This window comes from Moellerella wisconsensis ATCC 35017 (assembly GCF_001294465.1).
Classification (GTDB): domain Bacteria; phylum Pseudomonadota; class Gammaproteobacteria; order Enterobacterales; family Enterobacteriaceae; genus Moellerella; species Moellerella wisconsensis.
In genome coordinates this window covers 173015-215468 of record NZ_LGAA01000010.1, presented here as the reverse complement: position 1 = coordinate 215468, position 42454 = coordinate 173015, and the positions used below count along the sequence as shown (strand labels likewise).

Here is a 42454-nt window from a genome sequence, read left to right as displayed (position 1 = left end):
ATACGAGTCATGGAGGCTATAGAAGCATTGTCTGATGCTAATGCGATTATTTTATTAATGGATTTAGGCAGTGCGGTTCTCAGTGCTCAAACAGCAGTAGAATTATTGTCTACAGATCTGGCAGCAAAAACGTATTTCTGTGCTGCCCCGATTGTTGAAGGTGCTATTGCTATCACCGTTGCCGCATCTTCCAAGATAAATATCTCTATCGATACACTTTTGTCTGATGCTGAAAATTCATTAATCGCTAAGCAAGCTCAATTAGGTGATCTCACAATACATTCAAACATCGCTCCCCTTTGTGTTGATAATATCAATACTCAAAATATAGATATTAAGAATAGTGTTAATTATCTATGGGTAGTGCGAAATATTAACGGATTACATGCTCGACCAGCGGCAAAAATTGCTGCTGTATTAACGCCATTTGATGCTCAATTAATTTTAGAAAAAGGATCGCAACAAGTTAATCCTAAGAATATGAATCAAATTGCTTTATTGCAGATACGCCAAGGTGATCAAATTAATTTAATCGCCAGCGGCAATCAATCTGAGGAGGCGATTAACGCCTTCAAAATATTAGCTGCCAACAATTTTGGAGAATCATTAGATAATTCAACCACCCTATTTTATGGTCAAAAAGCTATCGAGCCTATAGTCTCCGGGCTATCTTTTCAGTGGACACGTTCTAAACCATCATCTATCAGTACAATAGTCGATCAGCAAAGTAAATTAGCGAAGCAGCAACTGACGACGGCACTAACTCGCGTTAGCCACAACTTAAATTTAATAGCGCAACATGCGAAGAAGATGTATGGAACGTCAATTGCTGAAATCTTTCACGGCCATATTGCCTTATTATCTGATGAGGAAATTATCCAGCAACTTAATCAATATATAGAACAACATCAAGCCAACGCGTATACCGCAATAGATAAAGTATTTGCTGATATCTCTGCGCAATATCGACAAATTAACGATAATTATCTACAAGCCAGATATCTTGATATTGATGATTTAAGACGGCAATTATTATTGAGTTTAACCGGACAAAAAACACAGTTTCCCCCTTTCGAACATCCTACTCTTCTAATTTCAGACACACTTTATCCTTCAGAGATCATTCAGTTAGCTTGCTCTAATATTATAGGTATAGCACTAAGTGATAGCTCACCCTATGCACATACCGCAATTATCGCCCAAAAAATGGGGATACCAATACTGGTAAATTTAGGGGATAAAATATTGTCGATTCAAAATAATAGGCAATTAATCATCAACCTACAAAAATTATCGCTCAGTATTCGTTCATAATTACTTTTAGCTAGCAATAAACGAATAAGCGATAGTTTAATGCAATCTCTCCCTACAAATAGCCAATAAATATAATATTACCTTTTCATATAATATCTATTGGCTTAATTATTAAAGAAAGTTAACTAACTAATTAATATCAGTTATTTAACAATAATTAAAATATGTGAATTTCATCTTGATATTTAGCAATAATAATGATTATCATTGCCATTCCAAAATATAAAAATCATATTGCAAGGAATAATTATGAAACCTGCTTATCAAGTTGCTGTTTCAAGTCTCGTGTTCTTTTCTGCATCGGTCTTTGCACAAGAATACCCTATGGGTCAACCTGTTATCAAAGATGGCATGGAAATCCAAGGCGTCTATTTACAACCGATTACTATGGATACAGAAGAAGGACATCATGCAGCTGCACACCTTGCGGCTGATAAAGCTGATGTCCATTTAGAAGCAGATATTCATGCTGTTGAAGATAATCCTAACGGTTTCGCAGAAGGCGATTGGATCCCTTATCTGACCATTGAATACACCGTTACTAAGTTAGGCGACAAACCAGAAACGCAATCCGGTACCTTTATGCCGATGGTGGCAAGTGACGGCCCTCATTATGGTGAAAACGTTAAATTAAATGGTTTCGGTAAATATCGCGTAACTTATAAAATCTTACCGCCTTCTTATAACAAGAATGTCGCCTTTGGTCGCCATATTGATAAAGAAACAGGTGTCGCTCCATGGTTTAAACCCTTTGAAACCTCTTGGGAATTTGACTATGCAGGCGTAGGTCGTAAAGGCAGTTATTGATCATATTTTGTATTAAGTTAGATAATACCCGTCGTTTATTTTATTGATAACGATGGGTGTTTCTATTCAGAATCAGCTTGATAAATAACTATAATGTTTTTCCCTTCCTCATTTCTCGGACGTGTAAAATGAGAAAATCAGTACCTTATCTATTGTTATTCATATCATTTTTTATGGCATGCCAAGCAATTGCCGCTGAAAAATATACCGTCGAATTAGAAATGAAAAACGGTGATCTAATCCCCAGAGTGCTCGAAGTCCCAGCCAAAACAATTATTCGGATAAAAATTACCAATACAGGCACTGAACCCGCTGAATTTGAAAGTACCCAACTTAGAAAAGAAAAAGTTCTCGCCCCAGGTGCAAGTTCAGTTGTAGTCATTGCCCCTTTGAAACCAGGGACTTACTCCTTCTTCGATGATTTTCATTTATCGCATCCTAAAGGCGAGATCATTGCTAAATAACATAATAAGAACTCACCAAAGTAAGTAGGAACAGTTATGGGTCAAATCCTGTTTGTAGTATGGCGCGAAAGCTTTGAAGCGCTACTTGTTATCGGCATTATTTATGCGTGGATTAAACGTCATCCAGATGCTGGTACCGGAATAAAATTTTTATGGGGTGGTGTAGCGCTTGGCATCGTATTATCGATTATACTCGCGCTGTTAATTTATGGCGTATTCAATGTATTAGATGATACAGGCCAATCCTTTTTTATGATCTTTATGGAAATTTTTGCCGCTATTTTGATCGTACAAATGGTTTACTGGATGAATAAAAACGGACGTTCAATGCAATCCAGTATTGAGGCAGGTATTAGCCGAAATGCAGAGCGACATTCATGGTGGGGAGCGCTATTTATTATTGCCATCGCGATTGCAAGAGAAGGCAGCGAGATAGTTGTGTTCCTTTCTAGCTTTATCATGGGATTAAATGCCGAAACCGCCCCCTCTTTCTTCACGGAGGTCATCGGCGGGATTATCATTGCAGCGTTAACACTGTATATTTTCTTGCTGACTTATCGATTAATTTCTTGGAAAATATTTTTTAATATTACCGGAATTATCTTATTATTCCTCGCATTATCGCTGTTATTAAGAGGTATGGAAGGAATAGCTAACCTGCTATTGGAATACGATATAGTCTTACCTGACTTCTTAATTTATCCCGTCTGGGACACTACTAATATTCTCGATGATTCAACTATCAGCGGCAATTTTATCGCTTCATTCTTTGCCTATCGCGCCCAACCTATTGGTTTAAGTGTTATTACTTTTATCCTTTACTGGGTTATTATTAGCTGGCTATTTTATCGCAGCCAACCTCGCAATAAATCAGTCCAGTAAGCTAACAATTTAAGTTAATGAGATAAATTAGATAGTCGATAATGCGGTAAGAGTATGAATAATAAAATAGTGAAAACAATTAGTTCGGTCATTTTATTGAGTCTGTTATCAACAACAGCCAACAGTAAAGCGCTTAGATCGCCAGTGCAAACTGGCGATGAAATTATTATTGCCAAAGGCGATATTCCAACGCCTATCAAATATCAATCCATTATTAGCCATTATATGAGCTATGTAATTGCTCAGTTAGATCTCATGATCCAACAATTAGATATTTTACAACGGGCAATTAATCAGCAACAACTGATGGATGCGCAAATAGCGTATATTTCGGCACATCAATATTATGAAACAATACGCCCAATTATTATGTTATTTGGTAATACCGACCGAGTAATGAACTCGACCGCTGACTATTATTTACAACGTGAGCAAGATTATCGTTTTATTGGTTTTCATCGTGTTGAATATTTTTTATTCGACCAAAAAAATCTTACGTTAGCAAGCCCATCGACAGAAGAATTACTCACCAAAGCCAAAGATTTAAGAAAACGCATGGCTACTGAGAGCATTGAAATACCAAAATTAGTTCAAGCTTCGGCTGATTTTATGGAAATGATACTCGAAACTAAATTAGCCGGTAAAGAGCAACTCTATAGCCAATCAGACATCACCGATATTGCGGCAAATATTGCGGGTTCAGAAAAAATAATTGGGCTTATAACCCCTTTTATTAATAAAGATACCTTAACTTCATTGACTCGTAATTATGCAGCTATCAATAGAATACTCGATAATTATCGATTAACAAATAATACATACCAGCTTTACTCTAAACTTTCACAGCACGATAAAATGGATCTTTTTTCGCTTATTTCACAACAAGCGGAACGATTAGCTGAGCTTAGGGCGCAAATGGATGTTGATGTATATTATAAATATTAGGACATTGACTTATGCTACCCAATAAATTATCTAAAATATCCCACCAGCACCGTTTGGAGCTCCAGCAGCCTATCAATACTTCGCGTCGTCAAGCACTTAAAACACTGGCGCTAGGTGGATTAGCCATTGCTAGCCCATCATTACTGGCTAAAACCAGTGAACCAGAAAAAACCTCAGAAACCAATAAAACCGCCCGGTTCGATCAACAAATTAACTATCAAGGGCAGCATCAAGCGGGAGTTATCACGCCCGAACAAAAAGAGGCGATTTTCATTGCATTAAATATTACGACAAAACACCGCGATGAAGTTAAACGACTGTTTCAGCTACTCACCCAACGAATTGCATTTTTGACGCAAACTCAGCAGCTTCCTGCTGATCTGAATGATAAAATGCCCCCTGCCGAGTCTGGCATTTTAGGCTCATATTTACAGCCTGATTCTTTAACCATCACCGTGTCTTTAGGAAATTCTATATTTGACGATCGTTTCGGATTTCAATCTCAAAAACCATATTACTTGACTGAAATGACCAGCTTTCCCAACGATCGTCTAGAAAAACAGTGGTGTGGTGGCGATATCGTGTTACAGATTTGCGCCAACAGCAAAGAAAGTACTCTGTATGCTTTAAGGGATATATTAAAATATATCACGCCTTATGCAGCTCCATTATGGAAAATAGATGGCTTCTTACCAGCGCGAGATATTGAAAATAAGAGTACACCGATTAATTTATTTGGCTTTAAAGATGGAACTGGCAATGCCCCTTCTTCTGATAATCAATTGATGGATGATCTTATTTGGATAACCTCCGGTAGCAAAGAACCGACGTGGTGTACTGGGGGAACTTATCAGGCTATCCGACTGATCCGCTTTAATTTAGAATTTTGGGATAGAACACCGCTTGAAGATCAGGAAAATGATTTTGGCCGCCATAAAACTACCGGCGCACCGATTGGAATGAAACATGAGATGGATCCGCCAGAATTTGAACAGGATCCTCACGGTGATCGCATTTTATTTGATTCTCACATGCGCCGAGCAGAGCCTCGTAATCCACATCGGCATAGTGCTAAATTGCGCCGTCGCAGCTACAGTTATTCTCTCGGTCTCACTAACAGTGGCTTATTAGATATGGGTTTGATTTTTGTTTCTTATCAAAAAAATCTTAAAACTGGTTTTATTGATACCCAAAAACGTCTAAATGGTGAACCTCTAGAGCGTTATATTAAACCTTTTGGAGGCGGTTATTATTTTGTATTACCAGGGATTGAGAGTGTGAAAAACTCGCTAGCTGAGAACTTGTTTGCGGCAACCAGCCAAAAATAATTAACCAAAGAAAGCTAAACTGAATCAATGAAATAATAATACAATGGATCATAATTAATCCTTGAGAAAATTCAGACTTAAAAACCATAAATTGGAGCATCAAATGAAACCGATAATCGCTCTGTACAAAAAATTACCCGATAATCTAATTAAACGGCTACAGCAACATTTTGATGTACAACTCTTAGATAACTTAGATTTAAGCGATCCAAAGGTCATCCAAGTTCTGGCTAATGCCCAAGGACTACTTGGTTCTGGCCAAAACGTGGATAAAAATCTGTTAGCAATAGCGCCTCATTTAAAAGTCGCATCAACAATTTCCGTTGGTTACGATAATTTTGATGTCGATGCTCTAAACAATAATAAAATTTTGCTCACCCATACCCCTACCGTACTCACAGAAACTGTGGCTGATACCACCATAATGCTGATGCTAATGGCTGCACGCAACGCGCTAACCGTTGCTGAGCGTGTCAACAAAGGGGAATGGACAGATAACATTGATGCAGATTGGTTTGGTTGTGATGTTCACCATAAAACGCTAGGAATTATCGGCATGGGTCGAATCGGTAAAGCGATAGCCAAGCGTGCATATCATGGATTTGGAATGCCAATACTCTATTATTCCAATCATCAATCCCTGCCAATAGAGCAACAGATGGATGCGCATTACTGTGAGCTAGCGGATTTACTGGCACAGTCTGATTTTGTATGCATAACCGTGCCATTAACCGCAAAAACAGAACATTTAATTGGTCGTCAGCAGCTCGCATTAATGAAAAAAAGTGCCATTCTGATCAATACAGGGCGAGGAAAAACGGTTGACGAAGCTGCATTAATTGAAGCGTTAAAAACGCATCAAATACAAGCCGCTGGGTTAGATGTGTTCGCTCAAGAGCCCTTAGATAAATCGTCTGAGCTGTTGCAATTAGACAATGTAGTTTGCCTACCACATATTGGGTCTGCAACCCATGAAACCCGCTATGCGATGGAAGAATGCGCGGTTGATAATTTAATTAAAGCTTTTGCCGGTCAGCTACATGAGAATTGTGTTAATCCTCAAGTCATTGATGCCTAAAAAATTAATATCGATATAAGATTGCAGCTGAGCAAATTATCTCTCTGCAATCTGTCCACTTTTTCGCAATATTTATCAGTCCATCAATACCTTTGTAGCGCCACCTAACATACTGCCAAGGCGTAATAACTGCGCTACTTGCTGCGCCGCATACTCCAGATTAATTTCCCCTGCAATCAATGCATTAGGTAAGGAACTTAATCGGGGCAAAATACTTAATGCCACATCGATACCATGCTGAGATAAACCCTCAATATCATCACCAAGCATACCGCTTAATGCAATCACCGGAATAGCGTACTTTTTAGCCTCAAGAGCAACGCCAATCGGTGCTTTTCCTGCTACTGACTGACCATCCATACTCCCCTCACCAACAATAACTAAATCTGCGTTAGCCAATGCGGTAGCAAGACCTGATGCCTGCATAACCAACTCAATACCCGAGGTAACCAAAGCATTCATAAAAGCAATCGCTGCCATAGCTAATCCGCCCGCGGCCCCCCCTCCAGGATAAGCCCGATAATCGACACCCGTTATTTTTTCGATAACATCAGCGAAATTATTCATTCCCTGTTCTAATTGATCGACCATCGCTGGGGACGCACCTTTTTGAGGACCAAATATATTAACCGCTCCTTGTGGGCCGACCAGGGGATTATTGACATCACAGGCAAGCTGAATCTGTATCTTTTTCAATCGAGGATCAAGCTGGGAGTCATCAATATAATCAATTAATTGTAAATATTGTCCGCCTAATCCTAGCTGATTATGCTCAGCATCATAAAATTTTATTCCCAGCGCCTGCATCATGCCCATCCCACCATCTACTGTAGCACTACCACCGACACACAATATAATCTGCTGAACACCAAGAGAAAGCGCATGTTTGATTAACTCACCCGTTCCGAAACTCGTCGTCACTAATGGATTCCGTTGCGCCGCAGGTGCTAACATTAATCCACTCGCCGCAGCCATTTCAATGACAGCTAAGGTTCCTTTGTGCAAAATACCATAATAGGCATCTACTGGTTTATTTAGCGGTCCTGTAACTTGGATCTCGACTCTTTGCCCATTATTGGCCGAAATTAAGGCATCCACTGTGCCTTCACCGCCATCTGCAATAGGAAAACAAAAATAGTCAGCGTCCGGATAAACTCGACGAAATCCACGTTCAATCGCTTGAGCTGCCTGCTTAGCGCTCATACTTTCTTTGAATGAATCAGGAGCAATTATAATTTTCATTCTTTTCCTTGCGATATGCGATATAAGACTCGATTTAAATTCGATAGCTCACGATAGTATAATTATATGCCAAATTATATTTTTAGAAGGTGATAATAATAGAAGATAAATTCAAGCGGAAGAATGTCAATTAATGAAGACTTTATTAATAATACACATTTAATATCAATTACTTACTTTGAAATAGGTTATAGCTTAATATCCCTAAATAAGTCATTAATAATGAACTCGATAAATGTATAAATATCTCAAATATTCCCTGAGCTACTTTTCCCTCTTGGAAAGACAGCATCACCTCAAGAGAAAATGTTGAAAATGTCGAGAGCCCACCACACAATCCGGTCATTATTAATAAACGCCACTCAGGAGTGAGTGTGGTTTGTTGAGAAAAAAAAGCAAAAGAAAAACCAATAATATATCCGGCAATAACATTGGATAAATAAGTCCCTAAAGGTAATAAGGTAATCAAAGAATTCAATTTTAAACTTAAAAACCAACGCCCCAATCCCCCGATAACCGAACCAATAGAGACTGCTATTATCATATTAAACATTTTCTACCTGAGCTTATTTTATTTTTTTATGATTTAGTTTTTATTATCTATTTTTCAACCACATTATTAATCAAAAAATCATCGATGACGCTATTAGTAATAGTTTCACCACAGAGCATTTTCATTAATATTTGTGCGCTTAGTGAAGATAATGAAAACATCATATCCGGATGTAAACGACGAATTTTATCCATATTATCATCTTGATTGACCATTACCATGATCTTAGCTGTTGGCAAAGCTAGTTCTTTAGTAGCAAGAAAAGTAAACGTATTTAACGCATCATTATCGGTCATGATCAAAATACTTTTCGCCGTTTTTATATAAGCCGCATTTAAAATATCCGTATTAGAAGGATCCCCAGTAATAATATTATCTTTTTCTGGAAAATCACGACGATATTCTTCTCGGCATAATACCGCGACCGGTAAACCACGTTGTTTTAATCCGTTATAAAGATGAATAGCCAAGGGCGTGCTACCGATAACGACATAATGATCTTTCATATGAGATAACCTTTTACGTACAATTTCTTGCGTACCTTTTGCCACAACACCAACGACATAAACCACCGAGGTGGTGAATATAGTAATTCCAAAAATAATCACCGTAACAGTAAACATTCGGGCATCAACGGATATCGGTACAATATCGCCAAATCCAACCGTCGTCATACAGACTAAAGCAAAATATAAGGCGGTAGGAACATCTTTAATATTTGGAGAAAACTCAGTCCCTATATAAAGCGTACCAAAAATAGAATAAATAAGTAATGCAACAATACAGATAACCGCAACAAAACCGGCGCTGGTTAAACTATGATGGGGATATTTTTTCCAGAATATGCCTAAAGATATAAATAAGGCTAAAGAAAACCAACCTTGAGCAATATGCTCCTGAGCAACTCTAAGATCTAAAAAGGTCATTATGGCTAACAAGAAAGCTGCAAATAACCAGGCAACTCTGGCTCCAGTTAACATAAAGAAAGAAAGGAAAATTAATGAAATACCGAGAATAAATCTAGGTATATCAAGTAGTTTCATGATACCTAATGATTTAAGCCATTCTGTAAATCCACTAGCTCGCCAATCAATATATGCAGTATAAGTATTAAGTATCGGATTGATAATTAAAAAACCATCAGCAATAATCAATACTGATAGCAATAATCGAATACTAACAAAACGCTTAAAAAATATAATAATAGGATTAGATAACATAATTTATGCTCATAAAAAGAACAGCCAGTACAGCGACTCGTAGCACTACATGAAAAAAACTTACTCAATGTTAAATGCAGCATTAGGATACACATCTATAAATCTAGCCTTTGCTGCTAGTTACAACACTAAATTTCACTAAATGTAGTCGTTACGTTACCGTAATCAGAGATAAAATGAAATCTGATTCACTCTTCTTTTTATGATTGTATTTATTACGAACAATAATAAAAAATTAACATTATAATAAATTATCTATTTATCTAATTCATCATTATCTATGTGATCGATAATTTCTTTTATTTCAATATTAAGAATTTTAATTATTCTTAATAAATTCCATAATTTTAAATTATTAACGCCACGTTCATAACGTGAATATTGTTGTTGGCTAATCCCTAATTTTTTTGCCATATCGGCACCAGAAATTTTCTTTTCCTTACGCGCGTTTCTAATTAAACAAGAGATATGTCGATACAAAGTATTTTCATTTTTAATCATAAATCCCTTCAATTTCTGATGAAAATAAAATTTACTAATAACTACTTATAAATAGAACAGATAATAGATATATTAATTTAAATTAATATTTTCAATTACATAACAGATGAAATAATAATTTTAGAGCTATTTGCGATACTATACATACCTAATAATTAAGTAAAATCACTTATACCATATAATTATCAATTATTGATAGGATTAATCTATGAAAAAAATTAAACATTAATTTTATTAAAATAAAAAGATATTTTAAATAATCAATTTAAACATATTTAAAAAATAAAAATAATAAATACTTTGAATATAAAAAAATAATTATTACTTTAAATGCTTTATCCAAAAGTAATACTATATAACATGGAAAACAAGTAAATTAAAAAACATATTAATTTACATTATAAAATACAAATAATATAACTAGTAGTTAAATAGCATAAGATAATAATTTATTTAGTTTCAAACAGTAAAAAAATAAAAATTAAAAATAACGAGAGTCAAGATTATTTAAAAATAATTATTAGGATTTTTCCTCTAAGAGTACGATGATAAAAAACTATCACAATGATACGTCAAGTTGTATTATGGCTAGCTTATTTAGCTTTATGTAAATAAATCAAACTAAGCTAGATCAGTGAAACTTCAATGTGAGCCACATGAAGCACATGAAGTTAATGATCTTAACCCTCAGATAAAATTGAAGATTAATTTAAGCTAGGATATTATGGTTAACTCTTATCAAAAGCAAAAATTCAGCTGGTCTAGCCTAATATGGCTACTGATTTTTTTCTGGTATTTTTCATCTTTGATCCAGATTTATATTGTCATCAGTGGACAAAGTAATTCTATCGGATTAAGAGATTCATTGCTTTATAGTACATTATGGTTAATTCCAGCGTTACTGTTCCCTCAACGCATAAAACTAGTTACCGGTATTATAGGCATCATATTATGGCTAGCATCATCAGTTGCATTAGCTTATTACATCGTTTATGGACAACAATTTTCACAAAGTGTGTTGTTTATCATCTTTGAAACTAATACCAATGAGGCCGGTGAGTTCTTAACTCAATATCTCAGCTTTAAAGTTATAGGCATATTATTGATATATGCTCTAGGCGCATTATTACTTTGGCGAAAAATAAAACCGGTCTATTTACCAACATCAGGAAAATGGATTAGCTCGATATTAATTCTTAGCGTACTTTTTGGTATTCCTTATTATAATAAAGGAATAAAAAACAACCAACCGCTGAGTAGAGTTGTTGCATATGTAAACAGTAAATTGGCCTATGCAACCCCATGGCAATTTATTAGTGGTTACTATCTTTATAAGCATCAACTGGCTAATATGGAAGAGCTTATCAATGATAATAGTAAAATACCTCCATTAACTAATTTCATTGATAATAATGCTAACCAATCTGAGACATTAGTATTAGTAATTGGTGAATCAACCAGCCGTGATAGAATGAGCTTATATGGCTATGCACGCCAAACTACACCTGAATTAGACAAATTAAAAAGTGATTATCCACAAAATTTAACCGCATTTACTGATGTTGTTACTCCTCGCCCTTATACCATTGAAACATTACAGCAGACCCTAACATTTGCCGATCAGCTAGAGCCTGATTTATATCAAACTCGTCCTTCGTTAATGAATATAATGAAGCAGGCAGGGTTTAAAACATTTTGGATTACTAATCAGCAGACAATGACCGAAAGAAATACCATGTTAACGGCATTTTCACGGCAAACAGATAAACAATATTATCTGAATAACGATATGGCACAAAGCTCCAGAAGTTATGATGATGCTGTATTTGCACCGTTTAAAGAAGCATTAGCCGATCCTGCAGAACGTAAATTTATTGTAGTTCATCTGCTAGGTACGCATATGAAATATCAATTCCGTTATCCACCGGAAAAAGAAATTTTTACTGGTAAAGATAATGCGGTTCCAGCTAATTTAAGCGGTGAAAATCTTGATGACTATAATGCCTATGATAATGCCCAACATTATAATGACTATATAGTATCAAGTTTAATCAAAGATTTTGATAATACAAAGGACAATGGTTTTCTAGTTTACTTTTCTGATCATGGAGAAGAAGTTTTTGATACTGAACCCCATAAAACTTTAGGTAGAAATGAAGGTTCACCGACTAAGCCAATGTATAATATTCCTTTCATTATTTGGCGCTCGCCTGCATGGCTCGAAAATCATAATATCAATCTAGATAATAAAACTCAGCGCCCATATAGCAATATGAATTTTATTTATACATGGAGTGATTTAGCTGGGTTTAATTACGATGGATTTATCCCTGAGAAGAGTTTACTCAATGATAACTATCAGCCTCAACCTCGCTATATTGGGGATCCGAGTAAAAAACAAAATCTGAGACTATATGATGATCTCACAAAATAGTTATATCATCGTAAAAATCTATATTGAATAAATAATTATTAAAGCTACTCGGCGGATTTCGTCGAGTAGCAATATTATTATACATCATTGAAATTGAGTTAAGACAACCAGTTATAACCAACCACAAAATAGATTATTATTCTTTAACTCGATTTATTTTCCCATCAGTTAAAATAAAATTCACTTTATCATTCCAATATTCAGCTAAAAATATGTCTTCTGTTTTTTGGATATTATGCTTTTTAATTTGCTGCTGCATCCATTCTTTATCTTTGCCTATATTATCTAATGCAGAGACTCTGATCTCACCATCTTTCATTAAAATAATTGAAGGCATTTTTGATTTATCACAGATAACCGTTAACTGACCATCTGGCTCAATTTGAGCATAGTATATTTCTTGAAAAGCGTGGATCCCTTGAGCATGAAGGCGAGAAATTAGATTAAGAATATCTATTTTGTTACTTTTCTCTAAAATATTATCCATTAAAAAATTACCATTCTTTATAATTGGAATTGGATCGCCAATGGTAACCGAACGGAAAAAATTAAATTTTTTAGTTAAATAATTAAGTAACGATATGAAAATCACACCAATAAACAATAAGATAATATATTGATATAATGGGATACTGTCACTATAAATAACTCCACCAATAATTCCCCCCAGAACAAAGTTACCAATAAAATCAATCGGAGTCATTTGGGATAACTGAGTTTTACCGGATAAATTCATGTGTGTTATCACGATAGTAAATCCGATAAAGAATTTAACAATGACTAGCGCATAATAATATGTCATTTTACCTCATCCATTAGTCTATTATATTAGTATAACTATTATCTTAATCTATTATAGAGTATATTCAATTATCTAGTCTTTATTATATGGAACTATTTATCAAAATACTGATATAAAAACAACAAAATATATAATATATCAAAGCAGTAACTAAGTATAAATAGTTTCTCTATTTATGACAATAACAAGAAAAATCAATCAGTTTAGCTTGCTTTATCGCAATCGCCAAAGTGTGTGCTTGCCAGATTTTGCTAATATAGACTATATTTATCGTGCTTAATTGGTTATAGTTTTTAGCCAATGACAGCAATAAGTGATTGTCTGACATATTGAAATAGCTTAGTTCGTTAAATCATTTTAAATAGAAAGGGTTTATCTATGAATAAGAAAATTTTAAGTTCTTTAATTTTAGCAGGTGTGTTCACGATGGCCGCTGGTTGTGATGATACAACAAAAAATAAAGCCGATGATGCTGTTCAGCAAGCTAAAGAAAATGCGGAACAAGTAAAAGATGCGGGTGAAAAAAAGGCAGCTGAATTAACGGATAGTGCTAAAGATAAAGCGGCTGAAATAAAAGATAGCGCTGATAAAAAAGCCGATGAACTTTCTGATAAATCAGCTGAATTAAAAGATAGTGCTGACAAAAAAGCTGATGAGATAGCGGACAAAGCTACCGAATTAAAAGATAGTGCAGATAAAAAAGCCGATGAACTATCAGTTAAAGCCAATGAATTAACTGACTCCGCTAAAGATACTGCAGCTGATCTTAAAAAAGATGCAGAAAAAAAGGCTGACGCTATCAAACAAGACACCAGCAAGCTAAGTGCAGAATTATCTAACAAAGCGCAGGATGTTAAAACGGATGCAATTAATAAAGCTGACCAGCTAACTGATGACGCTAAAAAGAAAACTGAAGAGTTGAAATCAGAAAATAAATAATAAATTTACTCTTTAAATTAATCTCTACTAGTAAGCGAATTGAATAACTTCAATTCGCTTTTTTATTTTTAATTCACTATGTTAATCTAACCGCTACAATTTATACCATCATCATTCTATTCAGGGCATCCAATGGAAATAAAATACAGTATAGGCTATCAATCAGCAGAGCTAATCCAGCAGGCATTTTATTTACGCCGTGTTGTTTTCAGTGACGAACAGGGTTTTTCTGCTGAAATCGATGTTGACCAATATGATGAGACCGCTGTGCATGTGGTTCTATTTGATAATAATAATCCTATCGCTGTTCTCCGAGCAATGGATCAACAAGATGGTAAATTAAAAATTGGTCGAGTTGCCGTTTTAGCTGAATATCGAGGCAAAGGCGTTGGCAGTATGTTGATGGATTTCATTGCTAATTATGCTCGAAATAATAATTTTAATCAGCTGATACTGTCTGCTCAATGTTCAGCAAAAGCTTTCTATGAAAGTCTAGGTTATCAAGTCCATGGGGAGGTCTATTTGGAAGAGGGAGTGGAACATATAAAAATGAGCCTCATATTATAGCTATTTTTCTACTGTATTTACACTATAAACTGAATAGTGTTCATCCCCATATTCATCAATAAACAGCCTAGTTTTATGGTATAGGCTGTTCAATTAATCAAAATAGCTAATACGTTTAATTGTACATTAATGTAATATTAATTATGAACAATAATATAAAGTTATTGTCAATTGTTTAGCCAAAATAAACTTATCATAAATAAATTTCATTAATAACCAATATTACTTATGCCCCTATTTAAACTTAAATACTAGATTAATCCTTATATATATAATCATATTAACATATAAAACAACGTAAATAATATTAATTCTATAATATATTATTTATCATATATTATGATAAAACAACAACTCAGCATCTAAAATACTAAAAGTTGATTTTTACAGCATAAAATGGCAATATGCATCGCGTTTTGACAGAGTAATTAATTAGTCTACACTATTGTTTACTCTTTGCGTTACCCGCTCAATAGTATGAATATAGAGTTCTTGAGCAGCTTAATTATTATAAATAAATTTTATAATTCTTATTTATAATGCTATATCCACCATGAGTCTACGAATAAATCATCTTACTGATATACAAGTGAGCTGATATTCGTATTTAAGAAGGGTTTCTCATATCAATATGTTTGATATGTAAATAAAACAAGAAAAAGAGAAAAATTTTATGAGTCAACATGCTACTGACGAAAAAAAAGTACGCTCAAAAATTAGTCCCCCCGTTTTTTACTCCTCAGCTATCGTTATTTTATTGATTGTTGGGTTCGCCGCACTGCTACCTGAATTAGCAGAATCTCATCTAAGTCATCTTCAGCAAAACCTGTTCATGAATGCAAGTTGGTTTTACATTCTGGCTGTTGCTATCATCTTATTGAGTGTGACTTATCTGGGACTCTCCCGATATGGCCAAATTAAATTAGGCCCTGATCATGCGCAACCTAATTTTAGTTATATCTCCTGGTTCGCCATGTTATTTTCCGCAGGTATGGGGATCGGCTTGATGTTCTTCGGTGTTGCTGAGCCAGTGATGCACTACCTTAATCCACCAACTGGCGACGCACAAACTATACAAGCTGCAAAAGAGGCTATGCGCCTGACCTTTTTCCACTGGGGACTGCATGCCTGGGCTATTTACGCCATAGTTGCGCTTATATTAGCTTTCTTCAGTTATCGCCATGGCTTACCTCTGACGTTACGATCGGCACTGTATCCTATTATTGGTGACCGTATTTATGGACCGATTGGGCATGCTGTCGATGTATTTGCCGTCGTTGGTACCGTATTCGGTGTCGCTACCTCTCTCGGATTCGGTGTATTACAGGTTAACTCAGGACTAAATCATCTATTTGGCTTACCTGTTACTCCAACGGTTCAAGTGTCTTTGATTATCTTATTTACCGCATTAGCCACGCTATCGGTAGTGTCTGGTTTAGATAAAGGGATCAGAATTCTGTCCGAACTTAATCTCGGATTAGCCTTCTTATTACTAGTATTAGTACTAATTTTGGGTCCGACAGTTCTGCTACTGAAATCATTTGTTGAAAATACCGGCGGCTATCTTTCTGAAATAGTTAGCAAAACATTTAATTTATATGCCTATGAGCCAAAATCTAACGATTGGTTAGGGGGATGGACACTGTTGTATTGGGGATGGTGGTTATCTTGGTCTCCTTTTGTTGGGATGTTCATTGCTCGTATTTCGCGCGGCCGCACCATTCGTGAATTCGTAACAGGTGTATTATTCGTTCCGGCAGGTTTCACGCTTTTATGGATGACTATCTTCGGTAATAGCGCAATCAATCTGATAATGAATAAAGGCGCCACCCAACTGGCCGAAACTGTTCAAACGGATGTTTCTCTTGCATTATTTGATTTTTTAACCTATTTCCCATTCTCCACCGTCCTGTCTTTCGTGGCGATGATAATGGTGGTTGTATTCTTCGTGACCTCTGCCGACTCTGGTGCGATGGTTGTTGATACATTAGCTTCAGGCGGTGATTCAAATACGCCTATTTGGCAACGTATCTTCTGGGCAGCGTTGATGGGGGTAGTCGCAATAACGATGTTACTGGCGGGCGGTCTGCAAGCCCTACAAACGTTAACAATCGCCAGTGCTTTACCGTTCTCAATGGTGCTATTAGCCTCCATTTATGGTCTGTTTAAAGCACTGCGTGTCGATGCTTATAAACGTGATAGCCAACAATTGGCAACAATTGCACCAACCAGTAGTCGAACACCAATACCTTGGCAGCGTCGACTAAGAAATATTGTCTATTTCCCGAAACGCTCACAAGTGAAACGCTTTGTTGATGAAGTGGTTCAGCCGTCAATGGAACTGGTATCACAAGAGCTAGAAAAACAGGGAACTGAGTGCATCATTCATCATGAGGACGACGGGCGCATCGGTCTGGAAGTAGACTTAGGCGATGATATGAACTTCTTATATGAAGTACGCTTACGCTACTATATTCAGCCGTCATTTGCCTTAAGTGGAATGAATGACACCGATGATGAGAAAAATGAGGAACAAAAATACTATCGCGCTGAAATCCATTTAAAAGAAGGTGGTCAGGATTACGATATTATGGGATGGAATAAAGAACAAATTATTCATGATATCCTGGACCAATATGAAAAACATATTCACTTCTTACATATACTGGGCAAATAACTACTATTATTTGTGCTGTCCACGTTAAACTATAAATGCCGATGATTAATTCATCGGCATTTTTTTGCCTCTATTTTACACATATTATGCACAATTATTTTTTTCTATTTCATGCTGATCATTAACACGATCCAAAGTAATTAATTCATCGAGTAGCTGAGTCAACTGCTGCATTTTCTCACTAGAAAAAGCCTGTTCGATAGACTGATAACCCGCTTCGACTTCTTGCCGAGCATGATCATACAAATCTTGCCCCTGCGGCGTAAGGGATACATATAGCTTACGTTGATCATTCAATGGCTTAAGACGAAAAATAAGCCCATCACGTTCCATTCGCGTTAATATTCCAGTCAAACTTGGCCGTAAAATACAGGTTTTAACCGATAAATCATGAAAATCAATTGAACGACTATCAGCGAGTACGCGAATAATTCTCCATTGCTGTTCGGTCAAATTATAGGATTTCAGGATCGGACGAAAAAAACTCATCGCGGTTTCACGGGCTTGAAGTAAAGCAATGGTCAATGATTCATGCATAAGTTAATAGCCTATCAGGTGTAAAGAGTGACTCATTCAATATCTATAGCATGTTACTTCAAATCGCCGCTGCATTGAAATTTCCACAGCAATTTAAGCATATTACGCCCCCGTTAAGTATTTTGCGCCCCTGTATAGATACTGATGATTTAATGATCCTCATCGTGCTGAGATTAGCATACACAATAAACAACCACCAAGAATAAAGCCTTTAATATTAATGAATAAATAATAGTTAAAATCAATATATTAATTAATGAAAAGTTAAAATAAAAAAATAAAATAAATACAAAATAATCATAACTCAATGTTTTTTAATTGTATTTATTTTTGATGCTGGCGAAATGTTAATGAGATCACAATTAGAATTAACAAATCAGTTAATCTGTTGCCAATCACGATTATTTACTTTATTAATATGTTAATAACTTTTGAGGCTAGTCTCATACCATGCATTAGGAGTCGTCAATGAAAGGCACTGTTTTTGCCGTTGCTCTCAATCATCAAAGCCAAATTGATTTTTGGCATGATGCCTTTGAACAAGCCCCTTATAAAAACCTACCAAAAACACCGGTATGGTTTATTAAACCGCGTAATACCGTTATCCAATCAGGCGAGGTTATCCCTTACCCTGCAGGTGAAGAGGTTTTAAGTGGTGCGACTGTCGCGATTGTGATTGGCAAAAATGCCCGCAAAGTCAGTGTTAATGACGCTTCTGATTACATCGCAGGCTATGCACTAGCTAACGAGGTTAGTCTACCAGAGACCAGTTTTTATCGCCCAGCTATAAACGCTAAATGTCGTGATGGTTTTTGTCCCATTGGGGAAATAGCCGATATTTCGTTCCCAGAAACATTAGAAATAGTAACTGAAATCAATGGACAAGAAGTCGATCGCTGGTCCACAAAAGATTTACTTCGTTCGGTGAATCAATTAGTGGCTGCACTCAGTGATTTTGCGACCTTAAAACCGGGCGATATGATTTTAATCGGCACACCACAGCAACGTATAGCAATCCACCCCGGTGATAATATTCAAATTAAAGCAGCTGGTTTTCCGACCCTAACCAATAACGTGATAGCACAATCGACACAAAAACATGCTCCAAAAGATGATCCCTCAGTACTGATTGGGCAAGCTAAAATTCGCTACCAAGGAACTGAATATACGGTCACCGTTGAAGAAAATGACGCGATTACTCTGCCAACAGGGCAACAAATCGCTGCCGATGATCCTCAGTTAGAATTTTTGCCCCCGGTACGCGGCACCTTATTTGCTTTAGGTTTAAATTATGCCGATCACGCAGCTGAATTAGCATTCAATTCCCCCGTCGAGCCGCTAATTTTTATCAAAGCTGATAATTCACTTACTGGGCATCGTCAAGTTTCTGTTCGCCCAGATAATATTGAATATATGCACTACGAATCCGAATTAGTTGTCGTTATCGGTAAAACAGCCCGCAATGTTTCACAAGCCGATGCCATGGATTATGTCGCTGGCTATACCTTATGTAACGACTATGCAATACGCGACTATTTGGAAAACTATTACCGCCCTAACTTACGCGTCAAAAGCCGAGATACGCTGACCCCTATCGGCCCAGTAATTATTGATAAAAAATACATTAACGATCCGCATAATTTAGTCTTAAGTACTTATGTTAATGGGGAATTACGCCAACGTGGGACTACTGCTGATTTAATTTTTAATATTCCTTTTTTAATCGCTTATTTAAGCGAATTTATGACATTACAACCGGGTGACATGATAGCTACCGGTACCCCAAAAGGGCTTTCTGACGTCGTACCTGGCGATGAAGTTATCGTTGAAGTCGAAGGCGTTGGCCGCCTATTCAACCACATTATCAGTGAAGACGATTATCGCCAAGTGATTGCCCGCCAAGATAATCCCCCCGCGTGTGACAATACTGAAAGGAGCGCCTGTAATGACTAAGATTAATCATTGGATCAACGGTAAAAATGTCGCCAGTAAAAACTATTTTACGACAACAAATCCCGCCACTGGTGACGTACTTGCAGAGGTCGCTTCTGGTGGGCAAGATGAAGTTAATCAAGCCGTTGCAGCAGCCAAAGCGGCTTTCCCTAAATGGGCAAATACGCCAATGAAAGAGCGCGCACGTTTAATGCGTCGCCTTGGCGAATTAATTGATCAACATGTCCCGCAAATCGCCGAGATGGAAACCAACGATACCGGTTTACCTATCCATCAGACTAAAAATGTATTGATCCCTCGCGCCTCGCATAACTTTGAATTCTTTGCCGAAGTATGTCAGCAAATGAACGGCAGAACCTATCCTGTCGACGATAAAATGATGAACTATACGCTTATCCAACCCGTTGGCGTATGTGCACTGGTTTCACCTTGGAACGTGCCATTTATGACCGCAACGTGGAAAACCGCTCCCTGCTTAGCGTTAGGGAATACAGCGGTGTTAAAAATGTCTGAACTCTCCCCGCTGTCGGCTAATCGTTTAGGCGAATTAGCGCTTGAAGCGGGTATTCCGGCAGGCGTATTAAACGTGGTTCAAGGTTATGGCAGCACCGCAGGCGATGCATTGGTTAAACATAACGATGTGCGTGCGGTTTCATTCACTGGCGGAACCGCCACAGGCCGTATGATCATGCAAAATGCTGGCCTAAAAAAATATTCAATGGAATTAGGCGGAAAATCGCCAGTGCTTATTTTTGAAGATGCGGATGTCGAACGCGCTCTAGATGCGGCTTTATTTACTATTTTCTCCATTAATGGTGAACGCTGCACCGCAGGATCGCGCATCTTCATTCAAGAAAGCATTTATCCCGAATTTGTAAAACGCTTTGCCGAGAGAGCTAATCGTCTAAAAGTGGGCGATCCGAATGATCCTCAAACTCAAATTGGCGCGCTAATTAGCCAACAACATTGGGATAAAGTATCGGGATATATTCGTTTAGGTATCGAAGAAGGCGCAACATTATTAGCTGGCGGTCCTGATAAACCAAGCGATCTACCTCCTCATTTGAAAAACGGTAACTTCTTGCGTCCTACTGTGCTAGCCGATGTTAATAATCAAATGCGCGTTGCCCAAGAAGAAATCTTTGGCCCTGTAGCCTGCTTGATCCCCTTCAAAACCGAAGAAGAGGGTCTGCGTATGGCCAATGACATTGAATACGGTCTAGCGTCTTATATTTGGACTCAAGATGTCAGCAAAATACTGCGTCTATCGCGCAGCATTGAAGCCGGTATGGTGTTTGTTAATACCCAAAACGTTCGTGATTTACGCCAACCTTTCGGTGGGGTAAAAGCCTCCGGTGTAGGACGTGAAGGTGGGGAATATAGCTTTGATGTTTTCGCTGAAATAAAAAACGTCTGTATTTCATTGGGTGACCACTCAATTCCACGTTGGGGCATTTAACGTTAATACACGCCACGGGATTAGCTTAAATATCGCGTCACAGCCAGTGCCGCTATCCTCGGTGTCGCTTTAAATGACCGCAGGACAGTGCAAAAAAGATAGATTTTACAGTGAGGATTTATGGGCAAATTAGCGCTAGCAGCAAAAATTACACATGTTCCTTCGATGTACCTGTCTGAATTACCGGGTAAACATCAGGGGTGTCGTCAAGGGGCTATCGACGGACACAAAGAAATTAGTCGACGCTGCCGTGAATTAGGCGTAGATACCCTGATTGTATTTGATACTCACTGGCTGGTAAATAGCGCCTATCACATTAATTGTGCCGATCACTTTAAAGGCATTTATACCAGCAACGAATTACCGCATTTTATTCGTGATATGGAATATGAATACGATGGTAATTCAACCCTAGGTCGTATGATAGGCGAAGAGGCCAGAAAACTGGGTGTTAGAGCGCAATCACATGAAATTCCTAGCCTAACACTGGAATATGCCACATTAGTTCCGATGCGCTACATGAATAGCGATCGCCATTTTAAAGTGATTTCTATTTCTGCATTTTGTACCTCTCATACCTTTGAAAATAGCCGAAAACTGGGTGAAGCCGTATTAACGGCAATTGAAAAATATGACGGTACCGTAGCCGTCTTAGCCAGTGGCTCATTGTCCCACCGCTTTATTGATGATACTCGTGCTGAAGAAGGCATGAATAATTATACCCGTGAATTTGACGAGCAAATGGATAAACGAGTGGTGAAATTATGGTCTGAAGGCCGCTTCAATGAGTTCTGTAAAATGTTGCCGGAATATGCTGATTATTGCTATGGCGAAGGCCATATGCATGACACCGTAATGCTGCTTGGTATGCTGGGTTGGGATCAATACGCTGAGCCCGTCGAGATATTAACTGATCTCTTTCCAAGCTCCGGCACCGGACAAATTAATGCGATATTTCCGCTGCCCGAGTCAATAACTCAGCGCCAAGCTGCTACAGCTTAAGGAGTCGATTCATGCCGCATTTCTACGCTGAATGTACCGAGAATATTAAACATCAAGCCAAACTGCCCGAGCTATTTGCAAAAGTTAATACGGCTTTAGCGAATACTGGGATCTTTCCGCTGGCAGGTATTCGTAGCCGAGCTATTTGGCTGGATACCTGGCAAATGGCAGACGGTAAACATGATTACGCTTTTGTGCATTTTACCTTAAAAATTGGCGCAGGACGCAGCATTGAACAGCGTAAACAGACCGGTGACATGCTCTTTGCGCTGATCAAAACGCATTTTTCTGCCTTAATGGCACAGCGTTATCTGGCGTTGTCATTCACAATGGAAGAGTTAGACCCGATCCTCAACTTTAAACAAAACAACGTTCACGCTCTGTTTGCCAAGGAGTAACATGCCGATGCCTCAGCCTCTGCTCGCGTTACCTCAATCTCCACAACAGCCACCTAAATGGCTGATCCCCTTGTTGGGCTCGTTGGTGGCATTCGGTCCTTTATCGATTGATATGTATCTGCCTGCGTTACCACAAATGGGCTCAGAGTTGCAGGCATCACCGGGACAGATGCAATATACGCTTGGGGCTTTTTTTATCGGATTTTGTGTTGGCATGCTACTGTATGGTCCCCTGAGCGATACTTTAGGCCGGCGTAAAATATTGCTCGCGGGATTAGCATTATTTTCACTCGCCAGCCTACTGTGTAGTTTTTCAACACAAGTTGAACAACTGATTTTATTGCGCGCTCTGCAAGCTTTTGGTAGCGGAGCCGCTATTGTTATGGCTCGCGCCATTGCCCGCGATATTTATGCCAATCATGAATTGCCTCGCGTTTTATCGTTAATGACTTTGGTTACCATGATAGCGCCGCTAATCGCACCATTATTGGGGGGATTTTTACTGCTGCATTTTAATTGGCCATCAATTTTCATGTTGCTGTGCGGGATGGGATTATTAAGCATGCTAGTAGTTTTCTGTTTTTTGCCGGAGACATTGGCGTCAAAACGAATCTCCAATGTATCACCTGGCTTATCTCCCTCTGTAAAGCATCTTATTGGGTCAGCATTTGATAACTATAAACAATTAATCGCTGACAAATATACTCTCGGTATTATCGGGACTCTGGCTTTTTCATTTGCGGCGATGTTTGCCTTTATAAGCGGATCGCCTTTTATTTATATCAACTATTTTAATATTTCAGCGCAATATTATGGGCTACTATTTGGCTGCAATATTCTCGGCATGATGCTGATGTTATTAGTTAATGTACGAGCATTACGTCGCTATAATTTGCCAAAACTGCTATTTATGCAAACAACAGCTCAATTAGTATTCGGTTTGCTACTCGTTATTTGTTATCAGCAAAGTCTTCCTGTTATTGTAGTACTAATAGTGCTGTTTTTGTCGCTGGTTAATGCGATTGGAACAAACAGCCTATCACTCTTATTGCAACATCGAGCGAGTCTGGCTGGCAGCGCAAGTGCACTGGCCATTTCAGTGCAATTTGCCATGGCGGCGCTGGCGAGTGTTGCAGTTTCTGTTCTACAAGATGGTTCCCCATTTGCTATGACACTGGTTATGGCAGTCTGTGCCGCTTTAAGCTGGATAAGCCAACGCTTTTCTGCAAAACATGCTTCGACACAACTGCAATCCCTGTCTTCGGAGACAAAATAAAATGACTATGATCACCTCTTCCCCACTTTATCGCCAGCAAGCTTATATCAACGGTCAATGGGTTGATGCAGATAACCACCACGTTTTTGAAGTGACTAATCCAGCAACCGGAGAAGTGATAGCTAACATCAGCGATGTTGGCACCGCGGAAACTCAGCGGGCTATTCAAGCGGCAGAACAAGCGTTACCGGCATGGAAAGCCATGACGGCAAAACAACGCAGCCAAATTCTGAATAAATGGTTCCGTCTGATGATGGAAAACCAGCAGGAATTAGCCGAGATCCTCAGCTTAGAGCAAGGAAAATCTCATGCTGAAGCCATGGGTGAAATCGCTTACGGTGCTAGCTTTATTGAATGGTTTGCCGAAGAAGGTAAACGAACTTATGGCGAAACCATTCCTTCTCCGCTGCCAGGCCGTCGAATTGCGACCATTAAACAGCCAATTGGGGTAGTTGCCGCGATTACCCCGTGGAATTTCCCTAATGCTATGATCACCCGCAAAGCGGGCCCCGCCTTAGCGGCTGGCTGTACCATGGTATTAAAACCTGCCGCAGAAACACCGTTATCTGCATTAGCCCTAGCGGTATTGGCGCAAGAAGCAGGGATCCCCGCTGGCGTATTTAATATTGTTCCAGGTACCGATGCTAAATCTATCGGTGAAGTACTGACCTCAAGCGCCATTGTGCGCAAATTAACCTTCACGGGCTCAACGCGTGTCGGCAAGCTGTTAATGGCACAATGTGCTGATACAGTGAAAAAAATGTCATTAGAGCTGGGAGGGAATGCGCCATTTATTATCTTTGATGACGCCGATTTAGACGCCGCCGTTGAAGGTGTACTAGTCGCGAAATTCCGTAACAGTGGGCAAACTTGTGTATGTGCCAACCGCATCTTAGTGCAAGAAGGCGTGTACGATGAATTTGCGGCGCGTTTAGCCACCGCTGTAAAAGCACTGAAAGTTGGCCCGGCGACACAAAGTGATTCTCAACAAGGCCCATTAATTAACCAAGCCGCGATTGATAAAGTTAAACAACATATTGCCGATGCGGTCTCCCACGGGGCGCGTGTTATTGCCGGAGGGAAATCCGCCTCTCTCGGTGGACTGTTCTTTGAACCAACCGTGCTGGTGGATGTCGATAAATCGATGAAAGTATCTTATGAAGAAACTTTCGGCCCTGTTGCCCCGCTGTTCAAATTCCGTGATGAAGCAGAAGCTATCAAACTGGCTAACGATACTGAATTTGGTTTAGCGTCGTACTTCTACTCTCGCGATATCGGGCGTATTTATCGAGTGGCTGAAGCGCTAGAAAGTGGCATGGTGGGGATCAACGAAGGGATTATTTCAAACGAAGCCGCGCCATTCGGCGGTATAAAACAATCGGGACTTGGGCGTGAAGGTTCACGTTACGGAATCGAAGACTATCAGGAAGTGAAATACCTCTGCTTTGGTGGCATAGAGGAATAGGAGCCAAACCCATATGTTACAGAAAGATATCGTATCGCAGGTTGCACAGCGTCTGAATAACGCAGAAAAAAAAGGTGAGCAAATCCGCCAGATCTCTTTAGATCATCCAGAAATTACGATTGAAGATGCATATGCGATTCAACGTGAATGGGTAGGTTTAAAAATGTCTGAAGGGCGAATACTGAAAGGGCATAAAATTGGGTTAACCTCGAAAGCGATGCAAGCTAGCTCGCAAATTGATGAACCCGATTACGGTGCATTACTGGATGATATGTTTTTCGCTGATGGTAGCGAGATCCCTTTTGACCGTTTTATTGTTCCTCGCATTGAAGTTGAACTGGCATTTATACTGGCAAAGCCACTCCGTGGCCCAAATTGTACCTTGTTCGATGTTTATAATGCGACAGACTATGTTATTCCTGCGTTGGAGTTGATTGATGCTCGTTGTCATAACATCGATCCTGAGACTCAACGTCCACGCAAAGTGTTCGATACGATTTCTGATAACGCCGCTAACGCAGCCGTTATCATGGGCGGACGTCCAATTAAACCGAGAGATCTCGACTTACGTTGGATAAGCGCCCTTCTGTACCGCAATGGCGTTATTGAGGAGTCAGGTGTTGCTGCCGCAGTACTGAATCACCCAGCAAATGGTGTGGCTTGGTTGGCGAACAAACTGGCACCTCATAATGTTGAATTAGACGCGGGACAAATTATTCTCGCGGGCTCCTTCACCCGTCCTGTGCCTGTTCGTCGTGGAGATACTTTCCACGCCGACTATGGGGTAATGGGATCAATCAGCTGCCATTTTGTCTAAAGAGGCTCTCATGAAAATGCCAAAAAATAGCTTTAAGCGCGCCCTAAAAGCAGGCCAACCACAAATTGGTCTATGGCTGGGCCTGAGTAGCGCATACAGCGCCGAATTGGTCGCAGGAGCCGGATTTGACTGGTTATTGATTGACGGTGAACATGCACCAAATACAATCCCGACTATTTTATCTCAATTACAAGCTATCGCCCCATACCCATCACAGCCAGTAGTCCGGCCGCCGTGGAATGATCCAGTAATTATCAAACAATTATTAGATATTGGCGCACAGACATTATTGATCCCGATGATCCAAAATGCTCAGCAAGCCGAGCAAGCCGTTAAAGCGACTCGTTATCCTCCCGCGGGGATCCGGGGTGTTGGTAGCGCACTAGCTCGTGCCTCACGCTGGAATCGGGTCGCAGATTATATTCATCAAGCTAACGATGAAATGTGTGTGATTGTGCAAGTTGAAACGCGTGAAGCCTTAATAAACTTACCTCAAATTTTACAGGTTGATGGCGTGGATGGCGTATTTATCGGTCCTGCCGATCTCAGCGCAGACATGGGATTTGCGGGCAATCCTAATCACCCTGAAGTTAGAACCGCTATCGAACAGGCGATTTTATTAATCAAACAAGCCGGTAAAGCTTCAGGCATATTAATGGCTGCACCTGACGTAGCTGAACATTATTTAAAATTGGGTACCTTATTTGTTGCTGTCGGCGTTGATACCACTTTATTAGCCCGCAGTGCGGAATCATTAGCCGCAAAATTTAAATCTAATCGTCAAATATCAGTGGCTGCATCTAGTGTTTATTAATAATTAACTCACTATAGATAAAGTCATATATAAAAAAATATTAAATTTTAAAAATTATTATAAATAAAATATACCGATGAAATATATGCCTGATTTATTTCAGCGTTTATTGGTGCTTATAAACCATCAAAAATAATCAGAATAAGAATTAAACTGTTTATAATTAAATGGTTAAAGAATAATAAACCTCGCGTATAAAATCAGTCGGAATAGCCAACTGGGCAGATGCACGTTATCTGCCTAATAGCCTCTTATACCTATAAATGAGAGAATAATAATGAAAAATACCGCGGATATTACGGCGAGCAATCCCGCAGACCAACATAAAAATTTAACTGAACCTCAACAACGAGTAATAAAAAAACTGTTTCGTCGTTTAATTGTATTTTTATTTGTTCTATTTATTTTCTCATTTTTAGATCGCATTAATATTGGCTTTGCAGGTTTAACCATGGGTAAAGATCTCGGCCTTTCATCCACGATGTTTGGCTTAGCCGCAACCCTATTTTATGTCACTTACGTTATTTTCGGTATTCCTAGTAATATTATGCTTGGGATTGTGGGCGCTCGCCGTTGGATTGCCACCATTATGGTGCTGTGGGGATTTGCCTCCACTGCCACCATGTTCGCAACCGGCCCTACCAGTTTATATATTTTGCGCATGCTGGTCGGTATCGCCGAAGCGGGTTTCTTGCCCGGCATTTTAGTTTATCTCACCTACTGGTTTCCCGCCTATTTCCGAGCTCGCGCCAACGCATTATTTATGGTTGCAATGCCGGTCACTATGGCTTTTGGCTCTTTAGCTTCGGGCTATATTCTCGAAATGGATGGAATACTTAACTTACATGGCTGGCAATGGCTATTCTTGCTAGAAGGCTTTCCATCGGTATTATTGGGCGTATTAGTTTGGTTTTATCTTGATGATTCTCCATCAAAAGCCAAGTGGCTGACTTCAGAGGATAAAGCCTGCCTCAAAGAGATGATGGAGCAAGATAATCTGCAATTAGTTCAGCCTCACGGGGCTAAAAGCCAGAGCGCATTACAAACCACCAGCTTATGGAAAGAAATATTCACTCCTGCAATCTTAATGTATACCGTGGCCTATTTTTGTTTAACCAATACATTGAGCGCAATTAATATCTGGACACCACAGATAATGCAAAGCTTTAATCAGGGCAGCAGTAACGCCATGATTGGCTTGCTCACCGCCATACCTCAATTCTGTACTATCTTTGGTATGATCTATTGGAGTCGACGCTCTGACCGATTACAAGAACGAAAAATGCATACCGCTTTGCCGTTCTTATTCGCGGCCGCAGGTTGGATCCTTGCATCACTTACCAGTCATCCACTTGTGCAGTTGCTCGGTATTATCATGGCATCGACAGGCTCATTTACGGCAATGGCTGTCTTTTGGACTACGCCAGATCAATCCATTAGCCTGCGCGCCCGTGCTGTAGGTATTGCGGTTATCAATGCAACCGGTAATATTGGCTCCGCCGTTAGCCCATTATTAATAGGTTGGTTTAAAGATACTACCGGCAGCTTTAACTCAGGGCTGTATTTTGTCGCAGGGCTATTGGTTGTTGGGGCTATAATTGTGCTATTCATCCCGATGAAAAGCTCACGCCCAAGAGCAACACCTTAGCGAAGATTGATCGTTATTATCCATGGAGTCCTGCGTTATGTCTGATGTTTCTTTATCGACAATCACCAACATTGATATCAGTAAAGATTATGACGAAACTCAGGGCACTGATGACGTTCATTATCAGACATTCGGTAAAATGGCGGCTTTTTTTGGTCGTGATATGCAAGCCCATCGTCATGATGGGTTTTTCCAACTGCATTATTTAGTCACTGGGCATATCACTTTACAGCTTGATGAGCAGCGTTATTCTGTTCAAGCACCGTTATTTATTTTGACTCCGCCCTCGGTACCCCATACTTTTTTTACTCAGGAAGATACCGACGGCTACGTGCTCACAGTACGTCAGGAACTGATCTCGCCATTGTTACATTCGCTGTATCCTACCCAGCCTGATATTATCGATATTCCAGCTATTTGCTTATCTGTGGCTGATAAACCGGCTGATTTAGCTACTTTTAATCACTATTGGGCATTGATTGAAAGAGAATCATCCCATCAATATGCTGGCCGCGATCAAGCACTCTCGAACCTTGCACAAGCGATGTTTACTTTTTTACTTCGCAGCATTCCGCTCGATGATCACCATATTTGTGGAATGCGAGGTGAACTTAAGTTATTTCAAAGATTTAACCAGCTTATTGACCATCATTATCACCAGCATTTATCGGTACCAGAATACGCCGATAAATTAGGCATTACTGAATCTCGCTTAAAAGATATGTGTCGCAGATTTGCCAATCGACCACCTAAGCGATTGATTTTAGACCGTATATTACGCGAGGCTAAGCGTTTATTATTGTTCAGCGATAGCCCTGTATTTGAAATCGCCTATCGGCTCGGGTTTAAAGATCCGGCATATTTCGCCCGCTTTTTTAATCGTTCTGTCGGCAGCTCACCCAGCGTATGGCGAGATAATAATCTTCATTCTCCGTCATTATAACTGATGTCTCCTCTATAACTGATGTCTCCTCTCTAATTTGAGGCTACCCGTTAGCGCCCTATTTTCCTCATCGATTTTTTCTTTTATTATAATTTTATCGTCTCTATAAACAATTATTTGCTAACCCGTTTTCTTATCAGTGCGGAGTTTCTGATTTATCTAATTAATTATAATTTTACAAATTAAAAACATTTTAATTCTTTGTTATTTTATTTTAATCTACATTAATACTGGCTAACAAAATCACAAATAGTGATATTCAATATTAAAAATATCACTTCCCATCATGGGTGGTATAATTATAAAACAACTCTATCCGTATGAATAAAAACAATAAAATAATGTAAAATTAATTTATTATTATAAAAGTATATTGCAGATCACAATTCCATAACAAATAATCACTTCCAACGAAAAGTACCGGTTATCCTCTGTAAAATCTCTGTTCTCTCTCAAGAAAAGACGCTTCAATGGTGACACATAAAACAAACATAAATTTAACATTTAATATTGGTCATTATTGCCTAATATGCTTTCCGATAACGAGGTAGACATGAAGCCAGAAGATTTTCGTTCCGATGCTAAACGCCCTTTTAATAGTCAGGAATATCTGAAGAGCCTCCAAGATGGTCGTGAGATTTATATTTATGGTGAGCGAGTTAAAGATGTCACTACCCACCCAGCTTTTCGTAATTCAGCAGCGTCGATAGGGCAATTATATGATGCACTTCATGATGAAAAAACACACAATTCACTCTGCTGGAATACTGATACCGGCAACGGCGGTTATACCCACAAATTCTTCCGCTATGCGACAGGAAAAGACGAATTGCGCCAACAACGTGACGCGATCGCCGACTGGTCACGCCAAAGCTACGGATGGATGGGACGCACTCCCGATTATAAGGCGGCATTCGCCAGCGTTTTAGGGGCTAATCCTGAATATTATGGTCAATTTGCGGATAATGCGCGCACTTGGTATAAACGCATTCAAGAGAGCGGACTGTACTTCAACCACGCTATCGTTAACCCCCCTATCGATCGCCATAAATCCGCGGATGAAGTAAAAGACGTTTATATCAAACTGGAAAAAGAAACAGATGCAGGTATTATCGTCAGCGGCGCAAAAGTAGTCGCCACTAACTCGGCACTGACTCACTATAATTTTATCGGTTTTGGCTCAGCGCAAGTGATGGGCGATAATCCTGATTTTGCCCTCATGTTTGTGGCACCTATGGATGCTGACGGGGTTAAATTAATCTCGCGAGCATCCTATGAATTAGTCGCTGGCGCTACGGGAGCACCATTTGATTACCCACTTTCTAGCCGTTTCGACGAGAATGACGCGATACTGGTAATGGATCATGTGCTGATACCATGGGAAAATGTCCTGATTTATCGTGATTTTGATCGGGCGAGAAACTGGGCAGTTCAAGGGGGATTTGCTCGCTTATTCCCACTGCAAGCCTGTGTACGCTTGGCGGTAAAGTTAGACTTCATCACCGGGCTATTGCAAAAAAGCTTAGAGTGCACTGGCGTTATCGATTTCCGCGGTGTACAAGCATCGTTAGGCGAAGTCGTCGCATGGCGTAACTTATTTTGGTCATTGAGCGATGCTATGTGTTCAGAAGCGCAGCAATGGGAAGGCGGCTCTTATTTACCAGATACCCAAGCGATTCAGACATACCGCGTAATGGCACCAATGGCCTACACCAAAATTAAGAATATTATTGAAAGTAACGTCGCTAGTGGTCTGATTTATTTACCATCAAGTGTACGCGATATGAATAATCCGGAGATTGATAAATACCTGGCTAAATATGTTCGCGGCTCAAATGGCATGGATCACGTTGAACGAATTAAAGTTTTGAAATTAATGTGGGATGCGATAGGCAGTGAATTCGGCGGGCGCCATGAGCTATATGAAATAAACTATGCGGGTAGCCAGGATGAAATTCGCCTGCAATGCTTACGTCATGCTTATGGCTCAGGAAATATGAAAGCAATGACCGATATGGTTGACCGTTGCCTATCTGATTACGATCAGCATGGCTGGACTCGACCGCATCTACACAATAATAACGATATTAACATGTTAGATTCGCTGCTTAAATAATTAGCAGCAGGAGGCCAAAAATGTCCCTAGAAAACGAACATCGTCTGCGTTTTAGAGATGCTATGTCGAGCCTATCGGCAGCGGTGAATATTGTCACTACCGACGGGGATGCAGGTTGCTGCGGTATCACCGCAACAGCAGTCTGCTCTGTAACTGATACACCACCGACATTAATGGTATGTATTAATCGCAATAGCAGCATGAATGCGGTGTTTCAGGAAAATGGCCGCCTGTGTGTCAATATTCTTAATCATCAACAAGAAGAAATGGCTTGCCACTTTGCCGGAATGACTGGCACCAGTATGGAAGAACGCTTTAGTTGGGACATTTGGAGCCAAGGTATTCTCAATCAACCCTTGCTAAAAGAAGCACTGGCCAATCTTGAAGGTGAAATTACCCAAGTACAAGAAGTTGGGACTCACTATGTTTATTTGGTTGAGATGAAACAAATTATTGTGCGAGATGAAGGGCATGGGTTAATTTACTTTAAACGAAAATTCCATCCGGTTATACATCAACAGCTGCAAGTTGCCATATAATCTACATCACTATAGCCAACATCTTACTTTATAAGCGCCTTAATAGGCGCTTTTTTAGCACCGAAGCTTAGTACCAGTGCATTAGCAAAATCAAAATATAGCGCTGAAATATAGCCCCGATATATAGCGTCGATTAATACTAAAAAACCCCCGACAGATCACTGCCGAGGGCTTATATCAACAACAATAATTGTTACTTATTCAGAGTGACAACACGATTGTTTGTTTTATAAAAGAATAACTTACAGTACATCTACGCTGTTAAGCTCTTTAAATGCTTGTTCCAAACGAACAACCATAGAATCCTGAGCTTTACGTAACCAAGCACGTGGATCATAGTATTTTTTGTTTGGTTTATCAGCACCTTCTGGATTACCCAGCTGAGCTTGTAAATAACCTTCATTCTTTTTGTAGTAATTCAGGATACCTTCCCAAGTGGCCCATTGGGTATCAGTATCGATATTCATTTTAACCACACCGTAACCTACTGCTTCTTTTATTTCTTCTGCTGTAGAACCTGAACCGCCATGGAACACGAAATTTAGGCTGTTGTGTGGCAGATTAAATTTTTCAGAAACAAAGTCTTGAGAGTTACGCAGAATTTTTGGCGTTAACTGTACGTTACCTGGTTTATAAACACCGTGTACGTTACCGAAAGATGCTGCGATAGTGAAACGTGGGCTAACTGCATTCAGTTTTTCGTAAGCGTATGCAACGTCTTCTGGCTGAGTGTATAGCGCTGAGCTATCCATACCGCTGTTATCAACACCGTCTTCTTCACCACCAGTGCAACCCAGCTCGATTTCCAGAGTCATATCGATTTTCGCCATGCGCGCAAGATATTTAGCACAAGTCGCGATATTTTCTTCCAGTGATTCTTCTGATAGATCAATCATGTGAGAAGAGAACAGTGGTTTACCCGTTTTAGCGTAATGTTTTTCGCCAGCATCCAGTAAGCCATCAATCCAAGGCAGCAATTTGCGTGCACAATGGTCAGTATGCAGGATAACAGGGACACCGTAGTATTCAGCCATTTGATGCACATGATGAGCACCAGAAATTGCACCGAGAACTGCAGCTTGTTGACCTTCTGCTTTCAGACCTTTACCGGCGATAAATGCTGCACCACCATTAGAGAACTGAACAATAACTGGCGAACGTACTTTTGCAGCCGCTTCCATTACCGCATTGATAGAATCTGTACCAACACAGTTAACAGCTGGCAGGGCAAAATTATTTTCCTTAGCAACTGCGAAAACTTTCTGAACATCATCGCCAGTAATTACACCTGGTTTTACGAAATCAAAAATCTTAGACATATGACAGGGTCCTGTAGTTAACAAGCAGCCAATACTGCCTGTTGTTTCATGACATAATTACGCTTTAGCACGTTCTTCTAGCATCACAACTGCTGGCAATTTTTTACCTTCAACGAATTCAAGGAATGCACCACCGCCAGTTGAAATGTATGAAATTTTATCTGCAATACCGAACAGATCGATAGCCGCTAATGTATCGCCGCCACCAGCAATTGAGAAAGCTTCGCTATCTGCGATAGCTTTAGCAATTACTTCAGTACCTTTACGGAAATTAGGGAATTCGAAAACACCTACTGGGCCATTCCACAGAATAGTTTTCGCATTTTTCAGAATTTCAGCTAAACGCTCAGCAGATTCATCACCTAAATCCAAAATTTGTTCATCGTCTTTAATTTCAGTCGATGATTTTAAAGTTGCTTCTGCAGTTTCTGAGAACTCGGTTGCAACACGGACGTCTGTAGGCACAGGAATATGGCAGTTAATCAGTAATTTTTTGGCTTCTGGAATTAAATCTGCTTCATATAAAGAACGACCTACGTTATTACCTTCTGCGGCAATAAAGGTATTAGCGATACCGCCACCAACAATCAGCTGATCAGCGATTTTAGACAGTGAATCTAACACAGTCAGTTTGGTCGATACTTTAGAACCGCCAACAATTGCCACCATTGGGCGAGCTGGATTGCCTAATGCTTTCCCTAAAGCTTCTAATTCTGCACTCAATAATGGGCCAGAACAGGCGATAGGTGCAAATTTAGCCACACCATGAGTTGACGCTTGTGCACGGTGAGCAGTACCAAACGCATCCATCACATAAACATCACACAGTGCTGCATACTGTTTTGATAATGTTTCGTCGTCTTTTTTCTCGCCTTTATTAAAGCGAACGTTTTCCAGAACAACTAATTCACCTTCTGCGATATCAACACCGTTCAGATAATCTTTGACCAAACGAACGGGGTAATCAATTTTATCGGCCAGATAGTCAACAACAGGCTGCAGGGAGAATTCTTCATTGTACTCACCTTCGGTCGGACGACCTAAGTGAGAAGTGACCATTACTTTTGCACCTTGCTTAAGAGCATTTTCAATTGTTGGTAATGAAGCGCGAATACGCGCATCAGAGGTAACTTTGCCATCTTTCACAGGAACGTTCAGGTCAGCACGGATGAATACACGTTTACCCGCTAGATCCAAATCGGTCATCTTAATTACAGACATGGTGAATCCTCTTGTTGATTCTCTATATAAATTGATCTTCTCTGCTGAGCCTTGATTGGCGTGAGCCATGTGGTCTAACAGCAGATAATTAGTTTAAATCTGTCGCTACCATTGCCAATGTTGTATCGAGCATACGGTTAGCGAATCCCCACTCATTATCGCACCAAACTAAGGTTTTTATCAGGTGCTTACCGCTCACTCTGGTTTGCGTTCCATCAACGATGGCACTGTGGGGATCATGATTAAAATCCATCGATACCAGAGGGAGTTCTGTATAATCTATTATACCACGAAATCTATCAGCTGCGGCGCCGCGAAGTAAACGATTCACTTCCTCAACACTCACATCATCTCGCACAGTCACACTCAAATCAATGGCAGTCACATTTATCGTTGGTACACGAACAGAAATCGCTTCGAAATGATCTTTAAATTGTGGGAAAATACGCGATATTCCTGCCGCTAATCGCGTATCAACCGGAATAATTGACTGACTTGCAGCACGCGTTCTGCGTAAATCTTTATGATAAGCATCAATCACGGGTTGATCATTCATCGACGCGTGGATAGTTGTCACTGTCCCCGATTCAATGCCAAAAGCGTCGTCCAACAATTTAATCACTGGAATAATACAATTGGTGGTGCAAGATGCATTAGAAACCAATTTATCATTTGAAGTTAGCGTTTGATGATTGACTCCATACACCACCGTTGCATCTAAATCATCGCTGCCAGGATGAGAAAATAACACCTTTTTTGCACCGGAGGCTAAATGAGCTAAACCGTCTTCGCGGCTGCCATAGACTCCACTGCAATCTAGCACAATATCAATGCCTAACTCTTTCCAAGGAAGTTGCGCTATTTCAGGCCGGTGGAACAAACGAATTTGATCATCACCCACCAAAAGTAAATCATTATTAAGGCGAACATCCCATGCAAATCGACCATGGCTTGAATCATATTTAAGCAAATGAGCGATCCCTTCGGGCTCTGCTAATTCATTGATTGCAATCACAGAAATTTCAGCTCTTCGGCCTGATTCATATAGGGCTCTTAACACACTTCGTCCAATACGACCAAAACCGTTAATTGCCACTCGAATTGCCATGTCACACCTTAAAATAGAATAAAAACCTACGGATGCTAAGGATAACTGACTCAATCAAACTGTACTGCTGATTTCATCGGTGAAATAACAAAAGTGTGCTTCACTCGACATTTTTGACATTTATATTTCAACATTTCTGGTGTTTTTATATTTTCTTGCCAGAAACTGAAACGGTTCAGCAGGTATAAAAATAGCTTAAGGGATATGATGGGATAACGCAATAGTAAAAAAACCGTCTGATTAAAATAAAGACAAAATAATGATAAACATCATCGATGGCAATTATTGAAAGACGCAGAAAGAAGAAAAGTAACAATAATATATATAATAGTATAAGAATGAGATAATAATAGTATGAGAATAAAAAAGCCCCCGTTCAAACTGACACGGAGGCTTTTTTCAGTAAAAAACAGAGGTTATTTCAGCAGAGATTTCGCTTGAGTAACCACGTTTTCAACAGAGAAACCGAATTCTTTAAACAACAATTCAGCAGGAGCAGATTCACCGAAGCTGTGCATTCCGATGATAGCACCGTTCAAACCGGTATATTTAAACCAGTAATCAGCAATGCCTGCTTCGATAGCAACACGTGCAGAGACTGCAGAAGGCAGAACAGACTCACGGTATGCTGCATCTTGTTTATCAAATGCATCGGTAGATGGCATAGAAACAACACGCACTTTACGTCCTTCTGCACTCAGTTGTTCACTGGCTTTAACCGCCAGCTCAACTTCAGAACCGGTCGCAATGAAAATGAGTTCTGGCTGACCTTCACAATCTTTCAATACATAAGCACCTTTCTCAATATCAGCCAATTGCTGGGTAGTACGAGGCTGCTGAGCTAAGTTCTGACGAGAGAAAATTAATGCGCTAGGACCATCTTTACGTTCAACGGCATATTTCCAAGCCACTGCCGACTCAACTTGGTCACAAGGACGCCAGGTGCTCATATTTGGTGTCACGCGCAGGCTAGCCAATTGCTCAACCGGTTGGTGAGTTGGACCATCTTCACCCAGACCGATAGAATCGTGAGTATAAACAAAAATACTACGAATTTTCATTAATGCAGCCATACGCACAGCATTACGTGCATATTCAACAAACATTAAGAACGTTGCACCGTAAGGAACAAAACCGCCATGCAGAGCAATACCATTCATGATCGCAGACATACCAAATTCACGCACACCATAATGAATATAGTTACCCGCGATATCTTCATTCAATGGCTTAGAACCTGACCACATAGTCAAGTTACTTGGCGCTAAATCGGCAGAGCCACCAAGAAATTCTGGTAAAATTTTACCAAAAGCTTCTAAGGTGTTTTGAGATGCTTTACGGCTAGCGATATTGGCTGGATTAGCTTGTAAGTTGTCGATAAATTTCTGAGCTTCTTTCTCAAAATCAGCCGGCAGTTCACCTGCCATACGACGTGTAAATTCACTGGCTAACTCAGGGAATTCTTTTGCATAGGCGGCAAATTTCGTTTCCCATGCGGCTTGTTTAGCTTTTCCTGCTTCACGCGCATCCCACTCTGTATAAATTTCTTGTGGGATTTCAAATGGTGCATACGGCCAGTCTAACGCTTTGCGCGTTGCCGCAATTTCATCATCACCTAAAGGCGCACCATGAACGGCCTCAGTACCTGCTTTATGAGGTGAACCAAAACCGATAACGGTTTTACACATAATCAATGTTGGTTTATCAGTAACGCCGTGCGCTTCAGTAATTGCCGCTTTAATTTGATCAGCATCATGCCCATCAATATCACGAATAACATGCCAGTTATACGCTTCAAAACGCGCTGCGGTATCGTCAGTAAACCAACCCTGAACATGACCATCAATGGAAATACCATTGTCATCATAAAATGCGGTCAATTTGCCCAGCTTTAAGGTACCCGCTAAAGAGCAAACTTCATGAGAGATACCTTCCATCATACAACCGTCGCCCATGAAGGCGTAAGTGTGATGATTAACGATATCATGGCCCGGACGGTTAAATTGGGCAGCTAGGGTACGCTCAGCAATAGCGAAGCCAATAGCATTAGCAATACCTTGACCTAATGGGCCAGTAGTTGTCTCAACGCCTGGAGTATAACCATATTCTGGATGGCCGGGAGTTTTAGAATGTAATTGGCGGAAGTTTTTCAATTCTTCGATAGAAAGATCATAACCTGTCAGATGCAACAAGCTATAAATCAGCATAGAGCCATGACCATTAGATAAAACAAAGCGATCGCGATTGGCCCAATGTGGATCGGCTGGATTATGATTCATATAATCACGCCACAATACTTCTGCAATATCTGCCATGCCCATAGGCGCGCCAGGATGCCCTGATTTTGCTTTTTGTACCGCGTCCATACTGAGAAAACGGATAGCATTAGCAAGGGTTTTACGACTAGTCATTATTATACTCCAGGTCGGATAAAAGCGTACTTAAACCAATTTATTACAGCGTAGTTCAGCATATAGTCAGCGCATAGTTTTGCGTATAGTTTTGCGTATAGTTTACCATATAGCTCAGCGGTTACTGCAAGGCAGTTGCTGTCGGTTAAAAACTCATGCTATGAAACTAACGCAAATCGTCGCAGACAGCAATTATTTGCTTCTCAGCTAACACTATATTATACAGATAAAGTATCACCTCAAATAAAAATGCCTTATTGCGCAACACGCTAATTTCATCGGCTGTTTTGCGCAAACCATCGGGATATTAGACCTGAGATTAATACCTATAATCAAGGTAATTTGCTGATAAAGCGTAGAAAGTCACAATAATCTTAATTTTGTGCAAAATACCAACATTTTAATAGAAAATGAGCCTTTTTAGATAATCTAATCATCGATTCAACCTAGCACATGGCATGATTATTTACCTGAAGCAATAAAAAACTTTATCTTAATTACAGCCAACTCAATTGATCTTATCAGGAATACAATTATCTTAATTAGTCAACGGACGAAAAATAATTTAAATGGAGATTCACTTATGACTAAAAATATTAATTTATCAGTAATTAGCCAACAATTAATTAATACATGGAATAATAATCAAGAACCGTACTCAGTAAAAGATATTAATTCTAAATACTTATATTTAAATAATGCATTTCGTAAACTAATTAATTTACCCGACCACATTGATATTATTGGACTAACCGATGCTGATATCAGTTCAGTGAGCTATTTTTACATCAAGACTATATAAAATTAGAAAAAAAAGTACATAAAGAGTTAAGGCGTGTATCATCCGTTGAATCACATATATTCCACTCAAATAATCCAAGAGAAATTTATATCTGTGATAGAACACCATTATTTGATAATGAGCATAAATTATTTGCAGTAAGCTTTCATTTCTCTCTTTATAGTAATTTTTCTTCTAATTACTATATTGATAACCAACTTCCTAGCATGATAAATATTCAAGCCCCTGATCCTGAAATAAATATGACATCTGAAGAAATAGCAACTCTAACATTATTTTCTCATTTAATGACTCCTGAAGAAATAGCCACTCTTTTAGACTTAGACAATGAAGATGTATCTCAATATTTAACAAATATATGTTTTAAATTAAAAGCCTCATCGCTTGATGAATTATCCGAGTATTGCCAAAAACATCAATTTAATAGCAATGTTCCTGATAAACTTATGCCGCAAGGCACACATGAATTAACCTAACCATAATTAATTCAACCATTAAACACACACCATCTTTATGTCTATAATTTATTATCGGGAACAACTATGAATAATTTCAATATTAATAATCTGCCAGCAGATATGATCAATACTTTTGAAATGAGTGAAGATGCTTGGGGAATTAAAGATAAAAATTCAAATTTTGCTTATGTTAATACTAAACTAAAAAACTTACATAGCTTATCTAATGAATTCGATTATGAGGGTTTGTCTGATGGAGATATACCGTGGAATGGCTCTACATATTATAAAGAACATATATTACATGACCAAACAACAATAAAAAAGAATATTAATGTAACATCATTAGAAACTCATCATTTTTCTAAAGAAAATAATCTATCGTCATACCTATGTGAAAAAATGCCTTTCTATGATGAAAATGGTATCTGCCAAGGGCTTATCTTTCATGCCCGCCAAGCTCACTCATATTGTCTCAATCGTCTGTTTCGTGGCAAACTTCCCGGTTCATTAATGTTTACTCCGCCGGTAGAAACGATATCTTCTCGAGAATGGGATGTTATTTTCTTATTTATTCATCGCTATACCAGTAAACAAATCGGTAATATTTTAAATATCTCCTACCGCACGGTCGAAAACCATTTCGCCGCTATTTATCAAAAAATTGGTATTCATAAAGCTTCTCAATTTTTAGAATATTGCTACGAGCACGATTTTGATTTGTACGTCCCAGAACATTTTGTTAAATCCGGTAGTCGCTTATTATTTAAGGAATAATATTATGAATAATCTGCCAGCAGATATAATCAATACTTTTGAAATGAGCCAAGATGCTTGGGCGATTAAAGATAAAAATTCCTGCTTTATTTATGGCAATAATGCCGTTAACAGCTTACTTTCTCTTGATAAAAAATTTACTTTAAAAGGCCATTATGATAATGAAATTCCATGGGATGGGGCTGAATACTACCAAGAATTTATGCTCCATGATAAAATAGTCATGAGCAGAAATAAAACCATTATATCTTTAGAAACCCATAAATTCTCTTATGAAAATTATTTATCCTCCTACTTAACTGAAAAAATTCCATTTTTTGATAAAAATCAAGAATGCCAAGGCATTATCTTTCATGCTCGTAAAGCTAACTCGTATTGTCTGTATCATTTATTTCGCGGAAAAATCCCAAGTTCATTAATATTTACTCCACCAGTTGAAAGCATCTCCTCAATAGAATGGGATATTATTTTCTTATTTATTCATCACTATACCCGTAAACAAATAAGTCGAATTTTGAAAATTTCCTACCGTACTATCGAAAATAATTTCGTAGGAATTTATCGAAAAATAGGTGTTCATAAAGCTGCTCAATTTTTAGAATATTGTTATGAACATCATTTTGATTTATACGTTCCAGAGCATTTTGTTAAATCTAGTAGTTGCTTACTGTTTAAAGAGTAAACATAATATGATTTCATTTTATTTTTTAAGTAATTCGAAAAATACAAATGGTATATAAATAAAATCAAAGTATCTTCAAATAAATCTTCAAATTAAAAATAATAGATCACTCTAAAAAATAGTATATATAATGCATGTGAAAAATAAAGACTTATTATCAGCAGAAATAATAAATACATTAGATAATAATACAGATCCTTGGTATATAAAAGATACCAAATTAAAATATATTTATGCAAACAGTCCATATAAAGAGCTAATTGAGAATGATAATTTACTTGGATATACAGAAAATGAAATAACATCATTATTTAGAAAATACAGTTATCTAATTGAACAACATGAAATTAATGTAATGAAAAATTTACATAGAATATCATCTATAGGAAATTTTAAATGTAAAATAAATAATAAAAACAAATTATTATATTTTGATAAAATGCCAATGATTAATGCAAACAATTTTTGTATTGGGATTTTATCTCATGTTAGAGAAACTATTTATTTTAATGCATTGGATTATTTAAATAACACTAGTTTCTTATCTATTTATACTAACAATCCAAATAAATTATTAACATCAAGAGAATGGAAAATTTTATTTCTTTTTTGTCGTGGAATTTCTAATAAATCAATTTCAAATGAAATCGGTATTTCACAAAAAACACTGGAAAATAATTTATGCCTAATTTATGAAAAACTAACAGTAAGTTCACCAATAGAACTCAGAATTTTATGTAAGAAGTATCACTATGATCTTTATATTCCTAAAGCATATTTAAATAGCCTCAGTTATCTTATTATCTAACACTAAGTATTTAACCCTCTTCTTTATAAAAAAATATCATCTATGATACAACACTGAACGACTAAAAGTTGGAGTTAAAAATTAGTTATCAAAATAACAATTATAACTGTATTTTATAACTTAGTTTATTTAAATTCTAATATTTTAG

The 42454-nt window shown here is 38.6% G+C and carries 37 protein-coding genes; 27 read left to right on the top strand and 10 right to left on the bottom strand.

Annotated features, from left to right (window positions below; genetic code table 11):
- From M992_RS05810 to ghrB, 7 genes are all read left to right on the top strand, one after another.
- Window positions 1–1314, top strand: a 1314-nt coding sequence (locus M992_RS05810; protein ID WP_147638157.1) for an HPr family phosphocarrier protein, incomplete at its 5' end; no start/stop codon positions are given.
- A 249-nt stretch (window positions 1315–1563) separates the two neighbouring features.
- A complete protein-coding gene (locus M992_RS05805; RefSeq protein WP_053907720.1) occupies window positions 1564–2121 on the top strand; it encodes an iron transporter in 558 nt (185 codons plus the stop codon).
- A 128-nt stretch (window positions 2122–2249) separates the two neighbouring features.
- Entirely contained in the window at window positions 2250–2585 is a 336-nt protein-coding gene (locus tag M992_RS05800) for a cupredoxin domain-containing protein (RefSeq protein ID WP_053907719.1), read from the top strand.
- Between the two features lie 36 nt (window positions 2586–2621).
- Window positions 2622–3467 carry an FTR1 family iron permease gene (locus M992_RS05795; RefSeq protein WP_053907718.1) on the top strand — a complete coding sequence of 282 codons (846 nt, stop codon included), beginning with the start codon at window positions 2622–2624 and terminating at the stop codon, window positions 3465–3467.
- A gap of 54 nt (window positions 3468–3521) precedes the next feature.
- Window positions 3522–4412 (top strand): EfeM/EfeO family lipoprotein, encoded by an 891-nt coding sequence (locus M992_RS05790; RefSeq protein WP_053907717.1) that lies wholly within the window; start codon window positions 3522–3524, stop codon window positions 4410–4412.
- Window positions 4413–4423: 11 nt separating this feature from the next.
- On the top strand, window positions 4424–5740 hold the full coding sequence (efeB, locus tag M992_RS05785) for an iron uptake transporter deferrochelatase/peroxidase subunit (protein ID WP_053907716.1): 1317 nt from the start codon (window positions 4424–4426) through the stop codon (window positions 5738–5740).
- A gap of 103 nt (window positions 5741–5843) precedes the next feature.
- Window positions 5844–6818, top strand: coding sequence for a glyoxylate/hydroxypyruvate reductase GhrB (gene ghrB, locus M992_RS05780; RefSeq protein ID WP_053907715.1), 975 nt, complete (start codon window positions 5844–5846; stop codon window positions 6816–6818).
- 75 nt (window positions 6819–6893) lie between these two features.
- Here the strand turns inward: ghrB and M992_RS05775 are convergent, their stop codons facing one another.
- From M992_RS05775 to M992_RS05760, 4 genes are all read right to left on the bottom strand, one after another.
- A complete protein-coding gene (locus tag M992_RS05775; RefSeq protein ID WP_053907714.1) occupies window positions 6894–8060 on the bottom strand; it encodes a glycerate kinase family protein in 1167 nt (388 codons plus the stop codon).
- A gap of 169 nt (window positions 8061–8229) precedes the next feature.
- Complete coding sequence (gene crcB, locus M992_RS05770) at window positions 8230–8613, bottom strand: fluoride efflux transporter CrcB (protein WP_053907713.1); 384 nt, start codon at window positions 8611–8613, stop codon at window positions 8230–8232.
- 47 nt (window positions 8614–8660) lie between these two features.
- Complete coding sequence (locus M992_RS05765; protein ID WP_053907712.1) at window positions 8661–9833, bottom strand: ion channel; 1173 nt, start codon at window positions 9831–9833, stop codon at window positions 8661–8663.
- 255 nt (window positions 9834–10088) lie between these two features.
- The gene (locus M992_RS05760) at window positions 10089–10334 is read right to left on the bottom strand and encodes a helix-turn-helix domain-containing protein (RefSeq protein ID WP_053907711.1); all 246 of its coding nucleotides are present in this window, start codon (window positions 10332–10334) and stop codon (window positions 10089–10091) included.
- Between the two features lie 724 nt (window positions 10335–11058).
- Here M992_RS05760 and M992_RS05755 point away from each other — a divergent pair.
- Window positions 11059–12768 carry a phosphoethanolamine transferase CptA gene (locus M992_RS05755; RefSeq protein WP_053907710.1) on the top strand — a complete coding sequence of 570 codons (1710 nt, stop codon included), beginning with the start codon at window positions 11059–11061 and terminating at the stop codon, window positions 12766–12768.
- 136 nt (window positions 12769–12904) lie between these two features.
- Here M992_RS05755 and M992_RS05750 read toward each other — a convergent pair whose 3' ends face one another.
- The gene (locus M992_RS05750) at window positions 12905–13570 is read right to left on the bottom strand and encodes a DUF421 domain-containing protein (protein WP_053907709.1); all 666 of its coding nucleotides are present in this window, start codon (window positions 13568–13570) and stop codon (window positions 12905–12907) included.
- A gap of 378 nt (window positions 13571–13948) precedes the next feature.
- Between M992_RS05750 and M992_RS05745 the strand changes: the two genes are divergently transcribed.
- The 3 genes from M992_RS05745 (at window position 13949) to betT (ending at window position 17753) form a co-directional block, all read left to right on the top strand.
- Window positions 13949–14509: a hypothetical protein gene (locus M992_RS05745; RefSeq protein WP_053907708.1), complete on the top strand. Its 561-nt coding sequence runs from the start codon at window positions 13949–13951 to the stop codon at window positions 14507–14509.
- Window positions 14510–14641: 132 nt separating this feature from the next.
- Entirely contained in the window at window positions 14642–15076 is a 435-nt protein-coding gene (locus tag M992_RS05740) for a GNAT family N-acetyltransferase (protein ID WP_053907707.1), read from the top strand.
- A gap of 673 nt (window positions 15077–15749) precedes the next feature.
- The gene (gene betT / locus M992_RS05735) at window positions 15750–17753 is read left to right on the top strand and encodes a choline BCCT transporter BetT (protein WP_053907706.1); all 2004 of its coding nucleotides are present in this window, start codon (window positions 15750–15752) and stop codon (window positions 17751–17753) included.
- An 84-nt stretch (window positions 17754–17837) separates the two neighbouring features.
- On the opposite strand, the gene hpaR is transcribed toward betT, so the two are convergent.
- Window positions 17838–18290, bottom strand: a complete 453-nt coding sequence (gene hpaR / locus M992_RS05730) for a homoprotocatechuate degradation operon regulator HpaR (RefSeq protein ID WP_053907705.1) — start codon at window positions 18288–18290, stop codon at window positions 17838–17840.
- Window positions 18291–18758: 468 nt separating this feature from the next.
- On the opposite strand from hpaR, the gene M992_RS15420 reads away from it, so the two are divergent.
- The 12 genes from M992_RS15420 to hpaC all read left to right on the top strand — a co-directional run bounded on the left by M992_RS15420 (window position 18759) and on the right by hpaC (window position 32720).
- Window positions 18759–20243: a fumarylacetoacetate hydrolase family protein gene (locus tag M992_RS15420; RefSeq protein WP_248842490.1), complete on the top strand. Its 1485-nt coding sequence runs from the start codon at window positions 18759–18761 to the stop codon at window positions 20241–20243.
- Window positions 20236–21702: a 5-carboxymethyl-2-hydroxymuconate semialdehyde dehydrogenase gene (hpaE, locus tag M992_RS05720; RefSeq protein WP_053907704.1), complete on the top strand. Its 1467-nt coding sequence runs from the start codon at window positions 20236–20238 to the stop codon at window positions 21700–21702. Before M992_RS15420 ends, hpaE begins: the two co-directional genes overlap by 8 nt.
- 120 nt (window positions 21703–21822) lie before the next feature.
- On the top strand, window positions 21823–22704 hold the full coding sequence (gene hpaD / locus M992_RS05715; RefSeq protein WP_047256659.1) for a 3,4-dihydroxyphenylacetate 2,3-dioxygenase: 882 nt from the start codon (window positions 21823–21825) through the stop codon (window positions 22702–22704).
- Between the two features lie 11 nt (window positions 22705–22715).
- Entirely contained in the window at window positions 22716–23102 is a 387-nt protein-coding gene (locus M992_RS05710; RefSeq protein WP_047256660.1) for a 5-carboxymethyl-2-hydroxymuconate Delta-isomerase, read from the top strand.
- A 7-nt stretch (window positions 23103–23109) separates the two neighbouring features.
- Complete coding sequence (locus M992_RS05705) at window positions 23110–24378, top strand: Bcr/CflA family multidrug efflux MFS transporter (protein ID WP_082335394.1); 1269 nt, start codon at window positions 23110–23112, stop codon at window positions 24376–24378.
- Between the two features lie 7 nt (window positions 24379–24385).
- Window positions 24386–25843 carry an NAD-dependent succinate-semialdehyde dehydrogenase gene (locus M992_RS05700; RefSeq protein WP_390892481.1) on the top strand — a complete coding sequence of 486 codons (1458 nt, stop codon included), beginning with the start codon at window positions 24386–24388 and terminating at the stop codon, window positions 25841–25843.
- A 13-nt stretch (window positions 25844–25856) separates the two neighbouring features.
- Window positions 25857–26660 (top strand): 2-oxo-hept-4-ene-1,7-dioate hydratase, encoded by an 804-nt coding sequence (hpaH, locus tag M992_RS05695; RefSeq protein ID WP_053907702.1) that lies wholly within the window; start codon window positions 25857–25859, stop codon window positions 26658–26660.
- A 10-nt stretch (window positions 26661–26670) separates the two neighbouring features.
- Complete coding sequence (gene hpaI / locus M992_RS05690; protein ID WP_053907701.1) at window positions 26671–27474, top strand: 4-hydroxy-2-oxoheptanedioate aldolase; 804 nt, start codon at window positions 26671–26673, stop codon at window positions 27472–27474.
- A gap of 277 nt (window positions 27475–27751) precedes the next feature.
- Window positions 27752–29122, top strand: a complete 1371-nt coding sequence (hpaX, locus tag M992_RS05685; RefSeq protein ID WP_053907700.1) for a 4-hydroxyphenylacetate permease — start codon at window positions 27752–27754, stop codon at window positions 29120–29122.
- 37 nt (window positions 29123–29159) lie between these two features.
- A complete protein-coding gene (gene hpaA, locus M992_RS05680; protein ID WP_047256665.1) occupies window positions 29160–30065 on the top strand; it encodes a 4-hydroxyphenylacetate catabolism regulatory protein HpaA in 906 nt (301 codons plus the stop codon).
- A 553-nt stretch (window positions 30066–30618) separates the two neighbouring features.
- Window positions 30619–32181 carry a 4-hydroxyphenylacetate 3-monooxygenase, oxygenase component gene (gene hpaB, locus M992_RS05675; RefSeq protein WP_047256666.1) on the top strand — a complete coding sequence of 521 codons (1563 nt, stop codon included), beginning with the start codon at window positions 30619–30621 and terminating at the stop codon, window positions 32179–32181.
- 20 nt (window positions 32182–32201) lie between these two features.
- On the top strand, window positions 32202–32720 hold the full coding sequence (hpaC, locus tag M992_RS05670) for a 4-hydroxyphenylacetate 3-monooxygenase, reductase component (RefSeq protein WP_053907699.1): 519 nt from the start codon (window positions 32202–32204) through the stop codon (window positions 32718–32720).
- A 242-nt stretch (window positions 32721–32962) separates the two neighbouring features.
- On the opposite strand, the gene fbaA is transcribed toward hpaC, so the two are convergent.
- The 4 genes from fbaA to tkt all read right to left on the bottom strand — a co-directional run bounded on the left by fbaA (window position 32963) and on the right by tkt (window position 38779).
- Window positions 32963–34039, bottom strand: coding sequence for a class II fructose-bisphosphate aldolase (fbaA, locus tag M992_RS05665; RefSeq protein ID WP_053907698.1), 1077 nt, complete (start codon window positions 34037–34039; stop codon window positions 32963–32965).
- Window positions 34040–34096: 57 nt separating this feature from the next.
- Window positions 34097–35260 carry a phosphoglycerate kinase gene (pgk, locus tag M992_RS05660; protein ID WP_047256669.1) on the bottom strand — a complete coding sequence of 388 codons (1164 nt, stop codon included), beginning with the start codon at window positions 35258–35260 and terminating at the stop codon, window positions 34097–34099.
- A gap of 88 nt (window positions 35261–35348) precedes the next feature.
- A complete protein-coding gene (gene epd / locus M992_RS05655; RefSeq protein ID WP_053907697.1) occupies window positions 35349–36368 on the bottom strand; it encodes an erythrose-4-phosphate dehydrogenase in 1020 nt (339 codons plus the stop codon).
- 416 nt (window positions 36369–36784) lie between these two features.
- Window positions 36785–38779 (bottom strand): transketolase, encoded by a 1995-nt coding sequence (gene tkt / locus M992_RS05650; protein WP_053907696.1) that lies wholly within the window; start codon window positions 38777–38779, stop codon window positions 36785–36787.
- 1044 nt (window positions 38780–39823) lie between these two features.
- On the opposite strand from tkt, the gene M992_RS05640 reads away from it, so the two are divergent.
- The 4 genes from M992_RS05640 to M992_RS05625 all read left to right on the top strand — a co-directional run bounded on the left by M992_RS05640 (window position 39824) and on the right by M992_RS05625 (window position 42306).
- On the top strand, window positions 39824–40057 hold the full coding sequence (locus M992_RS05640; protein ID WP_134473625.1) for a helix-turn-helix domain-containing protein: 234 nt from the start codon (window positions 39824–39826) through the stop codon (window positions 40055–40057).
- 66 nt (window positions 40058–40123) lie between these two features.
- Window positions 40124–40816 (top strand): PAS and helix-turn-helix domain-containing protein, encoded by a 693-nt coding sequence (locus M992_RS05635; RefSeq protein WP_053907693.1) that lies wholly within the window; start codon window positions 40124–40126, stop codon window positions 40814–40816.
- 4 nt (window positions 40817–40820) lie between these two features.
- Window positions 40821–41498, top strand: coding sequence for a PAS domain-containing protein (locus tag M992_RS05630; protein WP_053907692.1), 678 nt, complete (start codon window positions 40821–40823; stop codon window positions 41496–41498).
- A 130-nt stretch (window positions 41499–41628) separates the two neighbouring features.
- Window positions 41629–42306, top strand: coding sequence for a response regulator transcription factor (locus M992_RS05625; RefSeq protein ID WP_053907691.1), 678 nt, complete (start codon window positions 41629–41631; stop codon window positions 42304–42306).
- The last annotated feature ends 148 nt before the right edge of the window (window positions 42307–42454 follow it).

Coding starts and splice junctions, on each gene's coding strand:
- ghrB (WP_053907715.1), top strand. CDS start 5,844: ATGAAACCGATAATCGCTCTGTACAAAAAATTACCCGATAATCTAATT.
- M992_RS05750 (WP_053907709.1), bottom strand. CDS start 13,570: ATGACATATTATTATGCGCTAGTCATTGTTAAATTCTTTATCGGATTT.
- hpaD (WP_047256659.1), top strand. CDS start 21,823: ATGGGCAAATTAGCGCTAGCAGCAAAAATTACACATGTTCCTTCGATG.
- M992_RS05640 (WP_134473625.1), top strand. CDS start 39,824: ATGACATCTGAAGAAATAGCAACTCTAACATTATTTTCTCATTTAATG.
- M992_RS05755 (WP_053907710.1), top strand. CDS start 11,059: ATGGTTAACTCTTATCAAAAGCAAAAATTCAGCTGGTCTAGCCTAATA.
- M992_RS05775 (WP_053907714.1), bottom strand. CDS start 8,060: ATGAAAATTATAATTGCTCCTGATTCATTCAAAGAAAGTATGAGCGCT.
- M992_RS05745 (WP_053907708.1), top strand. CDS start 13,949: ATGAATAAGAAAATTTTAAGTTCTTTAATTTTAGCAGGTGTGTTCACG.
- M992_RS05635 (WP_053907693.1), top strand. CDS start 40,124: ATGAATAATTTCAATATTAATAATCTGCCAGCAGATATGATCAATACT.
- M992_RS15420 (WP_248842490.1), top strand. CDS start 18,759: ATGAAAGGCACTGTTTTTGCCGTTGCTCTCAATCATCAAAGCCAAATT.
- M992_RS05630 (WP_053907692.1), top strand. CDS start 40,821: ATGAATAATCTGCCAGCAGATATAATCAATACTTTTGAAATGAGCCAA.
- M992_RS05700 (WP_390892481.1), top strand. CDS start 24,386: ATGATCACCTCTTCCCCACTTTATCGCCAGCAAGCTTATATCAACGGT.
- hpaB (WP_047256666.1), top strand. CDS start 30,619: ATGAAGCCAGAAGATTTTCGTTCCGATGCTAAACGCCCTTTTAATAGT.
- hpaI (WP_053907701.1), top strand. CDS start 26,671: ATGAAAATGCCAAAAAATAGCTTTAAGCGCGCCCTAAAAGCAGGCCAA.
- fbaA (WP_053907698.1), bottom strand. CDS start 34,039: ATGTCTAAGATTTTTGATTTCGTAAAACCAGGTGTAATTACTGGCGAT.
- tkt (WP_053907696.1), bottom strand. CDS start 38,779: ATGACTAGTCGTAAAACCCTTGCTAATGCTATCCGTTTTCTCAGTATG.
- M992_RS05795 (WP_053907718.1), top strand. CDS start 2,622: ATGGGTCAAATCCTGTTTGTAGTATGGCGCGAAAGCTTTGAAGCGCTA.
- crcB (WP_053907713.1), bottom strand. CDS start 8,613: ATGTTTAATATGATAATAGCAGTCTCTATTGGTTCGGTTATCGGGGGA.
- M992_RS05800 (WP_053907719.1), top strand. CDS start 2,250: ATGAGAAAATCAGTACCTTATCTATTGTTATTCATATCATTTTTTATG.
- hpaR (WP_053907705.1), bottom strand. CDS start 18,290: ATGCATGAATCATTGACCATTGCTTTACTTCAAGCCCGTGAAACCGCG.
- hpaA (WP_047256665.1), top strand. CDS start 29,160: ATGTCTGATGTTTCTTTATCGACAATCACCAACATTGATATCAGTAAA.
- M992_RS05805 (WP_053907720.1), top strand. CDS start 1,564: ATGAAACCTGCTTATCAAGTTGCTGTTTCAAGTCTCGTGTTCTTTTCT.
- M992_RS05760 (WP_053907711.1), bottom strand. CDS start 10,334: ATGATTAAAAATGAAAATACTTTGTATCGACATATCTCTTGTTTAATT.
- M992_RS05740 (WP_053907707.1), top strand. CDS start 14,642: ATGGAAATAAAATACAGTATAGGCTATCAATCAGCAGAGCTAATCCAG.
- pgk (WP_047256669.1), bottom strand. CDS start 35,260: ATGTCTGTAATTAAGATGACCGATTTGGATCTAGCGGGTAAACGTGTA.
- hpaX (WP_053907700.1), top strand. CDS start 27,752: ATGAAAAATACCGCGGATATTACGGCGAGCAATCCCGCAGACCAACAT.
- efeB (WP_053907716.1), top strand. CDS start 4,424: ATGCTACCCAATAAATTATCTAAAATATCCCACCAGCACCGTTTGGAG.
- M992_RS05790 (WP_053907717.1), top strand. CDS start 3,522: ATGAATAATAAAATAGTGAAAACAATTAGTTCGGTCATTTTATTGAGT.
- M992_RS05765 (WP_053907712.1), bottom strand. CDS start 9,833: ATGTTATCTAATCCTATTATTATATTTTTTAAGCGTTTTGTTAGTATT.
- hpaE (WP_053907704.1), top strand. CDS start 20,236: ATGACTAAGATTAATCATTGGATCAACGGTAAAAATGTCGCCAGTAAA.
- M992_RS05625 (WP_053907691.1), top strand. CDS start 41,629: ATGCATGTGAAAAATAAAGACTTATTATCAGCAGAAATAATAAATACA.
- hpaC (WP_053907699.1), top strand. CDS start 32,202: ATGTCCCTAGAAAACGAACATCGTCTGCGTTTTAGAGATGCTATGTCG.
- hpaH (WP_053907702.1), top strand. CDS start 25,857: ATGTTACAGAAAGATATCGTATCGCAGGTTGCACAGCGTCTGAATAAC.
- betT (WP_053907706.1), top strand. CDS start 15,750: ATGAGTCAACATGCTACTGACGAAAAAAAAGTACGCTCAAAAATTAGT.
- M992_RS05705 (WP_082335394.1), top strand. CDS start 23,110: ATGCCTCAGCCTCTGCTCGCGTTACCTCAATCTCCACAACAGCCACCT.
- M992_RS05710 (WP_047256660.1), top strand. CDS start 22,716: ATGCCGCATTTCTACGCTGAATGTACCGAGAATATTAAACATCAAGCC.
- epd (WP_053907697.1), bottom strand. CDS start 36,368: ATGGCAATTCGAGTGGCAATTAACGGTTTTGGTCGTATTGGACGAAGT.